Genomic DNA, 57671 nt, shown 5'->3' with positions numbered 1-57671 from the left:
CGAAAATTTTGATGACAGGTCTTGTTGTAGAAGCTTTCGTATTTGCTGTCATTTTATATTTATCTACAGAAATTTTCTGGCGTTGGATGGTCATTAAAAACTGGAAAAGTAGACATCGCCATAAAAAGCAAGAAGAAGAGGTTTTATAAAGACTCCGATCTTCTTGCTTAGTTTTAAATTATTATTTTGGTAGTTTTGATTTCATATACTCTTCAGCCACATTGAGTACATACTCTTGGCAAGCCTCTCCTGTACCTGGGTCATAAGCTCCATTATTCGTAATATTATTAGATAAGATTCGAATCCCTAAAAAAGGAACATTAAACTGGCTAGCAATTTGTGCAACAGATGCTGCTTCCATTTCCTCGACTGAAGTGCCATAGCGTTGATGGAAAAATTGAATACGATCAAGCTCATTATTCCAGACATCTGCTGAACCAATTGTTCCCTCCACCACTTCGCCTTTGTCATAACGGACTTTATGTGCCGCCATTAATAACTCTTGGTCACCTTCAAATTTACGAATCGCAATAGGTTCTGGGTCAGACTCCTTTGTTGGCAAAACATCAAAAGCCTCAACCCATGTGAGTGAGTTTGAACCACCACCTACTGGCTGCTTTGGTGTTCTAAATGCACCAATATTGGTTGCGTATTTTCCTAAGACAATATCGTAAACGTGTAGATCTGGGTCATGCCCGCCTGATGTTCCCTGATTAATAATTGCAATCGGTTTATAACGTTCAATGGCTAAAGCAGTTGCCGCAGCCGAGTTACTCATACCCATACGGGTTTTAGAAATAATCATTGGATAACCATTATAGGTACCCTTCCAGAATGTCCACCCACCAATTTCTTCGACAACCTTATTCTCTAATTTTGAAGCCATTCTTTCCGACTCTACAGGCAAAGCACCCTGAATAATAATCGGCTGTAATTTCTGTTTTTGCTCCTGAACTGTAGGTGTTTGTGAAACAGAAGAGTCGTCATTATTGCATCCGACTAAAAATAAAGCGCTACATAAACTGATTACGCCAAAAGCACATTTAAATTGCATTTTTTACCCTTTCTTTTTAAAAAGTGTAAAGTAGCAATCTATATGCCAATTTCAAGTTTAGCTTTGTTATTAAGATTCAGTGGTTTAATTTTTTATTTTAACCAGATAATAAAAAACCCGACTTGAAGTCGGGTTTAAATAAATCAGAAGATACGTTTGTCATCACGTGTACGCTGAGGAATTTTTTCAATCTGTTCCCACATAGCCTTAGCAATATCAATATAACTATCAGCGGCATCATCCATTGCTACAACACTAGGTTTACCCTGATCAGCATGCTCACGGATCTGAGCATTTAGAGGCAAACGGCCTAATAATGGAATATGGTACTGTTCAGAGAGCTTGTCACCCCCGCCAATACCAAAAATTTGCTCTTCATGACCACAGTTCGAGCAAATATGGGTCGACATATTTTCAACGACACCTAATACAGGAATTCCAACTTTATTAAATAATTCGATACCTTTAGTAGCATCTAATAAGGCAACATTTTGTGGCGTAGTCACAATGATTGAACCAGTAACTGGGATACGCTGCGCAAGCGTGAGTTGAATATCACCAGTACCAGGTGGCATATCAATCATCAATACATCTAGATCAGGCCAAAGCGTTTGATTAAATAATTGCATTAAAGCGCCCGTTGCCTTCGGTCCACGCCACGCAACAGGTGTGTTGTTATCACCAGTTAAATGTCCAATCGATAACACCGCCATACCATAGGCATCTAAAGGCACAAAATTTTCACTTTCAATAAGAGGAGTTTTGCCAGCATTTCCCAGCATAGTCGGAATACTTGGGCCATAGATATCGGCATCCAACACTCCAACTTTAAGCCCCATTTTTTGCAAGGCAAGTGCTAAATTGACAGTAGTTGTCGATTTACCAACGCCACCCTTACCTGACGAAACTAAAATAACATGCTTAATGCGAGGATGAAGTGGAACATCTCTTTGTTGCGGAGCTGCTTTTTGGATAGGCGGATTATTCGGATCTGGTTCTGATTTAGGTGAAGCATCAAGCACAGGAGGTAAGTTCGAACTTTCTTGTGCAGGGCGCTTTTGTTGAACCACATGTAAGTTTAGTTCTTCAATACCACACTTTTCTAAAGCCCCAGCCAAATCATCATGAATTTGCTGCAAGTGCTCTTTTTCATCAGGAAATGTATTAATGGTGAGTTGTAATACTCGACCTTGAACTTGAAGCTGACTAATGCGCTCTTTTAAAGCATCTTTTGAATGCGGTAGTAAATAATTTTGGAGTACCGTTTGGATTTCATCTTCTTTCACTTCTTGTGCGGGTGAAAAAACAGACTTTAATGAAGAAAGCCAAGACATATTGTTTACTCCAAAAACAGATCATTACAGCTTAATGGAGATAGTGTAACAGTATTGATCCGCACTCGCTCACCTAAGGATGAAGAATTGCTAATTTTCAAGCTTCCATCTTTTAGGTAAGGAGTGCAGATTTTAGTTTAAATAAACTTATTCATCAGAATCATGGTGCTTCAATTTATTTAACTTATCTGTTGCTGTTTTCTTCAACTCATCAAATTTCGCCGTTGCTTGCGTTTTTAACTCATCAAATTTTGTTGCAGCCTCATCTTTTAACTCTACTGCTTTGGCTTTGGCATCATCAAGTTTATGACCTGCTTCCGTACGTAAATGATCGAACTTATCTTGCAAGGTATGCTGAGCATCCTCAAGTTTGCCTTTCAAATCATTTGCTTTATCTTCAACTGCCTCTTTGCCAGCAGCTTGTTTATCTTTTACATTTTCCTTTAAATCATCCAAAGCTTTTTCACCTTGAACTTTTGCATCTGCCACTTTGGCCTTTAACTCATCTACTTTATCTTCAACAGCTTCTTTACCAGCAGCTTCTTTAGCTTTTACGTTTTCCTTTAAATCTTCCAAAGCTTTTTCACCTTGTACTTTTGCATCTGCCGCTTTTGCCTTTAACTCATCTAATTTATTTTCAGTAGTCATCGTTGTTATCCTCGTAGTTAATTAAAAAATTACCTGAATAAGTTATTAGTTATACATCGTTATGGCTTATTTTCTGACCGTAACTGCAATTTGAAACAAAGACAATACAGGAAGATTCAAATATTTTTTGATTTGTTTATCTGTTCTAAAGAGAAACGCTCTCTGACCAAAACCCATTTTTATAGAAACCTCTTGCGCCAAACCAAAGATTATTAATCTTTGCTTATCTCCCTGCATCAGTTAAAATCTTCCACCTTATAAATACGAATGAGAGAATGAAATCCGTGCGTAAAATTTTAGTCACTAATGCCCTCCCTTATGCTAATGGTCCAATTCATATGGGTCATTTACTCGGTTACATCCAGGCAGATATCTGGGTTCGTGCCATGCGAGCAATGGGTCATGATGTGACTTATGTATGTGCGGATGATGCTCACGGTACAGCAATTATGCTACGTGCCGAAGCAAATGGTATTAGCCCAGAAGAGCAAATTGCGAATGTTCAAAAAGAACACATCCGTGATTTTGACGGTTTTGGCGTACATTTCGATCATTACGATTCAACTCATAGCGATGCGAACAAAGCCCGCTCAACAGATATCTATATTAAAAACCGTGAAGCTGGAAATATTGCAGTTCGCCCTGTAACTCAATTATTTGACCCAGAAAAAGGCATGTTCTTGTCTGACCGTTTCATTAAAGGCACATGCCCGAAATGTAAGTCAGAAGACCAATACGGCGACTCATGTGAAGTTTGTGGTACGACCTATAATGCAACTGAACTACTTAACCCACGTTCAACCTTAAGTGGCGCAACACCAGTTGAAAAATCTTCAGATCACTATTTCTTTAAACTACCGAACTTTGCTGAGTATTTACAGAAATGGACCCGTGATGAAGGTCGATTACCTGTTTCGATTGCAAACAAGCTAGATGAATGGTTTGAGTCGGGTTTAACCGATTGGGATATTTCCCGTGATGCACCTTATTTCGGTTTCGAGATTCCTGATGCACCAAATAAATACTTCTATGTTTGGGTAGATGCGCCAATTGGTTATATGTCGAGTTTTGAAAATTACATCAAAACTAAGCGCCCAGATTTAAGTTTTGATGATTTCTGGAAAAAAGACAGTCAAAACGATGTTTACCATTTCATTGGTAAAGACATTGTTTATTTCCATGCATTGTTCTGGCCTGCAATGTTGGATGGTGCAAACTATCGCACTCCAACTGGTCTTTTTGTGAACGGTTTCTTGACTGTGAACGGACAAAAAATGTCTAAGTCTCGTGGTACTTTCATTAAAGCTGAGACTTATTTACAGCATTTAAATCCAGAATATTTACGTTACTACTTTGCATCTAAACTTTCAGATAAAGTTGAAGACTCTGATTTAAATCTCGATGATTTTATTCAAAAAGTAAATTCTGACTTAGTCGGTAAAGTCGTCAATATTGCTAGCCGTTGCGCTAAATTTATCAACAGTAACTTTAACAATACTTTATCTGCTGAATGTGCAGAATCTGAATTGGTACAAAGTTTCATTGATGCAGGTGATTCAATCGCTAGCGCATATGAAGCACGTGAATTCTCAATGGCTATTCGTGAAATTATGGCGCTTGCTGATCGTGCAAACCAATATATTGACGAGAAAAAGCCATGGGCACTTGCTAAACAAGAAGGTCAAGAACAACAAGTTCTTGATGTATGCTCAGTTGGTATCAACTTGTTCCGTCAATTAGCTGTGTACTTGGCTCCAGTTCTTCCAACTTTAGCTGAGCAAGTTCAAAGTTTCTTAAAACTTGAGAGCTTCAATTTCGAATCACGTAAACAAATTCTTGTAAGCCATGAGATTGCACAGTTCCAACCGCTTATGCAACGTGTTGATCCAAAAGCTATTGCAGCAATGGTGGATGCATCTAAAGAGTCTTTAGGTACTCCTGCTCCAGAAGCAACTAAAGTAGCGGCGAAAAAGGACAAAGCTGCCGAGAAAAAAGCGGCTCCTGTTCCAGCAGTTGGTGAAGCAGAAATCATTGGTATTGAAGATTTCTTAAAGGTTGACTTACGTGTTGCTCAGGTCGTTGAAGCAGGCACTGTTGAAGGTTCAGATAAATTACTTCAACTTACTTTAGACGTTGGTGAAGCTGAAACACGTAACGTATTCAGTGGTATTCGTAGCCAATACGCACCAGAAGATTTAAAAGGTAAACTGGTCGTTATGGTTGCTAACCTTGCACCACGTAAAATGCGTTTTGGTATTTCAAACGGAATGGTACTTGCTGCTGGAAATGGTGAAGGTATTTTCATTATTTCACCAGATAGCGGTGCAAAACCAGGCGATAAAGTTTCTTAATCTGCCTTCATAAAAAAGCTTCCTAAATTGGAAGCTTTTTTTATTTTTAAAATTCGAGTTCTAAAGAAACATAAATAAGTGAATTTAAATTACGACCACGGCCACCCTTCACAAGGGTTATTAAATAAAACATGTATGTTTCCTAACTCCTCATTTGTTAAATAGCCATTCTTATTTTCATCTAAATAATGAAATAACTCTGTCTGCTTGTTTTCGCCTTGAAAACGTTTATCGGTAGGCCAGTTATAAGGATAAAAATCCTCAACGCGTTGAAATTCTTTTAGGCTGTACATTCCATCATGATTTAAATCATATTTTCCCTGAAAAAGCTCCCAATCTAAAGATGCAGGTTCACATGCATTTACCATACTCAAAACACAGTAAGTTGCACATCCTGCAAGTAACTTAATAGTTGGATTGCTCATGATTATTCGCTTGGATATCGGAAATTTTATAATCCTTTTCATGAACTGGAGTACCAACAATACTCATAGTCCGTTCATTTGCTGGTGGTTGCTTACTCATCGTTCTCATCTCACATCCTGTAGTTAAGATGAGAAAAACTACAGAAATGCACACCATTAGTTTTTTCATAACGTGATCCTCATTTCTTTTTGTTTTATTTATTAAGTTACCACTTTTTAAATGTTTAAGTGCTAAAAAAGATATTTCAAATTGTATATATTTTACGCAAAAATAAAGCCAGACTATAAACAGCTGGCTTTGGATTTTTTAGATATTTTAATTAAAGATTTATCATTTGAAGAAAATTAGCTTTAAACCCAATAGGCTAACAATGCTTCCAGCAACTCGGTCAACACCAGTTTTTGCCTTTAAATACATTGTTCTAGGCTTCTCTGAAGATAGCAGCATTGCCACACATGAATACCAACCAGCATCAATCATAAAACAAATCACTGGCAATGCGACGTAGTAATAATTTGGGATTTCTTTCGGCAGTAAAGCAGTAAATACACTTGCTAATACAACTGCGATTTTTGGATTACTTAACTGAGTAATCAAACCATATCGATATGCCTGTTTATAGGTCATTTTCGATTTTGCATCGTTTTCCATTGCAATTGGTTCTTTGGCATGTTTAATAATTTTAAAAGCTAGCCAAAGCAAATACAGCCCACCACCAATTTTTAAAATTAAATAAGCAGAAGGTACAGCCAATAAGACCGCTTGTAATCCCATAACAGCTAATAGGCCAAACAGAGCCGCACCTGTACCCGTTCCTAAAGCCGTGAACAAACCATGTTTACGTGATTTAGAAATTGAATTTTGTGCCACATAAATAAAGCTTGGCCCAGGGCTTATTGCTCCAAGCATCAATGCCATCGCAATTGAAAAAAGAGGAATAAGGGACTCAAACATTGTATTGACCTAGCATTACGCAATTGCGCGGTATTCTACCAGCTTTTTATGACGCAGATAAAAATGGAGAAGATATAAATGATGAAAATTGAATTTTCATGTTTTTACAATTTATATCTTCACAGCGGACAAAAATGTCCGTTAAATATATAACCTTTAAAACTCCCCAATCGATGACATGAGTAAACGTCAAAAAATTGCTGCCCATAATCGGGATGAATTACTCAATGCAGCCGAAGAATGTTTTCGTATTCATGGCATTAATGTCCCCTTACAAGTTGTGATTGACCACGCTGGTGTAGGACGAGCAACGTTCTATCGTAACTTTTGCGATCGCAAAGCTTTAATTAGCGCACTTTTAGAACGCGCGATTACACAGCTAGAGCAAAAAGCAGCTCATTTTCAACAATTCGAAGACGGTTTATTTCGTTTAATTGAAGGACACATTGGGCAACTTCCCAAGCTCGCAATTTTGCAAGATTTTTGGAGAGTAATTGATCGACAAGACCCAATTATGTTAAAAATCTATGAACGGCGAAATAATGCACTTAATCCACTGATTCAAAAAGCAATAGAACAAAAACTGTGCCGAGCTGATCTAACTGCCGATGACTATGCAATGGTTACTGCAATGTTAGGTTCTTCATTTCAAGGACATGAGCCAGAAGAACAGACTCGCTTAGCAAAACGAGCAATTGAATTACTATTTCATGGTATTCAAATACAAAAAATTCGAGGGATAGAATGAGTAAAACGCCTCGTTATTTAGAAACACCACCCGACTGGACACCAGAAGAGCAACCGACTCTACCTGGTTCACCAGCAGCGATTGCACACTCTGTACCTAAGCGGTTTATTTACTTTTTTATCGGTTTATTTATAGCTCTTTCGGCAAGCTTAAGTAATGGTTTTATTACGGCAAATTTACCTTTAATTCAAGGTGAATACAGTCTTACCCCTTCCGAAGCTGCTTGGCTGCCTGCGGCCTATGTCATGGCAAATGTAAGCTCAAATCTGATTTTGTTTAAAGCCCGTCAACAGTATGGCCTGAGAGTATTTTCAGAAATAGGGCTGGTTATTTTTATTGCGGTTCTTGTTTTGCATATTTTTGTGCATACCTATGAAATGGCACTATTCGCTCGAGTTGTCGCGGGTTTAGCTGGCGCACCACTAAGCTCTTTAGGTATGTATTACACCATGCAAGCCTTTAAAAAAGCAGATATGGCAAAAGGAATATATATCGCCTTCGGCTTTCAGCAACTTGGCGTACCCTTGGCTTGGATTATTTCTCCTTTCCTTGTAAGTACAGACAGTTGGTCTGTTCTTTACACCTTTGAGCTCGGTTTAGCACTTTGTTGTTTAGCCATGGTCGTTTCATTGAAATTACCACGTAGCTTAAGAATTTATGTTTTTGAGAAGCAAGATTTCTTCACCTTTGCTTTACTGGCTCCAGGTTTTGCATGTTTATGTATCGTGCTGACGCAAGGTCCAATTTTATGGTGGTTTAATAGCGAATGGCTTGCCTACGTATTAATCGCAGGTTTTAGCTTAGTTGTTTTAGGTTTGCTCTATGAGCACTATCGTGCCAATCCATTAATTATGACGCGTTGGCTAGGCGCCTCTTCGACCCTACGTTTCATTTTTGGTGCTTTTGCAATACGTCTTTTAATGTCAGAACAAAGCTATGCTGCTGTTAACTTCTTAAAAACAATGGGAATGGGACCTGATCAATTTGTTCCACTCTATGTTGTGATATTCATAGGGATTTTAAGCGGAACACTTTTTAGTGCGCTTACTTTTTCGCGCGAACGAATTATCTTCCACTTACTTTTTGCAGAGTTTTTGATTCTGGTCGCCTGTGGACTAGATTATCACTTAACCAGTGATGTCCGACCTGTGAATTTCTTCGCAAGTCAGTTTTTAGTCGGCTTCGCAGGTGGTTTATTTATTGGACCATTACTTCTCATTGGCTTCGCACAAACCTTGGCTAAAGGCCCTTCGTATGTGGTGACTTTTATTGTGTTGTTCTCTGCAACCCAAACTTTCGGTGGTCTTGTAGGGTCTTCTTTCTTCTCGACCTATCAACAACATCGTACGCAGAACTATCAGGCAGAGATCATTAAAGATTTAGAACAAGCAGACCCTCTAGTCGCTCAAAGGCTATCTATCTATCAACGCAGTGCATCAATCACCACTACTGACCCAGCATTACAAACAGCTCAATCCATGCGCTCACTTAATCAAGTGGTCACTCGTGAAGCCCAAGTGCGAGCCTACAATGACGTTATTGCATTAAACGGTATTTTTGCCGTCGCCCTACTCTTATGGGGTGGATTTAATATTGCACGTAGTAAATATCTACAACGCAGAGGAATTAGCCGTCCTTAACGGCTTTCGTATTTGATGAAATAGAAATTGAGATTGATATATGTCAGATGATCAAAACAAACCAGAACAAACGCCTGCTCAGGCACCTGCCAACGAGCCTGCACCTGCAAGTAAACTAATTCCGACAAAACGCTCAACACTGTTATGGATGTTAGGTGTTCTTATTGTCGGTATTTTAGTAATTTTATGGGCATGGAGAATTGGACCTTTTGCAACGAGTGTTCAGCAAACTGACAATAGTTATGTCAAAGGTAAAACCACAATTTTATCGTCACAAATTAATGGCTACGTTAAAGATGTATTAGTGAAAGACTTTGATCATGTCAAAAAAGGTCAAGTGTTAATGCATATTGATGCAACCACTTACGATCAAAAAGTAACGCAAGCAGCTTCTGGGGTTGAACAAGCTAAAAATACTTTAGCTAATCAAACTCAATCCATTGCTCAAAAACAAGCTGATATTGTGGCGGCACAAGCAAAAGTGGATCAAGCAAAAGCTCAATACGAACTCTCTTTAGCACAGCTTAGACGCTATCAACAGTTAGGAAATAGTGGCGCAGCCTCTAAATCTGAGCAGGATAAAGCCGCAGCAGATGCTGAAAATAACCTTGCAGCACTAAATCAAGCAGAAGCCAATGTATTAGTTGCAAATGAAGCGCTTAAAACAGCACAAGTCGCAGAAGCTGGCTTAGAAGCACAAGTTTCAAGCGCTAAAGCACAGTTAGACCAAGCACAAACCACCAAAGACTATAGCGTTATTGTTGCCCCGATGGATGGTCAACTGGGTGAGGTGAACCCTCGTGTGGGGCAATATGTCGCAGCAGGTTCACAGTTGCTCTACCTGATTCCACAGCAAACTTGGGTGATTGCCAACTTTAAAGAAACTCAAATTGCCAATATGCGTATTGGGCAAAAGGCATGGTTTACAGTCGATGCCATGAAACACAAAAAATTTACAGGGCATGTTGAACAAATTTCACCAGCTGCGGGTTCCGAGTTCAGTGTATTAAAGCCAGACAATGCGACAGGAAACTTTACTAAAGTTGTTCAACGAATTGCCGTGCGTATAACCATTGATCCAAATCAGGAAGGAATGGAACATTTACGTCCAGGTATGTCAGTGGTTACTTCTGTCGATACAAATTCGTAAACAGCTTTTTAAAGTTCTATTTAAAAAGTTACAATGTGATCAATCATTATTTTCTCAATTTCTAATGTTTGATCACATTACTCAATCAGTTCCTTATCAACATATTCAACTTCCTTATCCCCTGCATCTCGACATTAAGCGGTTAGATCTAATTCACCCTCAAATCTCAGGGAATAAATTTTTCAAACTAAAATACAATCTACTTGCAGCACAGCAACAAGAATTATCACGCGTTTTGACTTTTGGTGGGGCTTATTCAAATCACATTGCTGCAACTGCGTATGCAGCTCATCTTTTTGGCTTTAAAAGTATTGGAATTATTCGTGGTGAAGAGTTAGCTGGCAAACCTCTTAACCCTACTTTAGAAAAAGCTCAAAGTTTAGGAATGCATTTACATTTTGTCTCGCGCACTGAATATCGTTTGAGAGATGATGCAAAATATCTTCAACAATTACACAATCAATTTCCTGAAACTTTCATTATTCCTGAAGGCGGTTCTAATCAGCTAGCCGTACAAGGTTGTCAGGAAATTCTCAGCCAAAGTGATTTGCAAAATTATGATGTGATTTGCTGTGCAGTGGGAACTGGTGGAACGATTTCGGGTCTTATTGAAAGAAGTTCAGCACATCAAAAGATTCTAGGGTTTTCAGCATTAAAAGGCGACTTTCTACTACAAGAGATTCAGCAGTGGACTAAAAAACAGAATTGGTCACTGACAGATGCCTACTGCTGTGGTGGTTATGCTAAAACTTCACCTGAGTTATTCGCATTTATCCAAAATTTTGAAGAACAATACGCTGTACCTCTTGAACCGATCTATACGGGAAAAATGATGCTCGGCCTGTTTGACCTTATCAAAAACAATTACTTCCCTGAAGGAACTCGTATTCTGGCAATTCATTCTGGTGGTTTACAGGCTGATATAAGAAACAAGCTAAGCTACTGATTCATTAATTTTTAGGAGATCTTGCTCCCGATACCAATAAATGTCTTTAGCACGAGCAAGTGTCGGCATGATAGTATATGCCCCTTTTTAATTTTCAAGATTAATCGAGAATCTCTTATGTCTAACAGTCATGTCGATGTCATTGTCTTAGGTGCAGGTGCTTCTGGACTCATGTTGGCTGCACATGCTGCTAAACGCGGGCGCTCGGTTTTAATTTTAGAAAAAGCCAATAAAATTGGTAAAAAGATTTTAATGTCAGGTGGTGGTAAGTGTAACTTTACTAACCTATATGTAGAACCTGATAACTATATTTCTCATAATCCGCACTTCGTTATTTCTGCCCTGTCACGGTATAGCAACTGGGACTTTATCGGTTTGGTATGTGACTACAAAATTGCCTATGAAGAACGTAAACATGGGCAATTATTTACGCTAAACGGCGCTAAAGAAATTTTAGAAATGCTGGTGAGTGAGTGTAATAAAACTAAACATGTAGATATTCAAACCCATTGCGAAGTTGGACAAATTACACCCTTGGAAAAAGGTGGGTTTTCACTAAACACCAATCAAGGACATTACACTTGTGATTCTTTAGTGATTGCGACTGGGGGCTTATCGATTCCAACATTAGGCGGTTCTGGTTTTGGCTATGAACTGGCACAAAAATTTGGACATCAGGTTTTTCCAACTCGTGCAGGTTTAGTTCCATTTACTTTTTCAGACCATATTAAAGAAGTGACCACACGTTTAAGTGGTAATGCTTTGGATGTGACGTTAAGCAACTCAAAAAACAGCTTTACTGAGGCATTATTATTTACCCACCGTGGTTTGAGTGGACCAAGCTCCCTACAGCTTTCAAACTATTGGAATTCAGGAGAAAGTTTTAAAATTGACTTCTTCCCTAGCCAAGATTTAGCAACTTATTTAAAAGATAAAAAGAAAGCACAGCCTAAAGTTTTATTACGCACTCTTCTTAATGAATTTACTGCCAAAAGTATTATCCAAGAGTTACAACAACTCATATGGTCAGAGCAGAGCGAAACAGCGATTGGTAATATCAGTGATGCACAGCTAGATCATATTGCCGAGCAGTTACATGGCTTCGCAGTTAAACCGTCTGGAACAGAAGGATATCGTACTGCTGAAGTTACTTTAGGTGGAATAGATACAACAGAAGTATCTTCCAAGACTATGGAAAGTAAAAAGCAGAAAGGATTGTTTTTTGTTGGCGAAGTACTCGATGTAACTGGCCATTTAGGAGGTTATAACTTCCAGTGGGCGTGGTCTTCTGCCTATGCTGCTGCCCAATACGTATAAGCTAATTTGAGTTTTTCGAACTATTTGATGCGTTCTGTGAATCTTGCGGCTGAGAAGTAGTCTGTTTCGAGCTTTCCGACTTACTAAATACAAATTTATAAGCACTCGCTAAAAAACCTACCGTAATTCCGGCAATGACAATTGGTGCTAAAAAACGACCTGGTTTCTTCATCGTATTTTCCTCACTTATTTGTTTTTATAACGGCCAAAAAAGAACGACCACTCAATATAGAGTGGTCGAACTTATCACAAAAATCAAAGATTTTTTGTACTGTTTATCTGAAATTTAGTTTAATTCCCTTAAATTTCATCATTTTCACCTGTAGAGCCAAACGGTTTGTTCACTGGGGGTTGTGCTGGATTCACCTGTACAGAATCAGCTGGTTTTGCATCAGATGAAACTGTAGATGGTGTCGTTGGCGCTGATGTAGTTGTGGCTGGAGCCGCACTACCCGTACTAGACGGTGGTTGATAAAGAGGATTTGGTTGATTCGCTTCTTTTTTAGCTTTATCAAGCAAATCAGTTAAAAGTCGTTCTGCTGGTTGACGACCACCTAAGCCAAATGCAAGAGCGAAAGCAACTGCAACTGCGCCTAGAGTCAAACCAAATGCAAGATTAACGATTGAATCTGCAATACCCATCGCTCTTAAACCAAGCGCAAGTACTAGACCAATAATTAAGACACGAACTAAACTAGCTAACCAACGCGAGCTATTATATTCACCACGTTGTACCACGTTCGCCACAACATTTGCGAGCCAAAAGCCAATAACCAAAATAACAGCACCTAACAGAATGTTTGCACCGAAATGGATAAACATTGCGATTAGACCACTGATTTGGTCGAAACCAAGACGATCCGCAGCTTCAGAAACCGCAAATAGCATCGTAAAGAATACAATTAACCAGCCAACTGCATTAGAAACTTTGGTTTCACCTAAAAAGCGTTGTACATCTAATTTGGCAGGAATGTCATCAACACCTGTACCCGCAATTAACTCTGCAACCAAACGCCCAACAAAACGAGAAACAATATAAGCAACCAGTAGGATTAAACCTGCCGCAATAATATTTGGAATTGCGCGTAAGATTTCATTCAGCATTGCTGTCGCTGGCTGAGAAATTGTCTCAATCCCTAAAGCTTCGAACGCTACAATCAATGTCGTAATAATAATGATGGCAAAAACAAACGAACCTAAGAATTTGCCTACATTAGAGCTTTTGAAAAGACCAATTTTTTCAGCTTGAGCCTGAACACCTAAGCTATTTACTAAACCTTCAACAATACCGCGTACAATTTTTGCCAAGATATAACCAACAAAAACGATAACGCCAGCAATAAAGATATTTGGTAAGAACGCTACGGCGTCATTTACCATATTTTGAACTGGAATCAGTAAGCCTGTTAATCCTAATATTGAAAGAACAATCGGAAGGAAAAGTAACAATACAAGCCAGTAAAGAATTTCACCGATATTTTGGCTAATTCCACCTACACCCACTTCACTGCTTAATTTATCATCGAGTTGGGTTCTGGATAAAACATTGGTCACCCCTGCTCGCACCAGTCGAGCAACGATCCAACCAATAAAACCCACCACCACAGCAGCAATAATATTTGGAATATAGACGAGTACCTGATTTACCATATTGCTGAACGGGCCACTTACTCCACTAATGTTAAGTACATTGAGAGCTGCGACAACCGCTAAGATTAAAATAAACCAGAATACGACTTTTGAAATAAGGCCTTCTATATTTGGGGCTCGACCAGTGGCTGAAGATAGTTTGGCATTGGTATTTACTTTTTGTAGAAGCTTTTTCACACCTGCCGCTACCAATAAAGCAATTATCCAACCCACTAATAAGATCACTATTGCAGCCAGAATTGGATGAAACTGATCCCAGTAATACATTGCATCAAATTGAGCGCCGCGAGGCCCATCAAAAAATTCATTCATATTGTTATGTCCTCAATTGTTATGTTCTTTTCAGTGTTATCTCTAGGAAACACCATTCGTTGTAAAAAATGACGATGAATGCGGTCTATCTCACATTATGTTTTGAATATTTTCTAATCAACACACTTCTGCATAAATACAACAAATTGATGCAAAAGGTTGCAAAAAAGCCTTCAGGTCTCCACCTAAAGGCTTGATATCAAGATATACTGGTTAAATTATTACCTCTTTTTAACCTATATAGGTCTTTAAATTAGAAGCATTTGAAATAACATGTGGCACAGGCTCATGTTGCATAGCTCCTTCTTCTTTAGGCACGTTGCTATGATCAGCTATCATATAAACTACAAGGGCAAGAAGAAAAAGCCCAACAATAATTAAAATATAAACTGGTAATCTTCTTTTTTTCGCAGTTTCTTCAGGACTCGTCACATGAGGTGGTTTTGAAAAATCATGCATCTTCTTTCCCCTCTTCTATTATCATTAACTTTATATTCATCATAGCAATTTGCTTTGTTGCATTGTGTGAAAAAGCATTATGCGAAGGTGTCTGTGATTGCAAAACTCTACTTTTAAAGCAATAAAAATAGTATAAAATTTGCACACATTAATTTAGACGATTAAAAATAATTTCCAACTATTCACGAACTTCGTCTATGTCCCATTTGTAATACAATATGTTTTAGCGCTTACTTTTTAGAAAATAGGCTATAATAAGCCCCCATGTTTTAAAGCTACTCTATTTTATGATGTATCGTCAGCAAAACGTAACTCTTGATCTCGACACTGACGTCACACATCAATGTTATATCCACCAGACAAGAGACGAACATCTCATTGGTATTATTGAATTTAATAAACCAAGTTATGAACTCAAATGGGGTGATCTGGAATATTTTCGTCGTCGTACTGAAGAATTTTCAGTTATGCCATTTCCTGACTGCATTAACGCCATGATTGTTGATATTCGTAATATCAATATTTTTCTGGACAATGAAGTTCCGATTTTACCTTGGCGTTTACTTGAAGAAGACTGTCCTGTTCGCTTAGTTGTTCCCCAAGATCGTTTAGAACATTATGCAGGCCTTTTTGAACCTACTTGGCTTTCAAGCGATGTAGACAGTGCCATTTCCGAAATTCGTGAATTTATGGATATGTTTGTCCATTAATAAACATATCCATAAAAATAATTTTAAAGTTCTTTTAATTGTCGTTTGTTACCAGTAATTTTCTACTGCAATATTTCCTTCACCTCGACGATTCATCGTCAAACCACGGCGCTTTAAAGCCTCTTTCGTGTCATCTACCATTTCTGGGTTTCCACAAAGCATGACATGGCTTGTTGCAGGACTCAATTCTATACCAGCAACTTTTTCTAATTCACCGTTTTCAATCAAAACTGGTAAACGATCATGTAACTGTGCTGATGGATCACGAGTGATAATTGAAATAAATTTAAAACCGACGTGCCCTTCCCCAAAAGTTTCAGCAATCTCTTGAATACGATCCATATAAGCTAATTCAGCAGCTGTACGTACACTGTAAACCAAATTAATCTTTTGATATTTCGACCATGTATCGAAGTCTTGTAGCATCGATAAAAATGGAGCCAAGCCAGTACCCGTTGCCAATAACCATAAATCATGTGGTAAAGGCTGTTGATAGCGAGCTAAAGTAAGATAACCATAAGGTATTTTTTCTAAGTAAAGCTCATCACCTACCTTCAAATGTTGAAGATTTGAGGTAAATGCACCGTCAGGCACTACAATCGAGAAAAATTCTAGCGTTTCATCAAATGGGGACGACACCACCGAATAGGCACGAACAACAAGTTCTTCTCCAACTTTCAGTCCAATACGCGCAAATTGCCCAGCCGTAAATTTAAAATGTGCAGGGCGAGTCATGGTGAAACTAAAAAGAGTTGGAGTCCAGCGGTGTACAGATAAAACTTTTTCTACGCTAAATTTTTCAATTGACATGATTTCAACGTGGCATGAAATAGTGCGCTCATGTTAGCATGACAGCCGAAATAATGAATACTTTTAAACGTTAAGGCTTTTTAAACATGCGCATGACATTACGCCAGTTGGCTGTTTTTGTAGCAGTCGCTCAAGAAGGAACTGTCACCAAAGCCAGTGATGCGGTCAGACTGACGCAAAGTGCAGCAAGTATGGCTTTAGCCGATTTAGAGGATGGCCTTGGTGCTCCTCTATTTGATCGTTTAGGTAAACGACTACAACTCAATGATCTTGGTCGCTTTCTATTGCCACAAGCACTAGAAATATTAGGTCGCTGTGAAGCTTTTGAGCAAGCTGCAAAAGGTGAGTTACAAAGTATTGACTTACGTATTGGGGCAACTCTAACGATCAGTGATTACCTTATGCCAGATTTAATGGCTAACTTTTTACAGTATCACCCTAAAGCACACTTGCAATTACAGGTGGGCAATACACGCCAAATGATTGAAGCTGTCAACCAGTTTCAGCTTGATTTAGCATTAATTGAAGGCTCATGTCACCTACCTCAACTTCAATGCATTCACTGGCGTGACGATGAGCTTGCAGTATGCTGCTCACCTACCCATCCTCTAGCACGCTTAAATCGACCTTTAACACCGCATGATTTTCATCAAGTTGAATGGATTTTACGTGAAGAAGGTTCGGGAACTCGTGAAGTGTTTGATAATGCTATTTTGCAAGATCTACCAGACGCTAATATTCGCCTCACCCTAGGCCACAATGAAGCAATTTTGAAAATCGTTGCTGGTGGTTTAGGAATGTCTTGTATCTCCAAACTCGCTATTGAACCTTTAATTGAAAAAGGACAATTAGTTATTTTAGATACACCATTCTGGCAACTTACTCGCCCACTTTACATGTTAGTACACCGTCAAAAATACCAAGGCCCTGGCCTAAAAGCATTCTTACAATTCTGTGAAGATCAGGTTTAAAGCCTGATCTTTTAGTGCCATCTTGAGTCATTCTCACATGGCTCACCATTTTTTCATTTTATTATTTATTAATTAAAAAAAATTAAGGGAAGTTAACACCTCCCTTAATTTTTTATTACTTACTTGTTCCAAACGTTATCAAAAATCATCTCTGACCGTCACAACTAAACTCGATGCCAAGATAGCCTTGAAGATTGAGAATCACTATTAACGTCGAAAATGTGATAACAACTCTGTCGTAATCGCTTTATTATGACTAGTGATTTTAGTTTTTTTGGTTTTAGACGGATTAGGATCGATACGCTCAATCTTTACAGCCTTAAATTTCCCCTGATTATCTACAGCGAGAAATTTCACTTTTTCATTTCTTTTCGGCTCCCCTTCTGATGCAGGAAAATCCGAAATATGAAAGAAAATATCTCCTTCAGCCGTTCCAATAAAACCAAATCCTTTGTCAGGATCATATTGTTTAACTTTTCCGGTATAAAACTCTTGCTTCATGATCTTTACCTTACTTTTTCAATACTGTTATTACAGCAGAAAATTAAAAAGAGACTTTCAATCCGCCCTCAAAACTTTACGGTTTGATTAAGTCTCTTTTTATCGTTATTTCAAAAATTAGTCTTTTTGGACACTACCAAAAATTTTATCGCCCGCATCACCTAAACCAGGAACAATATAGCCCTGTTCATTTAAGCCATTATCAATAGATGCTGTATAAATCTGTACATCTGGATGAGCGGCTTCAACTTTAGCAACACCTTCTGGGGCAGCAACTAATACCATAACACGTATATCTTTACAGCCACTCGCCTTTAACACATCAATAGCAGCAACTAATGAGTTACCTGTTGCCAACATTGGATCGATAATCATTGCAAGACGATTAGCAACATCTGGAACTAGTTTTTTATAATAAGTACGAACTTCTAATGTTTCTTCATTACGTTCAAGACCTAAAACACTAACCTTGGCACTTGGAATCAGATTAAGTACGCCATCCAGCATACCAATTCCTGCACGTAAAATCGGTACAATCGTTATTTTTTTACCAGCAATACGCTGAGTAGTAACAGTTCCGGCCCATCCATTAATTTCACAATCCACAACTGGTAAATCTTTTGTTGCTTCATACGTCAATAACATAGTCACTTCCTGAGCAAGCTCACGGAAATTCTTAGTACTGATGTCAGAACGACGTAACAAACCTAATTTATGACGAATAAGTGGGTGACGAATTTCTTGAATGGCCACAGATGTTACCTAAAAATATAAAAACGTATTTATTATAATCTTTTTTTAATGCCCAATAAAAAAAAGCCTCCAGATTTGGAGGCTTTTTTGTACACTAGGATTATTGTTGTTGTGAAAGCATGAAATGTAGTGGAGATAAAATTTCTGCTTTTAATGCCAAATTAATCATTGGATCTGGGTAAACACCCAAAATAATAACTAATGCAGCAGCAGCCAATACCATTAAACCACCTACTTTTTGACCCCAATGAGCATCTGCATCAATACGAGGAGTGTCTGGTGGTGTCATATACATTACAACCATCACACGTAAGTAATAGTACAAACCAATACCACTACCCACAATAATCATTGCAGCCAAGAACCAGTGTTGAGTTGTTACAGCAGCCATTACCACTAAGAACTTACCAATGAAGCCCGCTGTTAATGGAATACCAGCCAAAGATAGCATCATGACTGTCAAAGTTGCTGTAAGTACTGGACGACGCCAGAACAAACCACGGTAGTCTGCAAGGCTTTGTGCTTCATCTACGTTGTTATATGGGCTAGACATTAACGCTACCGCACCAAAAGCACCGATAGTTGTTAATACATAAGACACCACATATACAGTTACGCTACCCAAGCTCGCATAAGTCATGCTAATTAAAGCAATTAACAAATAACCAAAATGAGCAATAGATGAATAACCAAGAATACGTTTTAAGTTAACTTGACGAACAGCGAGTAAGTTACCAACTAAAATCGACAATACTGCAATGATTGTCAAAATAGTGACTAACGAGTCCACCATAATTGCGCCTGAAGCAAGCATATAGCGCACGAACAAACCAATGGTTGCAACTTTAGCAGCGGTCGCCAAGAAAGTTGCCATTGGCGCTGGTGCACCTGCATATACATCTGGTGTCCATTTATGGAACGGCGCAAGCGATAATTTAAACGCAACAGCAAAGATAATGAGTGCTAAACCTAATAACACCATTGGCTGTTTGATTGCACCAAATAACGCCTGTACAGAATCATAGAATGAAAGCGAACCAGTATATGCGTAGATGTATGCCATACCCATCAACAGCATTGCAGAAGCTGTCGCTGAAAGTACAAGATATTTAATACCAGCTTCAAGTGAACTACTACGTTGATAGGTATAAGCAAGTAAGCCATATACAGGAATCGACATTAACTCAAGGCTAATGAAGAACGATGCATAGTGAGAACTTGCAACCATCAACATTGCACCTGCTACTGAAGCAAGTAACAAAAGATATAGTTCTTCGCGGTTATCTTTATAAGTTTCGATGTAAGCATGAGACAAAGTACAACAAGCCAATGCCGCAATCAAAATCATAAATTGATAGAACATGGTAAATGGATCAACCATAAACATGCCCATCACATTTGCCGGTACAAACTTACCGCCAAATACTGCAAATAAAATATAAAGTGCAGCGAGGTTTAGACCAACAACAGAAGTTGTTGCAATTAAATTATGATTACGCTTAATAGAAATTAACAGCATGACGACGATTGTTGTCAAAGCAACAATCATCACCGGAGCTAAAGGCATAAGCGTAGAGAGTGATACTGTGAAGTTCATGATTATTGGATCTCCACATGGTCAAGTTGAGTAGCTGTTTGCTGAACAGTTTCAACGACTTCTTGAACTGGCATATAACTATTGACCAACCACTGCATGCTTGAATGAGACATATCCAAGAATGTTTGTGGGTAGATACCAAGCCAAACGAGACCAATCGCACAAATCATCAAAATACCAACTTCACGAGCAGATAAGTCTTTTAGTGGACTAGTGTAGTGTTGCTTTTGTTCAGGGTTTGGTTCACCAAATAAAGCACGGTGAATCAAAATCAAGCCATATAAGCCTGCAAATACAAGGCTGATAGAAGCAAGAATCGTGAAGACAGGATATTTATTAAATGAACCCATCAAAATCAGGAATTCACCAATAAAGTTACCTAAACCTGGCACGCCCACAAGAGCAGCTACGAAGAACATCAAGAAAAATGGCAAGTACTGAAGCTGGCCACGAAGACCACCCATTAAACGTAAATCACGTGTATGTAAACGTTCGTAGATCTGACCAGACATAATGAACAATGCAGCTGATGACAAACCATGTGCCAACATCATGATCATTAGACCTTGGAAGGTCAAAATGTTACCTGCGTAAATTGCAAGTAAAATAAAGCCCATGTGTGAAATCGACGTATACGCAAGTAAACGTTTCATGTCAGTTTGCTGGTAAGCACACCATGCGCCGTAGAAAATACCAATCAAACCGAAAATAATCGCAATATCTGCAAACTGAGCAGAAGCTGTCGGGAAGAATGGAATAACAAAACGAAGCAAGCCATACGCAGCTGTTTTAATCAAGATACCCGCTAAGTCCACAGAACCTGCTGTAGGAGCTTGAGCATGCGCATCTGGCAACCAACCATGTAATGGGAATACTGGTAACTTCACGGCAAAACCAATGAAGAAACAGATCATGAAACCATAAGCTAGGTTCGCAGGTAAGTGGTTGGCTACAGCTAATAAATAGTTGTAATCGAAACCGATCATGCCTGTCATCATGTAGCCATAAACTACAAGACCAAGGATACCGATTAACATCACTAAACCAGCGATTTGTGTATAAAGGAAGAACTTGGTAGCTGCGTAAACACGTGAACGACCGTTTGAACCTTTATGACCCCATAACGCAATCAAGAAGTAGATTGGTACAAGCATCATCTCCCAGAAGAAGAAGAACAAGAACAGGTCAATCGCTAAGAATACACCGATAACGCCACCTAAACTCCATAAGAGGTTTAAGTGGAAGAAACCAACGTTCTTTTGAATTTCGCCCCATGAACAACCAACAGCAAGTACACCAAGTAACGCTGTTAATAACACCATGAGTAAAGATAAGCCATCCACAGCAAGGTGAATGCCGATACCGAGTGATTGAATCCACGGTAAATAGAACTCAGCAGTCCAAGTTGGGATTTTTGAACCCAACTCATAGCTATAAGTTCCACTTTGCCAAAGTGCAAGACCTAAGCCCAAAGTAATGAGCATACCAATTAAGGCAATCCAGCGTGGCAAAGTTTTGTCGAGCTTATCGACTAACCAACAAATAAAACCAGCAATGAACGGAACAAGAATCAGCGCGGGTAAAATTAAATTGTTTTCCATTTTATTTCCCCACTACCTGAATAACGATCAAGATCATCAATAACACCACTACACCGAGTGACATACTTGATGCGTATTCACGCAATGAACCGGTTTGACGTGAGCTTGTAAAACTATTTCCGCCTTTCACAAGTGCAGGAAGAACTAGCCACAAACTGTCAATCGGATCACGGCCAAAGATTTTGGCGAAGAATAAATAAGGTTTAACAAAAACGATGTCATACAATGCATCAAAACCAAAAGCAGTACGGCAAATATGTGCCAGACCTGCACCCAAACTTGTTTGAGCGAATGATTTCACTACACCATAAGCAAATGTAAATAATGCTATACCAACAACTAGACCAACTAGCGCAATTCCTACTGCTAAATGCTCTGCCCCATGCATGCCTTCTACAAATTGTTCAGCCACATGGAATTCAGGAATTTTTGCAGTATTAAGAATACCAGCTACAGGTGCTTTTAATACGGCACCAACAAAAGTAGACAGTACAGCTAAAATGCCCAATGGAGCCCAGTACGTTGCACCTTTAATTTCATGGTAAGGCGTGTTTTCTTGACCAAAGAATACAACCCAGATTAAACGGAATGTATAAATCGAAGTCAGGAATGCACCTGCTACACCCACCCAATATAAGGTGTGGTATAAAGCAACTGATTGGCCTTGTACCCAAACTTCACCAAGAATCGCATCTTTAGAGAAGAAGCCAATCGTCAAGAATGGAATCGCTGCTAATGCACCGCCACCGATCGCGAAACAAGCAAACAGGAATTTGTTACGTTTGAACAAGCCACCCATTTTGAAAATGTTTTGCTCGTGATGGTAAGCCAGAATCACCGCACCAGAAGACAAGAATAATAATGCCTTAAAGAATGCGTGAGCCAACATGTGGAACAAGCCAGCTTGATAAGCTTCAGCACCTACAGCCATAAACATATAGCCAAGCTGACTCATTGTTGAGTAAGCCAAGATACGTTTGATGTCTGTTTGAACGAGTGCGGCAAAACCTGCAACTAGCAAAGTCACGGCACCTGTTACCGAAATGAATTGCATCACTTCAGGCGCAAGTTCAAATACGCTGAATAGACGGCAGCATAAATACACACCAGCCGTTACCATTGTTGCAGCGTGGATTAATGCAGAAACAGGTGTCGGACCTGCCATTGCATCTGCCAACCATGTTTGCAATGGAATTTGAGCAGATTTACCAGCAGCACCCAAGAACAACATTAATGCAGTCCAGATGGTAAGTGACGAACTCTTCGTCATTACTTCTGCTGCGTGTTCAACGATGTACTGAGTATTCAACGTACCAAATTGTTGGTAAAGCAAGAATAAAGCAATAAGCAAGAATACGTCACCTACACGGGTAACTGTAAATGCTTTGATCGCAGCCCAACCATTTGCAGGGTTTGCATAATAGAAACCAATAAGCAAATAAGAGCAAAGACCTACGCCTTCCCAACCTAAGAATAACAACGCTAAGTTGTCGCCCAATACAAGCACAAGCATGCTGGCAACAAACAGGTTGAAATAAGAGAAGAAACGCGCATAACCTTCTTCACCGCGCATGTACCATGATGCAAAGATGTGGATTAAGAAACCAACACCTGTAACCATGCCCATCATGAGTAAAGATAAGCCATCTAAATGTAAGCTAATGCCTGGCGCAAAACCGCCAACATTGAACCATGTCCACAGATTTTGAACAAAAACTTGCTGACCACTTGTGGTAAATGCCATTCCAGCAATCAATGCAAATAATGCAGATAAACCTACAGAACCCACACCAATAATTGCTGCAACATTTTCAGAGAGTTTGTCTCGTCCTGCCGCCAATAAAATAAAACCGATTAGCGGAAATAATACTGTTAGATATAAATAACTCATCCGCGCATCTCACTAGCAGCATCCACATCCAAATGATGGAAGCGATGATAGAACTGAAGGACAATCGCAAGACCGATACATGCCTCTGCTGCTGCAAGGGTCAAAATCAGAATGAACATAACTTGTCCATCTGGTTGTGCCCATACGCTACCCGCAAGAACAAATGCCAATGCAGCAGCATTCATCATGATCTCAAGGCTCATTAACATAAATAATAGGTTGCGTCGCACCATTACACCGTAAAAACCGAGTGCAAAAAGGATGGTTGCAACAATCAAACCATGTTCTAAAGGAATCTGGCCCATTATTCTTTTTCCTCTTCTGCACCTGGTTCACGTTTACCTAAGTGGTATGCTGCAACAAGGGCTGCTAGCAATAACATCGCGGCAACTTCAACCAATAGTAAATAGTGAGTAAAGAGTGCTTGACCAACTACTTTTGGTCCAATCACTTGTGCCCCAAGTGGTGCTGAAATTGTGGTGTATTCACCACCAAGCATCCAAACCAAAAGCAAGCCGAGTAAGAAACTCATGAGTGCTGGATATGCCCAAGCATCTGAAGAAAGCCATTTACGTTCTTGTTCTACAGTGTGTTGACCCAAATTTAGCATCATCACCACGAAGACAAACAGAACCATAATTGCTCCGGCATAAACAATGATTTCAAGAGCACCTGCAAAAGGCGCCCCCACGATCATGAAAATACCAGCAACAGCAAGCAATGAAACAATTAGACTAAGTAAAGCATGTACAGGGTTCGTGTTAGTCACTACACGAACCGTAGAAACGATGGCCACGAGTGCCATCAAATAAAACGGCCACATCATGGTAATAGACTCCGTACATCGATTGGTGCACTTTCTTTCTGCGCCTGACCTTTCTCTTTACCGTTAATTGCCATACCAGCTACACGGTAGAAGTTGTAGTCTGGGTATTTACCCGGACCTGAAATGAGTAAGTTTTCTTTCTCATAAACCAAGTCTTGACGTACATATTCACCAAGTTCGAAATCTGGTGTCATCTGAATCGCAGTTGTTGGACAAGCTTCTTCACACATACCGCAGAAAATACAGCGTGAAAAATTGATACGGAAAAATTCCGGATACCAACGTCCATCTTCTGTTTCTGCTTTTTGTAATGAGATACAGCCAACCGGACACGCAACCGCACATAGGTTACATGCCACACAACGCTCTTCCCCATCTGGGTCACGCGTCAACACAATACGACCACGAAAGCGTGGCGGCACAATCTGTTCAGCCGGTACTTCTGGATATAAAATCGTGTCACGTTTACGCGTTACATGGCTAAATACCATAAACAACGAACGTACAATCGATCCGAATCCAGCTAGAAATTTATACATTTTGTACTCCCTGCTGTCCTAGGCCTGATTCATCAGAATCACAGCACCAGTCACTAACAAGTTGACCAACGCCAATGGCAAACAAATTTTCCAACCAAAGTTCATGACTTGGTCATAACGTGGACGCATTAAAGAACCACGAGCCAAAACAAACATCATTACAAAGAATGCTGTTTTAATCACAAACCAGAATACTGGCGGAACAAATGGAATTTCTAAATTGAATGGCGCTAACCAGCCACCAAAGAATAAAGTTACGATCAATGCAGAAATAAGTACTACGTTGACATATTCAGCAACGAAGAACATACCCCATTTCATACCACCATATTCAACATGGTAACCTTCAGCCAATTCTTGTTCTGCTTCCGGTTGGTCAAATGGATGACGGTGAGTTACCGCAACACCAGCAACCACAAAAATCAAGAAACCTAAGAATTGTGGAATGACGAACCAAACATCGCGTTGTGCTTCAACAATTTCACGAAGGTTAAATGAGCCTGCAATTGCAACCACACCCATCAATGAGATACCCAAGAACACTTCATAAGAAATGGTTTGAGCAGCTGAACGCAAACCACCAAGCAATGAGTATTTGTTATTTGAAGCCCAGCCACCAAACAATACTGCATAGACTGCAATACCAGCCATTGCCATGAAGAACAACAAACCGATACTCATGTCGGCAACACCCAGTGAAGGACTCACCGGGATAACCATGAATGAAAGAACCGCTGTTGCCATTGCAACAGCTGGTGCTAAACGGAATGTAAGCTTGTCAGCAAATTTTGGTGTCCAGTCTTCTTTGAACATGATCTTGAGCATGTCGGCAACGATCTGGAACATACCACCAGGACCAACACGGTTTGGACCATAACGGTCTTGCCACAAAGCAAGCAAACGACGTTCAATAAAAGACATCAACGCTGCAACTAAAACAACCACAAGCAAAATCACAACTGCTTGAACTACAGCATAGGCAATTGGCCAGTTCTCAGCCCAAAGTGGCGTTTGACGTATAATTTCTTGATTCATGAATTACACTCCTAAAGCCACTGAAACAGGCTCAGCTAGTGACACCATTGGTGCTAAACCAACTGGGTAACCAATATAACCTGTAGGTAAATATTCAATTACTTGTACAGGCAAGCTCACACTGGTTTCGCCTGCTTTTACTGTAATGCGTTGACCTTCTTGAAGGTTCAAACGAGTTGCATCTTGTTCGCCCACTGCAAACATAGCTTCTGGAATACGAGTTTCCATTGCAGGTGTTTTAATAGTGAATTCACCAGAACCAAAAATATGATGCATTGGTACTAAGCGGAAACTTTCAGGGTTTGCAACTACCGCTACTGGAGCTACATAGCTACGTGCAGGACGTTTTGCCAAGCGATCGAATAAACGAATACCTGAATCACCACCTTTTAAGTGACCACCCACTTCATCTTGGTATTTGTTCCAAGATTGTGGAGAGTTCCAGCCCGGAGCCCATGCAAATGGTACTAATGATGATGCTTTTTGAGGACCAACATAACCTTCCATTGAGAATGTTAATGCTGAATCTAGATCTGTAGGCTGTTTAGGTTCATGAACCGATAACGGCGCACGCATTGCTGTACGACCTGAATAACGACGTGGTTCACGTGCAATTTTCAAACCATGTACACGGTAACCTGCATCAGGCGCCACATCTTGAATAGCTTCAAGTACTGGTACATTTTTTACGATGCTTTCAATCACATCATCAAGCAATGTCCAGTCTACAGCTTTACCTTTAATGCCAGTTTCAATGGCATGTAACCAACGCCATGATTCTTTAATTGCATACTCAGGCTTATAGTAGCTTGGATCGTAAACTTGATAGAAACGCTGTGCACGACCTTCTTGGCTTACAACAGTACCGTCACCTTCGGCAAAGCTTGCTGCTGAAAGTACAATATCAGCCTGTTTCACAGTTTCAGTTTCACTGTGATCAAGCACAATTACTGTTTCAGCTTTATCAAGTGCAGCCTGCACTTGTACAGCAGGTAAGCGACGGAACAAGTCATTTTCAACAATAACAAGTGTGTCGTAGTCTTGAGCAAATGCTTGTTCAAGGCTTAAGCCACCAAACAATGCTAAGCCCATCGAGTTCACTTCAGGAACCACAAGACTTAAACCAGCTTTAGAACCTAAGTTCTGAGTCAACTCAGCCGCAGCTTCCATAATAGAAGCATCTTGCAAGCTAGTACCCGCAATGATTAATGGCTTGTTTGCTGCTTTTAACGTATCAGCAATGGTTTGAGCAAATGCTTTTGCATCGTCATCTAAACCATTCACTGTTTCGCCTTTCACTGCCGCAGCTACTGCAAAACCTAAACGAGCAATGTCATTTGGAGAAGCAACAACTTCACCAGTTGCAACATCGGCAAGACGAGTTTGAGTTGCAGCCAAGATATAGATCGGAGATTTTGCTTCTTGACCAATACGTTGTACAGGCTCAGCCAACCAGTCTGGGGTACGTGTTTTTGCAGCCATTTCACGAGCTTTGTTTTTCGCAGCTTGACGAACTGACAAGGCCATACGTGGTGCAGTTTGAATCAGGTCTTCACCTAAAATCAAGACGGCATCATAGCTTTCGATTTCACGCATGTTCGGGTTGTAAATGCCCTCTGTTTGCATGATAGATGCAGCAAGTTCAACAAGTTTTTGCTCTTTTTGTGCAACACCAGTTGAGTAATTTGCCTGACCTACAAGCTCACGTAATGCATAGTTCGATTCCAAGCTTGCGCGCGGAGAACCGATACCCAAAACTTTTTTGCCTTGAAGCTTCGCAATCGTTTGATCTAAAGCTTGATCAACAGAAACAGTTGCAACAGTTTCACCGTTACGGAACTGAGGCTGACGTGGACGGTCTGCACGGTTTACATAACCTGTGCCAAAACGACCTTTATCACAAAGGAAGTACTGGTTAACCGAACCATTAAAACGGTTTTCTACGCGACGGATTTCACCATAACGTTCACCCGGAGAAATGTTACAACCAGAAGAACAGCCTTGACACACGCTTGGTGCATACTGCATGTCCCATTTACGGTTATAACGCTCTGAATGAGTCTTATCAGTGAATACACCTGTTGGACATACTTCAGTCAAGTTACCCGAGAATTCAGATTCTAAAGTACCTGATTCTGGACGACCAAAGTAAACACGAGATGCATTGGCATACACACCAAAGTCCGTACCGCCCGCATAGTCGTTGTAGTAACGAACACAACGGTAACAAGCAATACAGCGGTTCATTTCATGTGCAATGAATGAGCCGAGTTCTTGGTTGTAATGCGTACGTTTTGTAAAACGGTAGCGACGACGGTCATGACCAGTCATCACAGTCATATCTTGTAAATGACAGTGACCACCCTCTTCACAGACTGGACAGTCGTGTGGGTGATTCGTCATCAAAAATTCAACAATAGATGCACGGAAATCTGTTGCTTCTTTGTCTTCAATCGAGATATAGGTATTGTCAGATGCTGGTGTCATGCATGACATGACCAAACGACCACGCGTATCTTCTGGATTCGCATATTGCGTAACAGCACATTGACGGCAAGAACCAACCGAACCTAAGGATGGATGCCAACAAAAATATGGGATGTCGATACCCAGACTCAAACATGCTTGTAGCAAGTTTTCCGAGCCGTTGACTTCATACGATTTTCCATCGACATGAATTGTAGCCATAAGTCGAATTCCTTAAGCTTGTTCTACGTTGCTGGTTTGCACGACAGGACGAGTCGTCACTTTCGCTTCAAACTCACCACGGAAATGTTTGAGTGCGCCCATAAGCGGCTCCATCGCACCTGGTGCGTGGGCACAGAAAGTTTTACCAATCCATAATTTACGAGTCAATTCTTGTAAATGATCGATATCTTCTTTCTTACCTTCGCCTACTTCAAGTGCTTTAAGCGCTTTAACAGCCCATGGCAAACCATCACGACATGGTGTACAGAAACCACATGATTCGCGCGCAAAGAACTCTTCTAAGTTACGAGTGAGCGATACCATACATTGAGTTTCGTCAACCACCATCAATAAACATGTTCCCAAACGAGAACCTGCTTTCATAATCGTGTCAGCATCCATTGGTAAATCAATGGTATCTGCCGGTAAAAAGTCAGTTGAAGCACCACCCGGTAACCATGCTTTGAGCTTTAAGCCCTCACGCATACCACCAGCATGATTTTCAATCACTTCACGTGCAGTTGTACCAAATGGCAATTCCCAAAGACCTGGGAATTTTACTTTACCTGATGCACCATAAATTTTAGTGCCTGGGTCTTTTGATTTACCTGCTGATAAACCGATATACCACTCTGGACCACGAAGCATAATTGCTGGCAAGTTGTTATAAGTTTCAACGTTGTTCACAATTGTTGGACGGCCCCATGCCCCTGCAACTTGCGGGAATGGTGGCTTGGTACGTGGGTTTGCACGACGGCCTTCGAGCGAGTTAATCAATGCAGTTTCTTCACCACAGATATAACGCCCTGCGCCCGTATGTACATGCAAGTCAAAATTCCAGCCAGAACCTAAAATGTTTTCGCCTAAATAACCTTTAGCACGAATCTGTTCTAATGCTTCATTTAAGTATTGAGCTGCCTCAATATATTCACCACGGATAAAGATATAACCTTGAGTTGCCTCTAAGGTATAACCCGCAATCAACATACCTTCGATCAATTGATGTGGAAGTTTTTCCATCAACAAACGGTCTTTAAAAGTACCCGGTTCCATTTCGTCGGCATTACAGATCAAATAACGTGGACCACCATCATTTGGTGCCATTAATGACCATTTAATACCCGCTGGGAAACCCGCACCACCACGACCTTTTACAGTTGCAGCTTTAATGACATCTAACACTTCAGCAGGTTTCATGCCTAATGCTTTTTTAAAGCCAGCATAACCTTCAAGTGCTTCGTAATCATCAGCACCACGAACTTCTTCACGTTTACTTAAACGCCAAGTGAGCGGATGAGTTTCTGGATTACCGTCGCCATAAATTGGTTTTGGTTCAGTATTCATACATACTTCTCCAATAACTGTTTAATTGATGTCACTTCGACTAAACCGTGAGTATCTTCATCAATCATTAAAGTTGGGCCTTTGTCGCAGTTGCCTAGGCAGCAAATTGGAAGCAGTGTAAAACGACCATCTGGTGTCGTTTGACCATACTGAATTCCTAATTCGCGCTGGAATGCTTCAGCAAGTGTTTCTGCACCCATTAAGAAGCAAGCAATTGAGTCACAAAGCAAAATCACGTGACGACCTACCGGGTGGCGATAGATACGGTTGTAAAATGTTGCAACACCTTCCAAATCAGCAACACTCATCGACAATAACTGTGCGATGGCATTCATTTGAGCGTCATCTACCCAACCATTACGGCGTTGTACACACTTCAATGCATCCAAAGAGGCTGCACGAGGGTATGGATAGTGACCAATGTGATGTTCGATGTCGTGAATTTCTTCCGCAGTCAAAATCCCTTCAACATTCACACGTGGCTTTTTATCAGTCAAAATCATCATTATGTGTTACCTCTTAGCGATCCACGTCAGCCATAACCACGTCAATGGTCGCCAGATAAATGATTAAGTCAGATACCAAACTGCCGTTAATCACTGCAGGCATTTGCTGTAAGTGAGTAAACGTCGGTGTACGAATACGAGTACGATAACTCATCGTCGATTTATCTGAAGTCAAGTAATACGTACTTGCACCTTTAACCACTTCAGTCATAAATGATGACTCGCCCGCTGGCATGACAGGACCCCATGAAACGCTCAAGAAATGCGTAATCAAGGTTTCAATATCTTGTAATGTCTTATCTTTCGGTGGTGGAACAGCCAATGGATGATCCGCTTTATATGGACCAGAAGGCATGTTATCCAAACACTGTTGAATAATTTTTAACGACTCAGTAATTTCACGGAAGTGAACGAGTACACGTGCATATGCATCGCCTTCATACTCAACTGGCACCTCAAAATCGAAGTTTTCATAGCCACTGTATGGACGATATTTACGAACGTCAAAATCGATACCTGTCGCACGTAAACCAGTACCAGTTACACCCCATGCGAGTGCAGACTTGGCATCGTATTGTGCAACGTTACGCGTACGACCAATAAACACAGAGTTTTTCAATGCTGCTGTGTAGTATTCGTTTAAGCGCTTAGGCATCCACTCTAGCAATTCTTTAACAAGTTTTTGCCAGTTATTTGGAAGATCGTGTGCTGTACCACCAATACGGAACCATGCTGGATGCATACGGTAACCCGTGATTGCTTCAACAATGTCGTAAACTTTTTGACGGTCTGCGAACATATAGAATACTGGTGTCATACCACCGGCATCCTGAATTGCCGTACCACAGAACAACAAGTGGTTATTAATACGGAACAATTCGTTCAACATGACACGAATGACTTGAGCACGTTCAGGAACTTTGATTCCTGCCATTTGCTCTACAGCCATCACATACGGCATGTTCTGAGCACAACCACCTAAGTAGTCGACACGGTCTGTATAAGGAATGAAAGAATGCCATGTTTGACGTTCAGCCATCTTTTCCACACCACGGTGGTGATAACCGATATCAGGAACACAGTCCTTCACTTCTTCGCCATCTAACTGCAATACAACACGGAACGCACCATGTGCAGATGGATGGTTAGGACCCAAGTTCAGGAACATAAAGTCTTCGTCAGCGTTACCGCGTTTAAGACCCCAGTCTTCTGGCACAAAACGTAAGTGCTCTTGTTCAAAGTCTTGTTTCGCTTTGTCTTGCATGTACGGCGTATATTCTGTCGCACGTGCTGAATATTCTTTACGTAACGGATGACCTTCCCAGTACGTTGGCAACAAGATACGACGGAGCATTGGATGCCCTTCGAAATTGATACCGAACATATCGTAAGCTTCACGTTCATACCAGTTGGCATTTGGCCAGATATTGGTCGCTGTCGGAAGGTTAAGATCATTTTCGTTCAAGGCAACCTTGATACGAATGTCACTATTACGCTCAAGCGATAATAAATGATAGAACACAGTGAAGTCAGATGCTGGCAAACCATCACGATGAACACGTAAACGCTCATCCATCGCAGATAAGTCAAACAGCATTACATATGGACGTTCCACTTTACGTAGGAACATAAGGACTTCTTGCACGCGTGCGCGCTCAACCCAGACTGTTGGAAACTCTTCAAAAGTCGCCTGCACGTAAAAGTTCTCACCAAATTTGGTTTTGAGTTCTTCTACGATTGCAAATGCTGGGCGTGAATCAACTGGTGTTGACTCTGGCATAGCAATGTCAGTTTCAGCCATTGGCTTGGCTTCCTATTTAATACAAATTCTGTCAATTTTCTCGATGAACATATCGGTTAGATATGTCAAAGCACCGTCAAAAAATTATTTAATCTCATCCATAGAGCGTAAGTTTTTAACGGCAATACGCTGCGCATTCTTACGGTCACGTTCTGGCATCATCTTTGGCTTATATACTGGCTGAAGATCATCACCGATCACGGCAGAAAGCGGGCGTCGCTCTAATTGAATCTGGTCTTGTAAAAGCATTAAAGCTTGAATTAATGCTTCAGGACGAGGTGGACAACCTGGGACGTACACGTCAACAGGAATAATTTTGTCTACACCTTGTACTACTGAATAGATGTCGTACATACCTCCAGAGTTTGCACAAGCACCCATCGAGATGACCCATTTAGGCTCTAACATCTGTTCATATAGACGCTGAATAACTGGTGCCATTTTTACGAAACAGGTTCCGGCAACAATCATCAAGTCAGCTTGACGAGGTGAAGCACGGATAACCTCTGCGCCGAAACGTGACAAGTCATGCACACCTGTTAAGGTCGTTGCATATTCAACGTAACAACATGAGGTACCAAAGTTAAATGGCCACAAGGAGTTTTTACGCCCCCAGTTTACTGCTGTATGCAAGACATCCTCTAAACGAGTCATGAATACGTTTTTATTCACTTCCTCTTCTAGTGGATCTGTCACGATTTGACGTTCTTGCAATGGGTATTGATCAGCATCCGGATTCGCGCGGGTCAGAGTATATTTCATCCCGACTTACTCCTTTTCAGATGACAATGCAGGTGTAGTTTTTGACTTAACACGACCTGATGATTGAGCTGGAATCTGGCCTGTAGGGTCAGTTACGAGCTCTTCAATAGAGTTAAAGCGTGTAATTTCAGCAATGTTCATTGTTGGCGAACCGATTTTAATCGCCTCACCTGCTGATTTACGGCGATCTGCTGGTGACCAACTTAAAGCACCTACAGAGAAGGCATAAACAAGCGCAATCAATAAATCAACCACAAAGATTACTACAGTGGTATATCCCAACCACCCTACTTCACGCACAGAAGTAGACCATGCATAGAGGTAAAGTGCCTCTAAGTCGAAGACAACAAAGAAAATTGCAACTAAATAGAACTTTGCAGACAGGCGAATGCGAGCGCCACCAGCACTCACGACACCCGATTCAAACTGCTCTTGCTTAGCACGCCCCCACGATTTCCCCCCGAGGAGTAAGGGAACTGTGAGCATAAAGACGCAAAGAAATGTAACGCCGATCACGAAGGCGATAATCGCCCAGTCGTATGGAGTAATGGCACTCATGCGGGGATAACTCCTGGCAGGCCTATTATTTAACAAAGAATGTATGTATTGGCCTTCAAATACACCAAACACAAAATTAATCCCGCCAATTGTACCTGATTTCTAATTTCGCATGCTAGTTGAAGCGTCTTAGTCTTTCGGATGATTTTCTAAACAAAACTATTCTTCTATGGGTTGTAAGGGGGGTTTCACCACGCATAATCGGTTTATTTAATAGTTTTTTTGTTTATGATGATTTTTTTCATTTTTTAATTTTAGAATAATTACACAGTTCATCGACTATTAAGTTTTTATAACTTACTTTTTTATAATATTAGTTTGTTTTTTATTGTATTCAACTTCCCCTCTGAATTATGATGAATGTTTAGTCATACATAATATTTTATTACTCTTGGATAAGAGTGTTTATCATTAAGGGCAGCTGATGCCAGACTCACTTCGTGAATTTTCATTTCCCTCTTCTTTAAAATTTTTTCTCCTGTTTGGCTTCATTATTACGGTATGTTGTTTTATTGGCATCGCATCTCGTCCTTTAAGTTTTCTGGCGTTCTTTTGGCCAGCCAATTCTGTTTTGCTCGGTCTACTCATTCGCTTTCCGAGCACACGTCGACCCAGCACGTTTTTAGGTGCCTACATAGGTTATGTTATTGCTGACCTATTTCAGGGTACTCCATTTGCTCTCACACTCGTTTTAACAACGTCAAATTTTATTTATGTTGTTAGTACCCTCGCCCTCTATATGTTTTTTAATCAGCATATTAAAGCGGCCTATCGAGGCTATTCCTACCTCTTTTTATTTGGTCTATGTGGGATAGGGAGCATAGCAGGCGCATTGTTTGCAGCAACTTTTGTGCCTATGTTTAATACTAAATTTATGCTTGGTAATTTGTGGGATGAATTCGGTTACTGGTTCACTTCAGAACTACAAAATGCCCTACTTCTTTTGCCGATCATATTGAACCTACCTCAATATAGTCAGGTAAAACACTACTTTTCTAGAAATCGTGGTTTAGAAGCAATTGACCTTTTACCTTTTTTGGCTGTGATTATTTCTATTGCCGCCAGCTATTACGATTCCGGCCCTGGTTCGCTCCTCTACCCGATTGCAGCACTCATCTGGTGCGCTATTCGCTACAAACCTATTATTGTTGCACTCATTACGACCTTTACCAGTGCCTATATTATCTATCATGTCTCTGGACATTATCTTTTACTCTATCCTAACGAATATTTAAGCAATACCATCTCAATTCGTATTGGATTAATCATGATGACGATTGCACCTCTTACCGTCTCTAGCATTAGTGTTTTACATTCAGAGTTAATTCAAAAGCTTCAACATGCGATTGCACATGACGAGCTGACCTCTAGTCTCACCCGACGCCAGTTTTTGCAATCGGTCAGATTACTTCAAGAAAAGGTATACAAGGAAAATAAAACCTCAGCATTTTTCATGCTTGATGTAGACCATTTCAAACAAGTTAATGACAACTACGGTCATCAAATAGGCGACCGCGCCCTACAGACTTGTGTCACCACTATTCAAAATATTTTGCATCCTCATGACTTATTGGGCCGCTTTGGCGGTGAAGAATTTGCAATTTTTATTGCAGATACCACCAAAGAGAGCGCCTTTGACCTTGCAGAGCAAATACGAATTAAAATTAGTCAGCAACCGATTTATATTTATGGGAAATTACCAATTTTCATTCAAGTCAGTATTGGCATAAGTTTATATTCACCATCTTCTCATAGAGCGATTGAAAATTTATTTAAAGAAGCAGATGACGCTTTATATCAAGCAAAACGCCAAGGGCGTAATCGGGTCTTTATATCTCTATAGGTTTTCATTTAATCATCTAGTGTAATGAATTTTATACAATATCCTGTATTTTGCCATGTATGCTAATAACAGATAATAAGGAGAAAAATGCATGACTCTAGAATATACGCATAAACCAAACTACTACTTGTTTGCGCAGTTACTTGTGCGACATATAGAAAGCTATATTCACAAACATCCAGATGCTAACAATGCAATTTTTGACTTGCGAGATGTCTATGAAATATTTAGGCAGGATTTTGCGTCAACCACAACAAACCTAGAAGGTATTTTGCATATTGCGGATGAATATAAAATAGAAACGCTTAATGGAGATCAACCTCTTATTCAAAAATACCAGATCGATGCAAAAAATAATTCATTACTGATCGACTTTAATTCTGATGCGTTGAATAGCTTAAGAAGCGGAAAACCTATTTTGGAACCGGATGCAACTCGATTATAAGCAATGCAATAAAAAAGCACCTTTATGAAGGTGCTTTTTTATTGGCTTTCAAAGGAGGTTGTTTAAAGCGTTTTGCAGGCCATGTCATGATAAAGCGAGCTCCACCTAAGGTAGGGCTTTCATCTACTTTAATTTCACCACCGAACCAGTAAGCAATACGGCTGACAATAGACAACCCTAGACCATAGCCACCCGACGCACGAGTACGGCTATCATCTAAACGAGCAAAGGCTTCAAATACTCTTTGACGATCTTGTTCCGGAATTCCAGCACCATCATCTTCAACACAAACAAAGGCCATACCGTCGCTGTGAACACCACCTGTGATGCGAACTTTGTTATCACAATAACGAACAGCGTTACCTACCAAGTTTTGAACAACCCGATGTAAATAACGACGCTCTGCATCTACTTTCAAATAAACAGGGGGAGCAACAAGTTCAATTTCTTTTTGCGTTTTTAAAGCTTCGGTTTCTACCGCAACCTGATCCAACACATCGAATAGAGCAATTTCAGCAAAATCTAATGAAGGTGTACCCTGCTCTAGTTTTGCATAAGTCATGATTTCATCAATTAAGGTATTGAGCGCTTCAATATCTTTATCAATCATATCAACCTGATGCATACGATGGTTGTAATCGTCTTCTTCTGCCAACATTTCTGTACCAAAGCGTATACGGGCAACCGGCGTTCTAAGCTCATGAGATACCGCTCTCATCAACTCGCGCTGAGCCTCGATTAAACGCTGAATATGATCAGACATGTTGTTATAACTTGATGCCAAGTTTGCCATTTCGTCACTCCCTTCAATAGGAACACGCAATGACAGATCCCCTGACTTCATACGGTTTAACGCATAACGGACTTGGCGAATTTTACGTTCTAACGGCAAGATAAGACCATAAACACCTAAACTCAGTAAGAATAGGCTAAATAAGGTAATTCCTGCTGAAAGCTGTAAAGGCATCCAGTTAAACATCGGAACCGGTCCAAGAACCAGAACTTGTGCAGGATGATTTGGTATTGGAGATACGATCGAAATGGTCGTACCACGCATTGTTGCACTATCTTTGTACAACATGACACTTTGGTCTTGGCGTAAACGGCCAATTTGCTCAAAATCCAGATTAACATCTTGAATATTAAAGATATTAATTGGATATGAGAAATGTTTTTGAATCTTGGCAAGGTATTCTTGTTCTTGCCCCGGATAAAACATTAGATAATCAAGTACAAAAATAGGAAGAGCCTTCATTTGGCGCTCACTAATTTTGTCAACTTTTATGGATAAATAGTGCTGAGGATCATCACGCAAGCCAATAATAATATACGCAATACTATTACTGGCATCGTAACGGACAACAGATTTTTGAGCTTCGATCCGTTTTTTCTCGGTACGAGATAACTCAACCTTGCTCGCATCAGTGTAATAAATTGGAAGTTCCAATAAATCCGATGCATCTGAAACCCAGTCTATTTTCTGCTGCTTCCCCGGTTGTCGAGCGACTCCCTCACTAATGACATAAGAAATACCATCAGTTAAAGACTCTCGGTATTCTTGTGCCCGTTGATAATTGATGATTTGTACAAGCAAATAACCAAAAACGGCAACCAAAACAACAAGAATTACCAGTCCCGCATATATTCGCAGGAATATGCTGTGTTTAAACACTCGACCAACCTTATAGGAAGTTTATGCAGATCTTATAACCCATTGGTTTCTTTAACGAACAAGTAACCTTTACTACGTACTGTTTTAATACGCTTTGGATTTTCAGGATCATCGCCAATTTTTGGACGAATACGTGAGATACGGACATCGATTGAACGGTCCTGACCATCGTATTCAATACCGCGTAAACGTTCGAAGATATCTTCACGCGATAAGATACGGCCAGCATTTGATGCAAGCAACCATAATAGGTCATATTCTGCACTAGTGAAATCAACAAGCTCACCATGCAACGTTACTGAACGGCCGCCATTATCAATCACAAGGTCATCAAACTCGATACGTTGTGCAACTTCGTCTTCTACAGTTTTATCTGTACGACGTAATAACGCACGGATACGGGCTAAAAGTACGCGTGGCTGAACTGGTTTAGCGACATAGTCATCCGCTCCCATTTCAAGGCCAAGTACCTGATCCATATCTTCTGTACGTGCAGTCAACATAAGAATCGGTTGATGATAATGTGGACGAACTTCACGGCAAACGGTTAAGCCATCGGCACCCGGCAACATGACATCCAAGACCACTAGATCTGGTTGTTCACTAATAATACGACGAATTGCACGGTTACCATCAGTTTCTACACCAACTTCCAAGCCGTTGCGGATTAAATACTCTTGAGTTAATCGTGCTAAACGCTCGTCGTCTTCAACGATCAGAATCTTTGGTAACTTTTCTTCTTGGCTCATATCATTGCCCCTATAAATCTCATTACATGCATCTTAAAAATCTTGCAGATACATTCGTTTATCATTTGCAATATACACACGTTTACATTGTAAACAAGTAGGCGTTCACCAAACTGATACATGACAACCATGTTTTGTTGCATTTTATTAACCTTTGAATTTTCTCGTGTTTTTAACATTTAGTTATTGTTATTAAATTTCATATTCTATTCATATTTCCAATGTATGAATATTAAACAAATTATTTCTTTAACTACTTTAATTGTATTTAAGTGCTTGTTTTTTGAGTTATCCACAAAGTTATCTATAAGTGTTTTTTGATAGCTTTGCTATGCTATCTCCCATCAAATCATACAGATAAAAAATTACTAAAAAGTCAAGATTGATCTGCTATGAAAAATCCCGTATCTTGTGTTCAAAATAAACTTTAACTACTAAGTCTTGTGTTTATCCCTCAAACATCGTGGCATACTTTTTGCTCGGTTCAAACGGTCTATAAACATAACAAAAGTGACAATGGAGCTATGCTGGCATGAGCGTAATTACTTCGACTCCCGGTCAAATTCAGGTGATCAAACGCACTGGAGATGTTGCTGCATTTGATGCAGAGAAAATTTCTGTTGCGATTGGTAAAGCTTTTCTTGCTGTGGAAGGTCAACAGAGTTCGGATTCAAGCCGTATTCACGACCGTATTACCCAACTGACGGAAATGGTATTAAATACTTTCACTCGCCGTTTACCATCGGGCGGTACGATCCATATTGAAGAAATTCAAGATCAAGTTGAGCTTGCTTTAATGCGTACCGGAGAACAGAAAGTTGCCCGCGCTTACGTAATTTACCGCGAACAACGTACGACTGCTCGTCAGCAAACGAACTCAAACCACCATCCTACGTTACAAGTGACCGATGCAAATGGTCAGCTTCAGCCACTTGATTTAAGTGCATTGCAAGCAACTGTAGCTAAAGCAGCCGAAGGTTTGGAAGGTATTGACGTTCAGGCTATTGTCGATGAAACCGTTAAAAACTTATATAACGGCGTAAAAGAGACTGATATTGCCACTACGATGATGATGGCAACACGTACTCGTATTGAACAAGAACCAAACTATACTTACGTGACTGCACGTTTGCTCTCTAGTGAATTAGTGAGCACAGGTTTAGCGTTCTTAGGCTTGCCTACAGATACTCCTGAAAACACTGCACTCGAAGCCTTTTTGAAAAAAGGTGTAGAGCTTGATTTGCTTTCACCAGACTTGCTTGATTTCGATTTAGAGAAACTTGCAGCAGCAATTCAACCAGAACGCTCTAATCAGTTTACCTATTTAGGTTTACAGACTTTATTTGACCGTTACTTCATTCACTCAAACGGCGTTCGCTTCGAATTACCGCAATTATTCTTTATGCGTGTGTCGATGGGTCTTACGTTAAATGAGCAAAATAAAGAAGAACGTGCAATCGAGTTCTATAACTTATTGTCTAGCTTCGACTACATGGCTTCTACGCCTACCCTGTTTAACTCAGGTACGTTACGTCCACAGCTTTCTAGTTGTTACTTAACAACGATTGGCGATGACCTCTATGACATTTATGGCGCAATGCGTGACAACGCAATGCTTTCTAAATGGGCTGGCGGTTTAGGTAATGACTGGACACCTGTACGTGCCTTGAACTCTTACATTAAGGGTACAAACGGTAAGTCTCAGGGTGTAGTTCCATTCTTGAAAGTTGCGAACGATACAGCCGTTGCGGTAAACCAAGGTGGTAAGCGTAAAGGTGCAGTATGTGCATACTTAGAAACTTGGCACTTAGACATCGAAGAGTTTTTAGAACTCCGTAAAAACACTGGTGATGACCGTCGCCGTACACATGACATGAACACTGCGAACTGGGTTCCAGATTTGTTTATGCAACGTGTATTTGAAGATGGTGAGTGGACATTATTTACGCCTTCTGAAACTCCAGACTTGCACGACTTAACTGGTGCTGAATTTGCTGAACGTTATGCTTACTATGAGTCTGTAGCAAAAGAAACAAACATGCTACACAAGAAAGTACGTGCTAAAGACTTATGGCGCAAAATGCTTTCTATGTTGTTTGAAACTGGTCACCCGTGGATTACATTCAAAGATGTATGTAACTTACGTTCACCACAACAACATGTTGGTGTAGTTCACTCATCTAACTTATGTACTGAAATTACCTTGAACACAAATCAAGACGAAATTGCAGTATGTAACTTGGGCTCGATCAACCTTGTACAACACGTTCAAGGTGGTGTGTTAGACCGTGAGAAGTTAGCTCGCACAATTAAAACAGCAGTACGCATGCTCGATAACGTTATCGACATTAACTACTACGCTGTACCACAAGCGAAAAACTCGAACTTGAAACACCGCCCTGTGGGTATGGGTATCATGGGCTTCCAAGATGCTCTATATGAAATGAACATCGCTTACGGTTCAGACGCTGCTATTGATTTTGCTGATGAATCAATGGAAGTGATTAGCTACTACGCGATTGAAACTTCAAGCAACTTGGCTGTTGAACGTGGTGCTTACTCAACATTCAAAGGTTCATTGTGGGATCAAGGTATCCTCCCAATCGACTCTTTAGAAATTGTTGCGAAATCTCGTCCAGAGCGTATGTTCGAAGTTGACCGTACTCAACGTTTAGACTGGGACACTTTACGTGCCAAAGTTCAAAAAGACGGTATGCGTAACTCAAATGTGATGGCGATTGCTCCTACTGCAACCATCTCTAACATCTGTGGTGTTTCTCAGTCTATTGAGCCAACATTCCAGAACTTATATGTAAAATCTAACTTGTCTGGTGAATTCACTGTCATTAACCCATACCTCGTTCGCGCATTAAAAGAACGTGGTCTTTGGGATACAGTGATGGTTAATGACTTGAAACACTTCGAAGGTTCAGTACAAAAAATTGCTCGTATTCCTGAAGAATTAAAAGCAATCTTTGCTACTGCGTTTGAAGTAGATACACGCTGGATCGTTGATGCTGCATCACGCCGTCAAAAATGGATCGATCAAGCTCAGTCGCTTAACCTTTACATTGCTGGTGCAAACGGTAAGAAACTTGACATCACTTATAAGATGGCATGGTTACGTGGTCTTAAGACGACTTATTACCTCCGAGCTTTAGGTGCAACTTCTGCTGAAAAGTCTACAATTAACACAGGTGCTTTAAACGCAGTTAAACCTGCGACTGTTGAAGCGGCTCCGGTTGCTGCCCCTGTTGTAGAAGCGAAAAAGCCTGAAGCAGTTGAAGAAGACGGTTTTACCCAAGCAGCTCCAGTTCCAATGGCTTGTTCAATCGACAATCCTGATTGCGAAGCTTGCCAATAATATTCAATAAAATTGCTCTTTTTCGCTAAAGAGCAATTTTACAAGAGGTAAAGATTATGCTTTCTCATCTCAGCCATAACTATATGCTTGGTGTTGGAGTTTTAATCTTTGCCTTTCTTTTCTTTTATATGCCACTGGTTTACGCATTTTTCACAATACGTAAGCAACAGCGTAAGCAAAATAAGTAGTAGAGACCAAAGGCCCAAAATTTGGTCATACCTCAATAAAACTTAATTTTGTTTACACATTAAAAGCGTATAGTAGGGACATCTTCGTTTAAGAGATGTCAAATATAGATATACACAACGAAGAGAGAACAAAAATGTCTATCCTTAGTTGGGACGATTTTGAAGATGATTCGCAAAAACCGGCTGCACCTGAACTCAAGTCTGCGCCCGTCAAATCGGAAAAAACGACTAATTCGCAGAATGTATCTTCTGCGGAGTCATCATCGCAGAGCTTGGCAACTTCACAATCCGCTGGAACCCATTCCGTGCGACCAACAGTTGCCTCCGATACGGTGGCTAGAGCCTCTGCAGCCTTAGAACATTTAGATGTTGCTCCTGGCCTTGAAGAGCTAGAAATGGGCGCGCAACGTGTTCAAGTTGATGACAAAGCCATGATTAACTGTCGTGCGGACTTGAACCAGCTTGTTCCATTTAAATATGAATGGGCTTGGCAGAAGTATCTTGACGGGTGTGCAAACCACTGGATGCCGCAAGAAGTAAACATGAACCTAGACATCGCGCTTTGGAAGTCTGAAAATGGCTTAACTGAAGATGAGCGTACGATTGTTATGCGTTCTTTAGGTTTCTTCTCGACTGCTGACTCTTTGGTTGCAAACAACTTGGTATTGGCAATTTACCGCCACATTACCAACCCTGAATGCCGTCAGTACATTTTGCGTCAAGCATTTGAAGAAGCAATTCACACTCATGCTTATCAATACTGTATCGAATCTTTAGGTATGGACGAAGGCGAAGTCTTCAACATGTACCGTGAAGTTCCATCTGTTGCGCGTAAAGCAGCGTGGGGATTGAAATATACTCAATCTTTAACAGATCCTAATTTCCACACAGGCACACCTGAAAACGACCAACGTTTACTTCGTAACTTGATCGCGTTCTACTGTGTTCTTGAAGGGATCTTCTTCTACTGTGGCTTTACTCAAATTTTGAGTATGGGTCGTCGTAACAAGATGAACGGTGTTGCTGAGCAATTCCAATACATCTTACGTGATGAATCTATGCACTTGAACTTTGGTATCGATATGATTAACCAAATCAAGATTGAGAACCCTCACCTTTGGAGCGCAGAGTTCCAACAAGAAGTGGTTCAAATGATTGTTGAAGGCACAATGCTTGAAATCGAATATGCGCGTGACACGATGCCACGCGGTGTATTGGGTATGAACGCAAGCATGATGGAAGAATATTTGAAATTCATCTGTAACCGCCGTTTATCTCAGTTAGGTTTACCAGAGCAATTTGCTGGTGTAACCAACCCATTTGCGTGGATGTCTGAGATGATGGACTTACGTAAAGAGAAGAACTTCTTTGAAACTCGCGTGACTGACTACCAAACTGGTGGTGCGTTAAGCTGGTAAGTTTAAGCATCTGTCAAACAATAAAAACCGCTATTGATAGCGGTTTTTTTATTTAAAGTATAATTCGCTAGCTCAAGCAGATTCGATATACAATAAAATTAAAATAAATTTTAAAAATCAACAACATAAACTGCAAAAAATAAAAACCCAAAGTGGTTTTAACTAAACAAAAAATAAGCGTCTTTTTAATATTTAAAAATTAACAACCACAAATCCAAAACATATTATAGACAATAAGAGCTGGAGCATTTACAGGATAAGTATCACTATCGAGAGATTTATATAGCCTATCCTTATACTTAATAGTTAGTAACTTTTCTTTTCGATCAACGACCAAACCAACTCTATAAATAAAGTAGAAGGAATCATTATTACTTATTCGTCTAAATACAAATTGTACTGCATCTTCTTTTTGAATTTTTGAATGATCAACCGCTATAAAACCATTACATACAGGACACTTCCACTTATCTAAATCAATACTCATATCTATACTTCAAGTTAACGCATCGTATAAATTAATCGCATAGTCAAGTAATATAACTTTCAATGAATTAAAGTTGTGCTACAAAATACACATAACAATATCAATAGAAAAATAAAAACATCAATATGAATTTAATTTTAAAATAAAAATATTATTTAATAACTATTAAATTAAAAATTAAAACACAATTTAATACATAAAAAATCACCAAAATAATCAAAAATATTTCAATCAATTATTAATCACAATATAAAAATCCGATATTAATCTTTATAATTATTCACTGGATTTTTCAAGTATTCTTTGTATCACAGTCCTTGATACAGCAAGATCTTTAGCTAAAGAATATACACTAAATCCTTTTTTAAATTTATTAATAACTTCCTGTTTTTGTTCATTTGTTAATTTTTCGGGTCTACCTACTTTTTTAGATAATCTATGATTCTTTTGTGTAGATTGGTCAAGCAAGAAAAGTTTTTCAAAACTAATGCAAATTTCTATAAAATGAATAAAATTATTTCTAATACTTTCTTTCAACTCACAATTGAAATATTCCAAAATAATCAATTTAATTTGTTTTTTTTCAATCAATATAATTGTAGATAATATTTCTTTAAAACTATTCCCTAAACAGTCAATTCCTTTAACAATTAAAAAATCATCCTCTTCTAAAGAATAATTAATCAAATTAAAAAATATAGTCCGTAAAGTTATAGACTTATCAACTGAAGCCAATTCCAGCACTACTCTACTATATGGAACTTTATGATTAAAAGTATTTAATAATGAAATAAAAGATTCTTTTTCTTTGTCTAATTCATCAATATTAGAATTGACTCGAATATAAGCATAAATACGCATGCTCCCCCCATCCCTTAGAGTCATGTGAAGTGCATTTTCAAAGTATGTTCAAATCAAAGCATTTCTTTTAGATACTTTTAGAGCTTCACTTATTGTTTGTTATATAATTAATGTCTTAAATTTATACTTTTATAGTAGTATAATTTTTCTTATATTTCCACCACAAAAAACAATTTAAAAATATAATATAAAAAAACATTATATTAATAAAAAAACAATTGCCAGAAAATCAATTATTCATTTCAGCCTTAAATATCAGCATTATAACAATCAACAAGACCTCAAATATCACAAGACATTAAATCAAATATCAATTTTAAATAAAAAATTATTTAAAAAAACACAAACACATTTATTATAATAAACCAGTTAATTTCTATAATATATTATCTAAAATTGTTTTAAACCTATGTATTAAATTTACAATAAATTTAAACACACAACCAAAAATAAAATAAAATAAACACACAAATCATTAAAAATCAAATACCTATAAAAAACACCAATAATCTTACAACTAACAAATTATTACTTCATTATATTTTATGCACTCAAATTAATTCAAATAAAAAATAAAACTAGATTTTAATATCTAATTTATATTAAATTCAGAAGTAGTTTAAGTAGTGAGTTAATTTAATATACGACACACTAAAGCCAAGAAACCAATAAAATTATTAGGTAACATGATTATGGAAGTTAATAAAAATTTGAAAAAAGTAATGATTTAACTATGTACTTAATTATTATGTTTTAAACACTGTATAGTACACTTTTGTGATTTAGTTCATGTTTTTTTTAAAAAAATAAGATGCTAATATTTGTTTTGTTTTTGTTTAATTTTGGTGTTTTAATATGCGTACATATGCCTATGTTAGAATAGAGCCTAATTTGCAATTTGAATTTTCTAGGTATATCACTTTTTTTAGTGAGTATGGCTATAAAATCCAAAAGAATAGATTAGTAGTAGAAGAAGTATCTGTTGATAAATCTATTGCTTATAGAGATAAATTTCTTAATTTAATAAGTTACTCTTTAGAAGAAGGTGATATTTTAGTGATAAAAAGCATGGATTGCTTAGGGAATAGCTTTGAAGAAATTTTAGGAATAGTTGATAAAATTGATCAGAAAAAAATCAGACTAATATGCTTGGATTACTCTAAAAATGAAATTAATGGTGACTTAAAAATTTTCTTTCTTCATTTTTTAAAGTTATCAGCTGAATTTGAGAAATTATTTAAGTCTGACAATAAAAAATTCAAGGATCACAAACCAACAAGAAAAGTTGGTCGCCCAGAAATATTAAATAATGAACAAAAAAATAGAGTAATTGAATTGTTTAAGAAAGGCTACAGCGTATATTCACTCGCTAAAGAATTTGCAGTTACAAGAACAGTAATTCAAAGAATTTTAAACAATGCATCGAAAAGTAATGTATTGTAATTATTAAATATTTTGGATTAAATGATCTATGACATACATATGGAACAATATAAAAAGGAAGAGTTATGAATCATATAGTATTAGTCCCCTAAATGAGCTCAATTAAATTTCAAGCAAAAAATTAGATAAGCTATTGAAATATAATTGTATATTAATTATTTATTTTTATGCTTGAAATTTAGATACTATTATCAAGAATGGATATAATTAATTCTATATTAAGTTAGTTTTTCTTATAATTCTTTAAAAATAGTTTTATGTCTTTCATCATGATTATGCTACCTATAAAAACATAATTAGTTAACTCTCAAATAATTCAATAAAAATAATATTTATTTTCAATAATTTAAAAAAAACACTTTATGTAAAAATATAATTTATATAGATTTACTATTGATTATATTATATTTACATCGTAGAGTTGTTTCCCATGAAATAAAGCAATTTAACTTTTAAGAAAATGTTAATAGTGTAAATTTATTTCAAACAATTTCTTAACAAATTAACCATTTGAAATTTATAAATTTCAGCTTTTAACAAAAGTAACTTTATGCTTTTAAAGCATTTATTATGAAAATTTATTTATTTTAAAATATGATAATATTTAATATGAATGATATTTTTTGGAAGTCCTCAATAGGCTCAGCAACAGGTGATATTTATATTCCGAAAGGAATTGGCCCCTTCCCAACTATTATTATTTTTGATACGGGGTTAATAAAAAGTACCAAAACTTATGCCACCTTCTATGCAGAGAAAATGAAAGAAATAGGTTTTTTTACCTTTCTAGTGACATTAAACTTAAATAAAACAAATAAGTATAAAGAAAATGAAATTGGCTCAGCTATAGAATATATTTCAAAACGAAAAGAAGTAAATGGCAATAAGATCTACTTAATAAAAATTGAAAAAAACAAAATAATAGATTCCAATATAAAATTATACAAAAATTATTTTCAGGCTATTGCTTCAATTAATTATTTTACTTTAAACAACTAAATCTTTAAATAAAAATTATTTGAATGAATTATAATGAGACCAAGCTAGTAAGGCTTAGTCTCCTTTTATCTGTTTAATTATCAAAAACCATGACTAACAGATGATTTAGAAACATAAATTGAATTTTTTGGGTTTGCATCTTCTACCCAGCATGACTTAGAAACATTAATCTCTTCACCACTTACTAAAATAATTTTTGTCTGTTTCAGATCACTAGTAACATTACTGGCAGCATAATAATGATGTTTATCACAAATTACTGTCTTCTTATGATTACTTGCATATTGAGAGGCTTTATTTTCTGTAACCTCTCCTGTACCAAAGCTAGGTCGGTTTGATTTTTCTGATATTAAATACAATTTATGACTAGCAATGGTATTAATAGAAGGTGGTGAATAAACTGATTGATGACCATATGGCTGATTCACACAACCCGTCAAGATTAGTGTTAATGAAAATACGATTTGGAATAGAAGTAAACTCTTCATTAATTTTAATCCTCATGTTAAATATATAATCATCCATTTTTATAAAATCCATCTTAAATTAAAATTTATAGAATTAGGATTATTAATAATAGATATATTACTACAATAGGTTTAGGTTAAATTCAACTATGTATTCTTAAATTATAACAAAAGAAGTCAATATAATTTTAAATTCTTTATTAATTAAGAAGAGTCCACATCCTGTAAGGCTGCGGACTTAGTGAATATCACTTAAACCTGAAATACGAGGATAGTTGTAATAAAAATCCTCAAGATTATATTCACATGAGAACTAGGCTTTATCAATTACAAATTAATTAAGTTCATAATAATTTTTTTATGAAAAAAATTATCCTTACTTTACATACATTAAGCTCACTCATAACTTAAAAAATGTTTTAAAATTATGTTTTAAATACTTAAATTTCAAACATTATAAAAAATTTGAAAGATAGAATACTCTCACAATTTATTTTCCATAATTTATAGTTTTTATAACTATATTCCTCCTCATCCCAACTTTTATTTCATTTATAAATGATCTATTTAACTAATAATCAACTCAATAGATCAACTTATGGATTCAATGTAAGTTCATCTCTTAATATTTGCGTAAAACTATTTCTCATAAACCAGATAAACCTAATATTACTTTTAGTTCTACGCAAACAATATAATAAGCTTATAAATTTGCTGCTTGGTCAAGAATATTTAAGGTTGGTAGCCCCCTTGCACACATTCCAGCAATCTTTCTAGCTTTATCTGCCGCATCATGATGAGATCCGTCAATTGCTTGTAAATTTATGATATTTGACGCCCAAGATAATTGAATCAACTTGTCGTGAAGTACCTTTTGAGAAACCCAAGGGACAATACTGTCATTTAAATCCCCAACTACAAATACTCTATTCGCTGGGTGCTTAGGTGTAAGTGCAGTTATTGCATCTACAGCTTCAAATAGTCTTGGATCAGGCGTCTTGCCCAATGCTTCAGCCAGTATTTTAGGTGATGAAGGAGCTGAACTTGGGATAGCACATAATATATCTGTCCTTTTTGATAATAAGGCAGATACAATATGACCACCACCACTATGCCCAACTAACACATAGTTAAGGATTTGATGTCTTTGCTTAATTTTATTTAATGCTTCAGACATTAATAAAGATTCTAATGGCTTTCTAGCACCATTATGTACACCAGACGATCCATAAATTCCTGGACGAGCTACAAAAATATATGGGAAATTATATAACTCTGTTGACTTAACGACTGCTTCATTAACTTTGTCCTGTGGTTTACTGTTAGTATACTCTGGAAACGCCGTCGCTCCCACAATTGCTACATCTCCAGAAAAATATGCAATTGCTCTATTATTGGTTTGATTTTCGAGTAATCCGGCAGAATAATATCGTATGCATTCTTTATATGAGTAACCATTTAAATTTACTTCAACCCAAACCGTTCTTCCGATCCCAGAATTATCTAATTGTGTACATTGTGCTTGAGTCGAAGTAACAACGTTATACGCATCTTTTCCGATAAAATTTCCATTTGTTAAATCAATACTAACTGTTTCAGCGAAAGTATGATTAGCAGCTAATAACATCAATAAAGAAATTATTTTTTTCATAATTAACCTTTTAATTCAGATAAACTTTAGATAATTAAATTAACAACCAAGATTAGTTAATACAACAACAAAAAAAATAGAAATATTAAAAACCATATAATTCATTTATTTTTATCAAAAAATTAAGCTATATTGCATTAAAACTAAAAATATAAATTATGTTTTAAACTATACTTAAATTAAAACATATGAATTAAATTTCGAATAATTTTAAACACAACTCAAGCCTTAAAATCACTTCTAGTACCACAAAAAAACAAATACAATAACAAACAGAATTAAATATCACTCTATTGTTTTTTAAAAAAGGGATTAAAACAATTTAATTGTTTTCTAGCCAAGATTAACTTAATTAGGTCGTAATATGCTACATCAATTGAAATATTTAGATTTAAGTAATTTAAAGAATCAGATCAGTGAATGGATATCACTATATGATCAGACTGACTCTGATAAAAAAATAGTCTTTATCTCATATGGTTGCCTAGATCAACGTTGTAAAGTTTTTTCAATCGCTAGTACTGACATAAAAAAATTGCAAAAAAAAATAAATAACTTTTTAGAAAAAATTTTTCTTAAAGATAAACGTTATCTAGCCTATATAAAACTTGATATTGCAACTCAAATAGAAAAAAAAAGTTGGATCGATGTTACCAATGATATATCTAATCAAAAGCATAATAATCATTTTAGGAAAGGTATTAGTTTTGATAAAGATTTCAATATATGTTTTTTAGAGCAAGAAATTTATGGGAATGCAATCATACGAGGAATTTCATATGATCAAAAAAATTTTATTGACCAAAATAATTTAAATAATGCAATAAAGAAAAAATATCCTTCTATTCAAAAAGAATTAGAAATTAATAAAATTAAAGATGTATGGCTTTTTGAAACTGAAAGTGTATTTTACGAAAATAGTAAATTCATTAAACTTCAAAGTGGAGGTTGTAAAAATGGAGTTAGATTCATTGATAAAAATGATAAATCTCATATTAAAGAAATAATTAATAAAAATGCTAATTTCCTATCCTATCAACTTTTAGAAGATGGGAAATTTATCTATGGCTATTTTCCAGCATTTGATAATGAAATTAAAAGCTACAATACAATACGGCATTGCACTTCAATTTATTCTCTTTTAGAAACTTTTGAGATTGAAGATAATAATCAATATTGGCCTAAAATTCACTTGGCTATTGAGTATAGCATCAAAAATTTTTACAAGTTAATCGATGAAGATACTGCTCATATGATTGATGGAAATGACAATAATTATGAGATCAAGCTTGGTGCGAATGCAGCCGCTATTTTAATGTTAACAAAATATCAGGAAATTACTAAAAATAAAAAATATCTAGAATATGCAGAAAAAATAGCAAATGGAATTATTCAAATGATTGATAAATCAGGACAAACAGTGCATATCTTAGAGTACCCGTCTTTATCTATTAAAGAAAAATTTAGAATTGTTTATTATGATGGCGAAGCTGCACTAGCGCTACTAAGACTATATCAATTAAATAATAATAAGCTTCTTTTAGATACTGTTAAATTAATGTTTGATAACTTTATATCTAATTCATATGAAAAATATCATGATCATTGGCTAAGTTATTGTACCAATGAATTAACAATGTTATGCCCAGAATTTAAATACTATCAATTTGGTATAAATAACTACTTAAAGCATATGGATTTTATTAAAAATCGAAAAACAGCATACGCAACTTTTCTTGAAATGATGATGTCTGCTTATAAAATGGTGAGTCGCCTAAGTGAGCAAGGCCATGAAAAATTATTTAACTCTTCTAGATTTGAAGATTTAAAATCTCTTATAAAATTACGTGCCGAATTTCAACGTACAGGTTTTTTCTATCCAGAAGTAGCTATGTATATGAAAAATCCCAAGTCTGTATTAAATTCTTTCTATGTAAGGCATGACCGTTTTCGTACTCGTATTGATGATCAAGAACATAACTTATCAGGCTATATTGCATACTATTTGTATTTCAAAGATTAGCTTGGAATTTCTAATTCTAGAATCAAAAATATCAAAAACTTTTTAATAGAGTAATTAAAGGTATCTTTATGAATGAAGAAATATTTACTTTATCAAATGAAACAATAAGTGTTGAATTTTTTAAAATTGAAGAAAATCTTAAAAATCTCAATATAAATATGTTTTTCCTAAAAAAAAATCCACATCGGCTTATTACATTAAATAATGATTTGAAACTTGAAGGACATAATAATTTTTATAACAGTGTTTTAAGCCTTTGTACAATTGGTGCTTTTTCATACTCATCCTCAAATCTTGGTTATGGTGTTTCTATTGGCCGCTATTGTAGCTTAGCTAGTAATATTAAAATTATGGGTGCTCATCACTTCACCGATTGGGTTTCTACTTCTCCTCACTTTTATACTGAAGATTATCATGATACTGACCCAGCATCAGTTACACATACTTTCAGAAGCCGACGTAATGTCACCATTGGAAATGATGTGTGGATTGGATCAGATGTTATTTTAAAAAATAATATTACTATTGGTGATGGTGCAATAATCGCTTCTAACAGTGTGATTACAAAGAATGTTGAACCATATACTATCGTTGGTGGTAACCCTGCTAGACTCATTCGTAAAAGATTTGACAATACAGTTATTAATGAATTAATAAATTTGAAATGGTGGAAATTTCACAAAAATGATTTAAAAGGCTTAAACTTCATGGAACCACTTGATTTTATTGATCAATTTAAAAATAAAATTTATGCAGGAGGTTTAAATGAATACCATCCACCAATTCTTACAAAAAGTGATCTGCTTAAATCACCATCAAACAAATAAATCTTATTATATTTTATAAATGGTTATTTATTATGAAAACTCAATATTTTTTTCTATTTCCAAAAATTGACCAAAAGAAAAATGGATTGGTTTTTGCTCTTTTAAAACGTGCAAAAATATTAAATGAACAATTAGGTATTAGTCCCACCATTATTACTACTGATTACGATCGCTCTCTTGCAGAAAATTATTGGAGCCTTATTACTACAAATTTAGCTCCTACTTCTATTGGCTATCTCAATCTATATGGTGATTTTCAAGGAACTCATCTAAAACTGGCTAATAAAAAAATTCATAATCCTACGGTAGAAATGTTTAACAGTAACATTTTAAAAACTATAATTCCTTTCACCTACAATCAGCGGTTTCATGATAAAAATAATAAAAACTATTTGTACGAAATACGGCAAAATGACTCTCCTACTTTAAGTTATGTAAATACTTTCAAAAAAGGAGTAAAAACAGGACGGATTATTTATGACTCTTATGGTTATCTTAGTTGTATTCAAGTCATCAACCCAGAAAATCAAATGATAATAACTGAAACTTATTATCATACAGAAGGTTATCCAGTTATTATAAAAAACTATCAACTCAACGAAAAGAATAAAAACATTGTTTCAAATATTTTTTTATTTAATAAACAAGGTGTTATTGACGAGGTTTTTGATACTGAGTCTCAACTCATTCAATACTGGTTCCTAAAAATCTCTCAACTTTATAAAAATGATCTAATGTATATTCTTATCGATCGTGCAATTCATTTCTATGAACCACTTAGAGAGATAAAACAAGAAAATATGCGTTTTATTGGTACAATTCATGCCACCCATTTAAATGGTCCTGATATTCAAAACTCTACAATTAATCGTCATTATCGTAGTTACTTTAAATATAGTAATGAATTAGATGCACTAGTAATTTTAACTGAACGCCAAAAACAACATATTCAACAGCGCTTTGGAATGGAAGGGAAACTATTTGTTATTCCGCATATATATGAAAAAACTGTCGATCATGTCAATTTTTCAAACAGAGATCCAATGTTTTGCTTAACTATTGCCAGGTATGATAAAGCGAAAAATTTAGATAGCTTAATTAGGGTTTTCAAAAAAGTTGTAGAAGTAATCCCCAATGCTTATTTAAACATTTATGGTTTTGGAAGTGAGTATAACTTCTTACAAAGTCAAATTGATGAATATCAGTTAAATAACCATATTAAATTGATGGGCTATAATGAGAATACTGATGCTTTATATAATAAGGCAAGCTTATTCCTTTTTTCTAGCCGGTCTGAAGGTTTCGGTATGGCAGTTTTAGAAGCCCTATGCCATGGTTGCCCTGTAGTGAGTTATGACATCGATTACGGACCATCAGATATGATTAATCATGATGAAAATGGTTATTTAATTACTTTTCAAGATGAAGAGTTATTTGCACAGAAAGTAATTTCTTTATTAAAAGATGAACAAAAACGGCTTAAACTTAGTGAAAATGCATATGCATGTACTCAGCTCACTGATCAAAAACAATTTGCTCAAAAATGGCAATCACTTTTTCAGGCCATTCTGTAATGTTTTTTATGCATAAGAAGGGTTTGGTTTTATTATTTTCTACATTTTGCTTATCTACTTATATTTATGCAAAAACTGATTGTTATTCAAGTAGCCCTCCTGTTGTTACACAACTTGATAAAGTCTATTATGGTATGGATAATTTGCGTATTTTTTATACTATATCTGGTGATAATGCTTTAAAATTTCAATTGGATAAAAATCTAAATCATGTTCCAGACTATGTAGAAAATATTGCTATTCAAGCAAATACTATACGAAAAGCTTGGTCCGTTTTAGGCTACCAAGATCCTTTGAATAGTCCACGCTATAAAAATAACGTCCAATATATTGATATACAAATACAGAAGCTTAATGGACTCGGACTAGCTTATGATGAACCCCATCGACATACCAATAATCCATTAAAAAAAAACGCGTGTGCTCTAATTATTCTTATCAGCAATAATATTCCAAATTTAACTACTGACTCTTCATTAGTTGAACATGAATTATTTCATCTTTACACCTACGGTTATACGATGTTTAAGCAATCTTGGCTCACGGAAAGCTTGGCAGCCTGGTCAGAAGGGATCATCCGAAAAGATAAGCTTGGTACATATGGACAGAGAAATTTGCCGAAAAATGAAGAAGATTTTGACAAATATATCTTGCAAAGAACTTATAGGACATCTCAATTATGGAACCGTCTTACCACACTTATAGATACATCTGATGGAAAACTACTTTTACCCTCTTCTCTCATACAACAGAGATACACTGATGGACAACCTGTTTTTCAAGATCAATATTTAAAAGGAACCGTCTTTATGAAAAAGTTTCTTGAAAATCTTGGAAAACAAGATCAACAAATTTCTATTTTAAATAATTGGAATTTATATCACTGGAAAGAAATTGATCAAAATTCAGCTCATTTCAACCAACAAATTTTAGATACTTTATTGATAACTCTAGAAAAAACAAAAGAGAGCAATATAGAGAAAAATAAATTTCAAAGTCTCTTAAAAAAAGTTATTAAAAATAAAAAATCTAGTTAATTTTACTTTCAAAAATATTAAATAAGCCATTTACTGCGACTAATGCTTTTAAAAACTATTTTTAAATAAAAAAAGAGAAGGCACTTATGCCTTCTCTTCTATTTACAGATTTCTATCAGCAATAATCAATTAAAATAACAACTGATTATTATTCAATAACTCATCCAGTGTTGTATCTGTATTTTTCAATACAATGAGATCGGTTGAGTTATAGGTATTACCAGTACCATCACGGTCAATACTAATTAAAGTATTACCCGCACCATCAGAAGTAACAGACACATAATTAGAGATATTGCCTGCATTAGCACCATTTAACAATGAACTAATATCAACTTTATCACCTTGAGCCAAATTGAAGTCAGTCCACTCATCTGTACCATTACCACCCGTTGCATCAGCAGCGTTCAGTAAGTTATAGACAACTGTATCTGCACCAGCTCCAGTGCTAATAATGTCATGGCTAGCAGTACTGATGGTCTCACTACCGATATTCACGGTTAATGTTGCAGGTGTACTTTCATCGCCTGTTGCAGCAACCAGTTTATAGTTCAATGTAGCGACATCACCAGAAGTCGCAGAACTATTTGCTGTGAACGTATATGTTCCATTTGCCGAAACAACGAAGGTACCATCTTCAACCGTGATTGTTTGACCATTCGCTTGTACATAAGTACCAGGTGAAGTTTCTACAAATACTTTTGTACTTGCCCCACCTGTTACATCTACACCATTACCAGAATCATCTGTTAACAAGTTACCTGTAGCCGTTACTGTCGCACCATTACCAACGAATTGATCATAATGTGTGAAAGTAGCATTTACTGTAGTGTTGACAGTGGTTGTATTGGTTCCAGCAATCAGAGGAATATTAGATTCTGTACTACCAAACACAACACGCCATTGGCTAGTAGTGTCTGATGCAGAAACCTGATAAGAGCCGCTGATCAACACAGTACCGCCAGCATCACCTAAGATTGGTGATGAATGTACAACAGAAGCTGATGCTCCAGGTTGAGTTGTCCAAACACCATTCACAAGTTTTTGTACTTGATAACTGAAAGTATCACCATTAGCAGAGCTATCTAAGATACCACCTTGTGTAGTTACAGAGAAATTAATCGATGCAGCTGTATTGGCAGCGACATTAATCACATCACTCGTATCACTACCAGCAACCGAAGTAGCAGCACCAAATAACGGTTTTGTACTACTTGCAGCCATACTACCCGTATCAACAGTTGTATTGGTTGATGGAACTAAAGTAATCGCAGCTGCTGCTGAATTATTAGTTGCCGTCAATTCTACTACACCATCTTGAGTTGGATCTTCTGGCCATGTGATATCAAGATCATTTGTATCAATGCGAATATTTAAAGTCGCAGTATCTTGATGTCCATCACTATCCTGAATCGTATAAGTGAAGCTATCTACTTTACCTAGACTATTTGGAACAGTGAAATCACGGATGTATTCATAATTACCATTTTTATCAATGAACAACTCACCATATTCACCTTGAATACGAGTAAATGCTTCATTGTCTTGTGGTAACGCAGTTGTTACACCATCTTCATTAGCAACACTAATAACTGTTGCTGTTTCACCAGCATGAATAACGTCTGCTACATCTGTAGGATTTTCAGGATTGTTTGCAGTAATCACATTACCTTTGGCTAGAACATCACCATAATCACTCAATACCTCGTTGGTAACAGAAATTGAAGCAACGCCAATTCCTGTCACTTGTACGCCCTCACCAGGAGTTAATACAAGCGCATATTGTCCTTCAGGTAGATTAGTGATAGATGCTCCACCACCCATGACTCCTAAACCAATTCCAAGCATGGATCCAGCATTATCTATTTTGCTGTACGGTTCATATCCACCCGTATTCTCGTTATAACGAAGAATATTAAGGTCATAAGAACCAATACCACCACCTATTAACACTCCACCAAAAGATACATCAAACGATGCAATTCCACCTTCAGGTACGGTAACTGTAATTGGTGTTTGACCTTTCAAGTCAATAATTGGACCAATCAATGATAATGATGGGAAGGTTACTAATGCTCCACCAGGGATGTCTGGATTAGTTACTACAGGAGTGATCTCACTTAATACTGTAGCAATATCATCGATAGCATCAATGAAAACTGGAACTATAGATGTAACTGGTAATGAAGTATTACCTGCTGCATCTGTCGCTGTTGCTGTTACAACATCGCCAGTTACTAATGTACCAGGATTAGCTACAGACCAAGTACCATCACCTTCTGTAGTAGTAGTAATGGTACTACCATCTGGGAAGGTTACAGTTACTGTTGAACCTGGTTCTGCCGTACCTGTGATCGGATCAACATCATCCAATTCATCAATAGCAATTACTGGAGGTACAGTATCTACAACTTCTGTTGCCGGTGTCGATTCGTTACCTGCAGCATCTGTCGCTGTTGCTGTTACAACATCGCCATCATTCAAGCCTGGGTTCGGTACTGTCCAGCTTCCATCTGTACCCGCAACTACTGTTGCTGTGGTGCCATCAGGATAAGTCACTGTCACTGTTGAACCTGGTTCTGCCGTACCTGTGATCGGATCCGTACCATTGATTGGATCAATCTCTGGTGCAGCCGGAGCCACTGCATCTACAACTTCTGTTGCCGGTGTCGATTCGTTACCTGCAGCATCTGTCGCTGTTGCTGTTACAACATCGCCATCATTCAAGCCTGGGTTCGGTA

General features: G+C 37.6%; 53 protein-coding genes and 1 pseudogene (1 of these 54 running past the window's edge). 20 read left to right on the top strand and 34 right to left on the bottom strand.

The window, feature by feature from the left end:
* On the top strand, positions 1-149 hold the final stretch of the coding sequence (locus MKL38_RS15520) for a DUF2062 domain-containing protein (RefSeq protein WP_270903701.1). Its footprint begins 421 nt before the window's first position; the window shows 149 of its 570 coding nt (coding positions 422-570); its start codon lies off the left edge, out of view; the stop codon is at positions 147-149.
* Positions 150-181: 32 nt separating this feature from the next.
* Here the strand turns inward: MKL38_RS15520 and MKL38_RS15515 are convergent, their stop codons facing one another.
* The 4 genes from MKL38_RS15515 to MKL38_RS15500 form a co-directional block, all read right to left on the bottom strand.
* Positions 182-1054 carry a 5'-methylthioadenosine/S-adenosylhomocysteine nucleosidase gene (locus MKL38_RS15515; protein WP_270903700.1) on the bottom strand — a complete coding sequence of 291 codons (873 nt, stop codon included), beginning with the start codon at positions 1052-1054 and terminating at the stop codon, positions 182-184.
* Between the two features lie 143 nt (positions 1055-1197).
* Complete coding sequence (apbC, locus tag MKL38_RS15510; protein ID WP_003653423.1) at positions 1198-2388, bottom strand: iron-sulfur cluster carrier protein ApbC; 1191 nt, start codon at positions 2386-2388, stop codon at positions 1198-1200.
* Between the two features lie 147 nt (positions 2389-2535).
* On the bottom strand, positions 2536-3036 hold the full coding sequence (locus MKL38_RS15505) for a hypothetical protein (protein WP_004641505.1): 501 nt from the start codon (positions 3034-3036) through the stop codon (positions 2536-2538).
* A gap of 66 nt (positions 3037-3102) precedes the next feature.
* Positions 3103-3273 (bottom strand): hypothetical protein, encoded by a 171-nt coding sequence (locus MKL38_RS15500; protein ID WP_016801723.1) that lies wholly within the window; start codon positions 3271-3273, stop codon positions 3103-3105.
* Between the two features lie 47 nt (positions 3274-3320).
* On the opposite strand from MKL38_RS15500, the gene metG reads away from it, so the two are divergent.
* Positions 3321-5387, top strand: a complete 2067-nt coding sequence (gene metG / locus MKL38_RS15495) for a methionine--tRNA ligase (protein ID WP_270903699.1) — start codon at positions 3321-3323, stop codon at positions 5385-5387.
* An 89-nt stretch (positions 5388-5476) separates the two neighbouring features.
* Here metG and MKL38_RS15490 read toward each other — a convergent pair whose 3' ends face one another.
* From MKL38_RS15490 to MKL38_RS15480, 3 genes are all read right to left on the bottom strand, one after another.
* Positions 5477-5812: a calcium-binding protein gene (locus MKL38_RS15490; RefSeq protein ID WP_270903698.1), complete on the bottom strand. Its 336-nt coding sequence runs from the start codon at positions 5810-5812 to the stop codon at positions 5477-5479.
* A complete protein-coding gene (locus MKL38_RS15485) occupies positions 5793-5981 on the bottom strand; it encodes an NF038215 family lipoprotein (RefSeq protein WP_270903697.1) in 189 nt (62 codons plus the stop codon). The genes MKL38_RS15490 and MKL38_RS15485 overlap by 20 nt, the downstream gene beginning before the upstream one ends.
* A gap of 162 nt (positions 5982-6143) precedes the next feature.
* Positions 6144-6767: a LysE family translocator gene (locus MKL38_RS15480; protein WP_004641496.1), complete on the bottom strand. Its 624-nt coding sequence runs from the start codon at positions 6765-6767 to the stop codon at positions 6144-6146.
* 178 nt (positions 6768-6945) lie between these two features.
* Between MKL38_RS15480 and MKL38_RS15475 the strand changes: the two genes are divergently transcribed.
* From MKL38_RS15475 to MKL38_RS15455, 5 genes are all read left to right on the top strand, one after another.
* Positions 6946-7515, top strand: coding sequence for a TetR/AcrR family transcriptional regulator (locus tag MKL38_RS15475; protein ID WP_017392313.1), 570 nt, complete (start codon positions 6946-6948; stop codon positions 7513-7515).
* On the top strand, positions 7512-9155 hold the full coding sequence (locus tag MKL38_RS15470; protein WP_270903696.1) for an MFS transporter: 1644 nt from the start codon (positions 7512-7514) through the stop codon (positions 9153-9155). Before MKL38_RS15475 ends, MKL38_RS15470 begins: the two co-directional genes overlap by 4 nt.
* Before the next feature lie 40 nt (positions 9156-9195).
* Positions 9196-10305 (top strand): HlyD family secretion protein, encoded by a 1110-nt coding sequence (locus MKL38_RS15465; RefSeq protein WP_270903695.1) that lies wholly within the window; start codon positions 9196-9198, stop codon positions 10303-10305.
* A gap of 64 nt (positions 10306-10369) precedes the next feature.
* Positions 10370-11251, top strand: coding sequence for a 1-aminocyclopropane-1-carboxylate deaminase/D-cysteine desulfhydrase (locus MKL38_RS15460; RefSeq protein WP_270903694.1), 882 nt, complete (start codon positions 10370-10372; stop codon positions 11249-11251).
* A gap of 117 nt (positions 11252-11368) precedes the next feature.
* Positions 11369-12568 carry an NAD(P)/FAD-dependent oxidoreductase gene (locus MKL38_RS15455; protein ID WP_270903693.1) on the top strand — a complete coding sequence of 400 codons (1200 nt, stop codon included), beginning with the start codon at positions 11369-11371 and terminating at the stop codon, positions 12566-12568.
* 1 nt (position 12569) lies between these two features.
* Here MKL38_RS15455 and MKL38_RS15450 read toward each other — a convergent pair whose 3' ends face one another.
* The 3 genes from MKL38_RS15450 to MKL38_RS15440 form a co-directional block, all read right to left on the bottom strand.
* Positions 12570-12740: a hypothetical protein gene (locus MKL38_RS15450; protein WP_005042827.1), complete on the bottom strand. Its 171-nt coding sequence runs from the start codon at positions 12738-12740 to the stop codon at positions 12570-12572.
* 128 nt (positions 12741-12868) lie between these two features.
* Positions 12869-14530, bottom strand: coding sequence for a mechanosensitive ion channel (locus MKL38_RS15445; RefSeq protein WP_270903692.1), 1662 nt, complete (start codon positions 14528-14530; stop codon positions 12869-12871).
* A gap of 231 nt (positions 14531-14761) precedes the next feature.
* Positions 14762-14989 carry a hypothetical protein gene (locus MKL38_RS15440; protein WP_003653450.1) on the bottom strand — a complete coding sequence of 76 codons (228 nt, stop codon included), beginning with the start codon at positions 14987-14989 and terminating at the stop codon, positions 14762-14764.
* Between the two features lie 290 nt (positions 14990-15279).
* On the opposite strand from MKL38_RS15440, the gene MKL38_RS15435 reads away from it, so the two are divergent.
* Positions 15280-15699 (top strand): hypothetical protein, encoded by a 420-nt coding sequence (locus tag MKL38_RS15435; RefSeq protein ID WP_171056780.1) that lies wholly within the window; start codon positions 15280-15282, stop codon positions 15697-15699.
* A gap of 48 nt (positions 15700-15747) precedes the next feature.
* Here MKL38_RS15435 and MKL38_RS15430 read toward each other — a convergent pair whose 3' ends face one another.
* Positions 15748-16509 carry a ferredoxin--NADP reductase gene (locus tag MKL38_RS15430; protein ID WP_270903691.1) on the bottom strand — a complete coding sequence of 254 codons (762 nt, stop codon included), beginning with the start codon at positions 16507-16509 and terminating at the stop codon, positions 15748-15750.
* Positions 16510-16595: 86 nt separating this feature from the next.
* On the opposite strand from MKL38_RS15430, the gene gigC reads away from it, so the two are divergent.
* Positions 16596-17480: a LysR family transcriptional regulator GigC gene (gene gigC / locus MKL38_RS15425; RefSeq protein WP_151744710.1), complete on the top strand. Its 885-nt coding sequence runs from the start codon at positions 16596-16598 to the stop codon at positions 17478-17480.
* A 207-nt stretch (positions 17481-17687) separates the two neighbouring features.
* On the opposite strand, the gene MKL38_RS15420 is transcribed toward gigC, so the two are convergent.
* The 15 genes from MKL38_RS15420 to ndhC form a co-directional block, all read right to left on the bottom strand.
* Positions 17688-17981: a cold shock domain-containing protein gene (locus MKL38_RS15420; protein ID WP_198077915.1), complete on the bottom strand. Its 294-nt coding sequence runs from the start codon at positions 17979-17981 to the stop codon at positions 17688-17690.
* 117 nt (positions 17982-18098) lie between these two features.
* Positions 18099-18734 (bottom strand): uracil phosphoribosyltransferase, encoded by a 636-nt coding sequence (gene upp, locus MKL38_RS15415; RefSeq protein ID WP_003653460.1) that lies wholly within the window; start codon positions 18732-18734, stop codon positions 18099-18101.
* A 100-nt stretch (positions 18735-18834) separates the two neighbouring features.
* Entirely contained in the window at positions 18835-20331 is a 1497-nt protein-coding gene (gene nuoN, locus MKL38_RS15410) for an NADH-quinone oxidoreductase subunit NuoN (protein ID WP_270903690.1), read from the bottom strand.
* A gap of 2 nt (positions 20332-20333) precedes the next feature.
* Positions 20334-21932 (bottom strand): NADH-quinone oxidoreductase subunit M, encoded by a 1599-nt coding sequence (gene nuoM, locus MKL38_RS15405; RefSeq protein ID WP_003653463.1) that lies wholly within the window; start codon positions 21930-21932, stop codon positions 20334-20336.
* Between the two features lies 1 nt (position 21933).
* The gene (nuoL, locus tag MKL38_RS15400; protein ID WP_270903689.1) at positions 21934-23823 is read right to left on the bottom strand and encodes an NADH-quinone oxidoreductase subunit L; all 1890 of its coding nucleotides are present in this window, start codon (positions 23821-23823) and stop codon (positions 21934-21936) included.
* A complete protein-coding gene (gene nuoK / locus MKL38_RS15395) occupies positions 23820-24128 on the bottom strand; it encodes an NADH-quinone oxidoreductase subunit NuoK (protein ID WP_000529822.1) in 309 nt (102 codons plus the stop codon). Before nuoK ends, nuoL begins: the two co-directional genes overlap by 4 nt.
* Positions 24128-24646 (bottom strand): NADH-quinone oxidoreductase subunit J, encoded by a 519-nt coding sequence (nuoJ, locus tag MKL38_RS15390; protein ID WP_014205902.1) that lies wholly within the window; start codon positions 24644-24646, stop codon positions 24128-24130. The genes nuoK and nuoJ overlap by 1 nt, the downstream gene beginning before the upstream one ends.
* A complete protein-coding gene (nuoI, locus tag MKL38_RS15385; RefSeq protein WP_003653469.1) occupies positions 24646-25188 on the bottom strand; it encodes an NADH-quinone oxidoreductase subunit NuoI in 543 nt (180 codons plus the stop codon). Before nuoI ends, nuoJ begins: the two co-directional genes overlap by 1 nt.
* 18 nt (positions 25189-25206) lie before the next feature.
* Positions 25207-26223, bottom strand: a complete 1017-nt coding sequence (nuoH, locus tag MKL38_RS15380) for an NADH-quinone oxidoreductase subunit NuoH (protein WP_003653472.1) — start codon at positions 26221-26223, stop codon at positions 25207-25209.
* 3 nt (positions 26224-26226) lie between these two features.
* Complete coding sequence (nuoG, locus tag MKL38_RS15375) at positions 26227-28911, bottom strand: NADH-quinone oxidoreductase subunit NuoG (protein ID WP_270903688.1); 2685 nt, start codon at positions 28909-28911, stop codon at positions 26227-26229.
* 12 nt (positions 28912-28923) lie between these two features.
* Positions 28924-30255: an NADH-quinone oxidoreductase subunit NuoF gene (gene nuoF / locus MKL38_RS15370; protein WP_270903687.1), complete on the bottom strand. Its 1332-nt coding sequence runs from the start codon at positions 30253-30255 to the stop codon at positions 28924-28926.
* Complete coding sequence (gene nuoE / locus MKL38_RS15365; RefSeq protein WP_003653477.1) at positions 30252-30761, bottom strand: NADH-quinone oxidoreductase subunit NuoE; 510 nt, start codon at positions 30759-30761, stop codon at positions 30252-30254. The genes nuoF and nuoE overlap by 4 nt, the downstream gene beginning before the upstream one ends.
* 13 nt (positions 30762-30774) lie before the next feature.
* On the bottom strand, positions 30775-32562 hold the full coding sequence (nuoC, locus tag MKL38_RS15360) for an NADH-quinone oxidoreductase subunit C/D (RefSeq protein ID WP_270903686.1): 1788 nt from the start codon (positions 32560-32562) through the stop codon (positions 30775-30777).
* An 84-nt stretch (positions 32563-32646) separates the two neighbouring features.
* Positions 32647-33324: a NuoB/complex I 20 kDa subunit family protein gene (locus MKL38_RS15355; protein ID WP_002050353.1), complete on the bottom strand. Its 678-nt coding sequence runs from the start codon at positions 33322-33324 to the stop codon at positions 32647-32649.
* 6 nt (positions 33325-33330) lie between these two features.
* Complete coding sequence (gene ndhC / locus MKL38_RS15350) at positions 33331-33882, bottom strand: NADH-quinone oxidoreductase subunit A (RefSeq protein ID WP_003653481.1); 552 nt, start codon at positions 33880-33882, stop codon at positions 33331-33333.
* Between the two features lie 424 nt (positions 33883-34306).
* Between ndhC and MKL38_RS15345 the strand changes: the two genes are divergently transcribed.
* Positions 34307-35725, top strand: a complete 1419-nt coding sequence (locus tag MKL38_RS15345) for a GGDEF domain-containing protein (protein ID WP_151744716.1) — start codon at positions 34307-34309, stop codon at positions 35723-35725.
* Positions 35726-35816: 91 nt separating this feature from the next.
* Positions 35817-36170 (top strand): hypothetical protein, encoded by a 354-nt coding sequence (locus tag MKL38_RS15340; RefSeq protein ID WP_045436491.1) that lies wholly within the window; start codon positions 35817-35819, stop codon positions 36168-36170.
* Between the two features lie 22 nt (positions 36171-36192).
* On the opposite strand, the gene bfmS is transcribed toward MKL38_RS15340, so the two are convergent.
* From bfmS to MKL38_RS15325, 3 genes are read right to left on the bottom strand one after another with little or no spacing between them, the layout of a single operon-like run.
* Entirely contained in the window at positions 36193-37842 is a 1650-nt protein-coding gene (gene bfmS / locus MKL38_RS15335) for a sensor histidine kinase BfmS (protein WP_270903685.1), read from the bottom strand.
* Positions 37843-37874: 32 nt separating this feature from the next.
* Positions 37875-38591, bottom strand: a complete 717-nt coding sequence (bfmR, locus tag MKL38_RS15330; RefSeq protein ID WP_003653488.1) for a response regulator transcription factor BfmR — start codon at positions 38589-38591, stop codon at positions 37875-37877.
* A complete protein-coding gene (locus MKL38_RS15325; protein ID WP_016801725.1) occupies positions 38588-38770 on the bottom strand; it encodes a hypothetical protein in 183 nt (60 codons plus the stop codon). Before MKL38_RS15325 ends, bfmR begins: the two co-directional genes overlap by 4 nt.
* Positions 38771-39123: 353 nt before the next feature.
* Here MKL38_RS15325 and MKL38_RS15320 point away from each other — a divergent pair, with 353 nt between their 5' ends.
* From MKL38_RS15320 to MKL38_RS15310, 3 genes are all read left to right on the top strand, one after another.
* Positions 39124-41955 carry a ribonucleoside-diphosphate reductase subunit alpha gene (locus tag MKL38_RS15320; protein ID WP_005042869.1) on the top strand — a complete coding sequence of 944 codons (2832 nt, stop codon included), beginning with the start codon at positions 39124-39126 and terminating at the stop codon, positions 41953-41955.
* 56 nt (positions 41956-42011) lie between these two features.
* Positions 42012-42143: a hypothetical protein gene (locus MKL38_RS15315; protein ID WP_003653490.1), complete on the top strand. Its 132-nt coding sequence runs from the start codon at positions 42012-42014 to the stop codon at positions 42141-42143.
* Between the two features lie 134 nt (positions 42144-42277).
* A complete protein-coding gene (locus MKL38_RS15310) occupies positions 42278-43561 on the top strand; it encodes a ribonucleotide-diphosphate reductase subunit beta (RefSeq protein ID WP_005042873.1) in 1284 nt (427 codons plus the stop codon).
* Between the two features lie 199 nt (positions 43562-43760).
* Here the strand turns inward: MKL38_RS15310 and MKL38_RS15305 are convergent, their stop codons facing one another.
* The gene (locus MKL38_RS15305; RefSeq protein WP_133747998.1) at positions 43761-44054 is read right to left on the bottom strand and encodes a hypothetical protein; all 294 of its coding nucleotides are present in this window, start codon (positions 44052-44054) and stop codon (positions 43761-43763) included.
* A 270-nt stretch (positions 44055-44324) separates the two neighbouring features.
* Positions 44325-44909 carry a recombinase family protein gene (locus MKL38_RS15300; protein ID WP_270903684.1) on the bottom strand — a complete coding sequence of 195 codons (585 nt, stop codon included), beginning with the start codon at positions 44907-44909 and terminating at the stop codon, positions 44325-44327.
* Positions 44910-45764: 855 nt separating this feature from the next.
* On the opposite strand from MKL38_RS15300, the gene MKL38_RS15295 reads away from it, so the two are divergent.
* Entirely contained in the window at positions 45765-46352 is a 588-nt protein-coding gene (locus MKL38_RS15295; RefSeq protein ID WP_270903683.1) for a recombinase family protein, read from the top strand.
* A 609-nt stretch (positions 46353-46961) separates the two neighbouring features.
* Complete coding sequence (locus tag MKL38_RS15290; RefSeq protein ID WP_270903682.1) at positions 46962-47351, top strand: hypothetical protein; 390 nt, start codon at positions 46962-46964, stop codon at positions 47349-47351.
* Between the two features lie 80 nt (positions 47352-47431).
* On the opposite strand, the gene MKL38_RS15285 is transcribed toward MKL38_RS15290, so the two are convergent.
* Positions 47432-47839 carry a hypothetical protein gene (locus tag MKL38_RS15285; protein ID WP_270903681.1) on the bottom strand — a complete coding sequence of 136 codons (408 nt, stop codon included), beginning with the start codon at positions 47837-47839 and terminating at the stop codon, positions 47432-47434.
* A 660-nt stretch (positions 47840-48499) separates the two neighbouring features.
* A pseudogene (locus MKL38_RS15280) lies at positions 48500-49073 on the bottom strand (hypothetical protein).
* Positions 49074-49833: 760 nt separating this feature from the next.
* On the opposite strand from MKL38_RS15280, the gene MKL38_RS15275 reads away from it, so the two are divergent.
* The 4 genes from MKL38_RS15275 (at position 49834) to MKL38_RS15260 (ending at position 54930) form a co-directional block, all read left to right on the top strand.
* A complete protein-coding gene (locus MKL38_RS15275; RefSeq protein WP_270903680.1) occupies positions 49834-51492 on the top strand; it encodes a poly alpha-glucosyltransferase in 1659 nt (552 codons plus the stop codon).
* Between the two features lie 68 nt (positions 51493-51560).
* The gene (locus MKL38_RS15270) at positions 51561-52319 is read left to right on the top strand and encodes a CatB-related O-acetyltransferase (protein WP_270903679.1); all 759 of its coding nucleotides are present in this window, start codon (positions 51561-51563) and stop codon (positions 52317-52319) included.
* A 32-nt stretch (positions 52320-52351) separates the two neighbouring features.
* Positions 52352-53893: a glycosyltransferase gene (locus MKL38_RS15265; protein ID WP_270903678.1), complete on the top strand. Its 1542-nt coding sequence runs from the start codon at positions 52352-52354 to the stop codon at positions 53891-53893.
* Positions 53893-54930 (top strand): peptidase MA family protein, encoded by a 1038-nt coding sequence (locus MKL38_RS15260; RefSeq protein WP_442866675.1) that lies wholly within the window; start codon positions 53893-53895, stop codon positions 54928-54930. Before MKL38_RS15265 ends, MKL38_RS15260 begins: the two co-directional genes overlap by 1 nt.
* A 129-nt stretch (positions 54931-55059) precedes the next feature.
* On the opposite strand, the gene MKL38_RS15255 is transcribed toward MKL38_RS15260, so the two are convergent.
* On the bottom strand, positions 55060-57671 hold a 2612-nt coding region (locus MKL38_RS15255), incomplete at its 5' end, for an ABSDF2314 family large adhesin (protein ID WP_333725385.1).

The organism is Acinetobacter sp. AOR14_HL (genome assembly GCF_027855175.1).
GTDB classification, from domain to species: Bacteria; Pseudomonadota; Gammaproteobacteria; order Pseudomonadales; family Moraxellaceae; genus Acinetobacter; species Acinetobacter calcoaceticus.
The sequence above is the reverse complement of the archived record's forward strand: the minus strand, read 5'-3'. Positions and strand labels throughout refer to the sequence as shown.

Excerpts from the sequence above, each read along its gene's own strand:
- MKL38_RS15490 (WP_270903698.1), bottom strand. The coding sequence starts at position 5,812 with ATGAGCAATCCAACTATTAAGTTACTTGCAGGATGTGCAACTTACTGT.
- nuoN (WP_270903690.1), bottom strand. The coding sequence starts at position 20,331 with ATGAACTTCACAGTATCACTCTCTACGCTTATGCCTTTAGCTCCGGTG.
- MKL38_RS15515 (WP_270903700.1), bottom strand. The coding sequence starts at position 1,054 with ATGCAATTTAAATGTGCTTTTGGCGTAATCAGTTTATGTAGCGCTTTA.
- MKL38_RS15465 (WP_270903695.1), top strand. The coding sequence starts at position 9,196 with ATGTCAGATGATCAAAACAAACCAGAACAAACGCCTGCTCAGGCACCT.
- MKL38_RS15475 (WP_017392313.1), top strand. The coding sequence starts at position 6,946 with ATGAGTAAACGTCAAAAAATTGCTGCCCATAATCGGGATGAATTACTC.
- nuoJ (WP_014205902.1), bottom strand. The coding sequence starts at position 24,646 with ATGTGGCCGTTTTATTTGATGGCACTCGTGGCCATCGTTTCTACGGTT.
- MKL38_RS15340 (WP_045436491.1), top strand. The coding sequence starts at position 35,817 with ATGACTCTAGAATATACGCATAAACCAAACTACTACTTGTTTGCGCAG.
- MKL38_RS15300 (WP_270903684.1), bottom strand. The coding sequence starts at position 44,909 with ATGCGTATTTATGCTTATATTCGAGTCAATTCTAATATTGATGAATTA.
- bfmR (WP_003653488.1), bottom strand. The coding sequence starts at position 38,591 with ATGAGCCAAGAAGAAAAGTTACCAAAGATTCTGATCGTTGAAGACGAC.
- MKL38_RS15320 (WP_005042869.1), top strand. The coding sequence starts at position 39,124 with ATGAGCGTAATTACTTCGACTCCCGGTCAAATTCAGGTGATCAAACGC.
- MKL38_RS15260 (WP_442866675.1), top strand. The coding sequence starts at position 53,893 with ATGTTTTTTATGCATAAGAAGGGTTTGGTTTTATTATTTTCTACATTT.
- MKL38_RS15355 (WP_002050353.1), bottom strand. The coding sequence starts at position 33,324 with ATGAAATATACTCTGACCCGCGCGAATCCGGATGCTGATCAATACCCA.
- apbC (WP_003653423.1), bottom strand. The coding sequence starts at position 2,388 with ATGTCTTGGCTTTCTTCATTAAAGTCTGTTTTTTCACCCGCACAAGAA.
- nuoE (WP_003653477.1), bottom strand. The coding sequence starts at position 30,761 with ATGATGATTTTGACTGATAAAAAGCCACGTGTGAATGTTGAAGGGATT.
- MKL38_RS15505 (WP_004641505.1), bottom strand. The coding sequence starts at position 3,036 with ATGACTACTGAAAATAAATTAGATGAGTTAAAGGCAAAAGCGGCAGAT.
- MKL38_RS15450 (WP_005042827.1), bottom strand. The coding sequence starts at position 12,740 with ATGAAGAAACCAGGTCGTTTTTTAGCACCAATTGTCATTGCCGGAATT.
- nuoM (WP_003653463.1), bottom strand. The coding sequence starts at position 21,932 with ATGGAAAACAATTTAATTTTACCCGCGCTGATTCTTGTTCCGTTCATT.
- MKL38_RS15295 (WP_270903683.1), top strand. The coding sequence starts at position 45,765 with ATGCGTACATATGCCTATGTTAGAATAGAGCCTAATTTGCAATTTGAA.
- nuoI (WP_003653469.1), bottom strand. The coding sequence starts at position 25,188 with ATGTATAAATTTCTAGCTGGATTCGGATCGATTGTACGTTCGTTGTTT.
- MKL38_RS15265 (WP_270903678.1), top strand. The coding sequence starts at position 52,352 with ATGAAAACTCAATATTTTTTTCTATTTCCAAAAATTGACCAAAAGAAA.
- MKL38_RS15345 (WP_151744716.1), top strand. The coding sequence starts at position 34,307 with ATGCCAGACTCACTTCGTGAATTTTCATTTCCCTCTTCTTTAAAATTT.
- nuoF (WP_270903687.1), bottom strand. The coding sequence starts at position 30,255 with ATGAATACTGAACCAAAACCAATTTATGGCGACGGTAATCCAGAAACT.
- MKL38_RS15445 (WP_270903692.1), bottom strand. The coding sequence starts at position 14,530 with ATGAATGAATTTTTTGATGGGCCTCGCGGCGCTCAATTTGATGCAATG.
- nuoC (WP_270903686.1), bottom strand. The coding sequence starts at position 32,562 with ATGGCTGAAACTGACATTGCTATGCCAGAGTCAACACCAGTTGATTCA.
- MKL38_RS15310 (WP_005042873.1), top strand. The coding sequence starts at position 42,278 with ATGTCTATCCTTAGTTGGGACGATTTTGAAGATGATTCGCAAAAACCG.
- nuoG (WP_270903688.1), bottom strand. The coding sequence starts at position 28,911 with ATGGCTACAATTCATGTCGATGGAAAATCGTATGAAGTCAACGGCTCG.
- MKL38_RS15315 (WP_003653490.1), top strand. The coding sequence starts at position 42,012 with ATGCTTTCTCATCTCAGCCATAACTATATGCTTGGTGTTGGAGTTTTA.
- MKL38_RS15275 (WP_270903680.1), top strand. The coding sequence starts at position 49,834 with ATGCTACATCAATTGAAATATTTAGATTTAAGTAATTTAAAGAATCAG.
- nuoK (WP_000529822.1), bottom strand. The coding sequence starts at position 24,128 with ATGGGCCAGATTCCTTTAGAACATGGTTTGATTGTTGCAACCATCCTT.
- nuoL (WP_270903689.1), bottom strand. The coding sequence starts at position 23,823 with ATGAGTTATTTATATCTAACAGTATTATTTCCGCTAATCGGTTTTATT.
- MKL38_RS15290 (WP_270903682.1), top strand. The coding sequence starts at position 46,962 with ATGAATGATATTTTTTGGAAGTCCTCAATAGGCTCAGCAACAGGTGAT.
- MKL38_RS15485 (WP_270903697.1), bottom strand. The coding sequence starts at position 5,981 with ATGAAAAAACTAATGGTGTGCATTTCTGTAGTTTTTCTCATCTTAACT.
- MKL38_RS15285 (WP_270903681.1), bottom strand. The coding sequence starts at position 47,839 with ATGAAGAGTTTACTTCTATTCCAAATCGTATTTTCATTAACACTAATC.
- MKL38_RS15435 (WP_171056780.1), top strand. The coding sequence starts at position 15,280 with ATGTATCGTCAGCAAAACGTAACTCTTGATCTCGACACTGACGTCACA.
- ndhC (WP_003653481.1), bottom strand. The coding sequence starts at position 33,882 with ATGAGTGCCATTACTCCATACGACTGGGCGATTATCGCCTTCGTGATC.
- gigC (WP_151744710.1), top strand. The coding sequence starts at position 16,596 with ATGCGCATGACATTACGCCAGTTGGCTGTTTTTGTAGCAGTCGCTCAA.
- MKL38_RS15430 (WP_270903691.1), bottom strand. The coding sequence starts at position 16,509 with ATGTCAATTGAAAAATTTAGCGTAGAAAAAGTTTTATCTGTACACCGC.
- MKL38_RS15480 (WP_004641496.1), bottom strand. The coding sequence starts at position 6,767 with ATGTTTGAGTCCCTTATTCCTCTTTTTTCAATTGCGATGGCATTGATG.
- MKL38_RS15420 (WP_198077915.1), bottom strand. The coding sequence starts at position 17,981 with ATGAAGCAAGAGTTTTATACCGGAAAAGTTAAACAATATGATCCTGAC.
- MKL38_RS15440 (WP_003653450.1), bottom strand. The coding sequence starts at position 14,989 with ATGCATGATTTTTCAAAACCACCTCATGTGACGAGTCCTGAAGAAACT.
- MKL38_RS15270 (WP_270903679.1), top strand. The coding sequence starts at position 51,561 with ATGAATGAAGAAATATTTACTTTATCAAATGAAACAATAAGTGTTGAA.
- MKL38_RS15500 (WP_016801723.1), bottom strand. The coding sequence starts at position 3,273 with ATGCAGGGAGATAAGCAAAGATTAATAATCTTTGGTTTGGCGCAAGAG.
- nuoH (WP_003653472.1), bottom strand. The coding sequence starts at position 26,223 with ATGAATCAAGAAATTATACGTCAAACGCCACTTTGGGCTGAGAACTGG.
- MKL38_RS15455 (WP_270903693.1), top strand. The coding sequence starts at position 11,369 with ATGTCTAACAGTCATGTCGATGTCATTGTCTTAGGTGCAGGTGCTTCT.
- MKL38_RS15325 (WP_016801725.1), bottom strand. The coding sequence starts at position 38,770 with ATGTTAAAAACACGAGAAAATTCAAAGGTTAATAAAATGCAACAAAAC.
- MKL38_RS15470 (WP_270903696.1), top strand. The coding sequence starts at position 7,512 with ATGAGTAAAACGCCTCGTTATTTAGAAACACCACCCGACTGGACACCA.
- MKL38_RS15460 (WP_270903694.1), top strand. The coding sequence starts at position 10,370 with ATGTTTGATCACATTACTCAATCAGTTCCTTATCAACATATTCAACTT.